Raw genomic sequence first — 54,200 nt, 5'->3', positions numbered from 1 at the left:
GTGGGGAGGGCCGAGGGTCGCGGGACGAGAAGGACTGCGGGGGCGGAACGGGGAGCTCCGGAACAGGCTTGGGGAAGGGCCCGGACCGGCAGCCGGTCCGGGCCCTTCCACACGCGTGTCGCTCAGCGCGCCGCCAGCTCCAGCAACTGCGGCTGTTCCGCCGGCGCCTCCACCGGCGTCCGCGAGGTGCGCCACAGCCACAGCACGTCCCGGCCGAAGGACCACACCAGCGAGCCCAGTGCCAGGAGCATGATGGCCAGGTTGGCCGGGCGGGGCAGCAGGTCCGCGCCCGCGACGAGCAGGCAGACACCCTGGATCGCGGCGACGGTCTTGCGGGCGAAGGACGGCGGCAGCGGGACGGTCAGCCAGGGCGCGATCCGGGCCGCGGCGACGAACGCGTAGCGCATGCCCCCGATCAGCAGGACCCACGGCCCGAGCTGCGCCGACACGTACACGCTGAGCACCAGGATCAGGAACGCGTCGACCTCCATGTCGAAACGCGCGCCGAGCGCGGACGAGGTGCCGGTGCGGCGGGCCACCTTGCCGTCCACGCCGTCCAGCAGCAGCGCCACCGCGGTCAGGGCGACCAGCAGCGTCACCGGCGGCGCGCTCTCGAAGGAGTCCGCGACCAGCGCGGTCACCCCGCCCACCAGGGTGGCCCGGCCGAGCGTGACCCGGTTGGCGGGACCGAAGGAGCGCAGCCGGGAGCGGTGCACGGCCCGGGAGAGGACCGCCCAGGTGGCGAACGCGAAGGCGAGCCCCGTCAGCCAGCCGGCCGGCCCCATGCCGATCGCCGAACCGAGCAGGGCCAGCAGCAGGAGCTGCACGCCCGCTCCCACAGCGGTCTCCTGCTGGAGCCTCGCGTCATACGTGTTGTTCAGGGCCACCGCACACCCTCCGGCCGAGTGACAGAGTCGATCAACGCCGCGTACTGTGCGCGGCCTGTGCACAACTCGGTACGTGAACAACTTCCCGATCGTTCAGGAGGATGCCGATGAACCGTTCGGCCCGCGCGTTCTGGCTCCGCTCGCCCGGCCACGGCGAGCTGCGCGACATCACCCTCGCGGAGCCCGCCGCGGACGAGGTCCTGGTGCGTGCCCTGTACTCCGGGGTGAGCCGGGGCACGGAGACGCTCGTCTTCCGCGGCGGGGTACCGGAGAGCCAACACGCCGCGATGCGGGCGCCGTTCCAGGAGGGCGACTTCCCCGGCCCGGTGAAGTACGGCTACCTCAGCGTCGGCGTGGTCGAGCAGGGCCCGGCTGCGCTGATCGGGCGTACCGTCTTCTGCCTGTATCCGCACCAGAGCCGTTACGTCGTTCCGGTGAGCGCCGTCACCGTGGTGCCCGAGCGGGTGCCCGCCGAACGGGCCGTGCTCGCCGGGACCGTCGAGACCGCCGTGAACGCCCTGTGGGACGCGACACCGCTGGTCGGCGACCGGATCGCGGTGGTCGGCGGCGGCATGGTCGGCTGCGCGGTCACCGCGCTGCTCGCCCGCTTCCCCGGTGTCCGCCTCCAACTGGTCGACGCCGACCCGGAGCGCGCCAAGACCGCCGAGGCGCTCGGCGTCGACTTCGCCGCCCCGGCCGACGCCCTCGGCGACTGCGACCTCGTCGTGCACGCCAGCGCCAGCGAGGCCGGCCTCACCCGGGCCCTGCAACTCCTCGCCCCGGAGGGCACCGTCGTGGAGCTGAGCTGGTACGGCGACCGGAGCGTGACCCTGCCGCTCGGCGAGGCTTTCCACTCCCGCCGGCTCACCGTGCGCAGCAGCCAGGTCGGCACCGTCTCCCCGTCCGCCCGGCCCGGCCGCACCTACGCCGACCGGATGGCGCTCGCCCTGGACCTGCTCGCCGACCCGGCGCTGGACGCGCTCATCACGGGGGAGAGCGCTTTCGAGGAACTCCCGGACGTCATGCCCAAGCTGGCGTCGGGTGAGATCCCCGCCCTGTGCCACCGGGTCCGCTACCCGGGACCGGCCTGACCTGAGAAAAGAGTGAGGAACGGCTGAACACGGGGAAGCGAAGAGCCGTACTACACGGCATCCCCCGGCGGGCATGGGCCGGGGGGCCAGACGCGCCGCACCTGGAGGGTCGTCCGTTGTTCAGCATCACCGTCCGCGATCACATCATGATCGCCCACAGCTTCCACGGCGAGGTCTTCGGGCCCGCGCAGCGCCTGCACGGCGCCACGTTCCTCGTGGACGCGACGTTCCGCCGCGAGCAGCTGGACGAGGACAACATCGTGGTCGACATCGGCCTGGCCACGCAGGAACTGCGCACCATCACGGCCGAGCTGAACTACCGCAACCTCGACGACGAACCCGACTTCAAGGGCGTCAACACCTCCACCGAGTTCCTGGCCAAGGTCATCGCCGACCGGCTCGCCGAGCGGATCGCGAAGGGCGGGCTGGGCGAGGGCGCCAAGGGCCTCGCCGGGATCACCGTCACGCTCCACGAGTCGCACATCGCCTGGGCGAGTTACGAGCGTGACCTGTGACCGACCTGACCGTGGAGCGGGCCCGCCTCACCTACGTGCCCGCGCAGCCCGCCGCCGAGATCGCCGGAATCATCCCCATGTCCCTGCGCAGTGTGCACTTCGTGATGCCGGGCGGCGTGGACGACCCGGCCGCGCCCAGCGGCGGCAACGCCTACGACCGCCGGGTCTGCCTGGACCTGCCCGGCTTCGGCTGGCAGGTCACCCGGCACGCCGTGCCCGGCGGCTGGCCGCGCCCGGACGCCGCCGCCCGCGAGGCGCTCGCCCGCACGCTGCGGGACCTTCCGGACGACACGGTGGTCCTCCTCGACGGGCTCGTCGCCTGCGGGGTGCCGGAGACCGTCGTCCCCGAGGCGCAGCGCCTGCGCCTCGCCGTCCTGGTCCATCTGCCCCTCGGTGACGAGACCGGCCTCGACCCGGCCGTCGCCGCCGACCTGGACGGCCGCGAGCGGGCGGTGCTGCGGGCGGCGGGTGCGGTCATCGCCACCAGCGACTGGGCGGTCCGCCGGCTCGTCTCCCACCACGGCCTCGCTCCCGACCGGGTGCACGTCGCCGCGCCCGGCGCCGACATCGCACCCCTCGCACCCGGCACCGACGGTGTCTCCCGGCTGCTGTGCGTGGCCGCCGTGACCCCGCGCAAGGGCCAGCACCGGCTGGTGGAGGCGCTCGCGACGGTCCGGGACCTGCCGTGGACCTGCGAGTGCGTCGGCGGCCTCGGCCACGATCCCGCGTACGTCGCCCACCTGCGGGAGCTGATCGCCCGGTACGGCCTCGCCGACCGCCTGCACCTGACCGGCCCGCGCTCCGGCGCCGACCTCGACGCCTCCTACGCGGCGGCCGACCTGATGGTCCTCACCTCCTACGCCGAGACCTACGGCATGGCGGTCACCGAGGCCCTCGCCCGCGGCATCCCGGTCCTCGCCACCGACGTCGGCGGTCTGCCGGAGGCGGTCGGCCGCGCCCCGGACGGCGGGGTGCCCGGCATCCTCGTCCCGCCGGAGGACCCCGCCGCGCTCGCCGCCGAACTGCGCGGCTGGTTCGGCGAACCCGACGTACGACGCCGCCTCAAGGCGGCGGCCCGCGGCCGGCGCGCCGCGCTCGACGGCTGGGCGGCCACCGCCCGCAGCCTGGCGGGAGTCCTCGGGCGGCTTCCGGAACCACCGAGGAGGGCGGCATGAGCGGGGTGCGGGAAGAAGAGGCGGTGCCGGTCCGGTCCGGTTCGCAGGGGTTGATTCCGGCTCAGCCGGGGCCCGGCGCGGGGGAGTCCCGCCGAGAGGAGGAGCCGGCTGTGGTCACAGAGGGTGCGCAGGTCCTCGGCGGGGAGTCCGGTGCCGGGACCGACGGCTCTGCCGCCGACGGCACCGCCGACTCCGTCATCGCCGGTGCCGGGCCCGTGACCCGCCCCGGCGAGCGGGCCACCGTACGGCTGCGGGACGGTGACCCGGAGGAACCGCCGCGGTACGCGCCCGAGTGGCTCCAGCTGCGGGAAGGCGCCGACGCGGCGGCCCGCGCGGCGGAACTGCTCGACCCGCTGCGGATCCGGCTGGCCAACCTGCCGGGCCGGGCGGGCGGACACGTCGTGCACGACCTGGGCTGCGGCACCGGCTCGATGGGCCGCTGGCTGGCGCCCCGCCTGGACGGCGCCCAGCACTGGGTCCTGCACGACCGCGACCCCTACCTGCTGCACTTCGCGGCCGTGGCCTCCCCGCGCTCCGCCGCCGACGGCAGCCGCGTCACGGTCGAGACCCGGCGCGGCGACGTCGCCCGGCTCACCCCGGACGCGCTGGCCGGGGCCTCGCTGGTGACCGCGTCCGCACTGCTCGACGTCCTCACCCGGGAGGAGATCGAGGCCCTGGCGGACGCCTGTACGGGCGCCGGCTGCCCGGCCCTGCTCACCCTCTCCGTCGCGGGACGCGTCGAACTCGCCCCGGGCGATCCGCTGGACGCCGAGATCGCCGAGGCGTTCAACGCCCACCAGCGGCGCTCCGGGCTGCTCGGCCCCGACGCGGTCACCGTGGCCTGCGAGGTGTTCGCCGAGCGCGGGGCGACGGTCCGGGTGCACCCGAGCCCGTGGCGGCTCGGCTCCGGGGAGGCCGCGCTGACCGAGCAGTGGCTGCGCGGCTGGGTGGGCGCGGCCGTCGAACAACGCCCGGAGCTGCGCGACCGCGCCGAGCGGTACCTGCACGACCGGCTCGCCGCCTGCGCGGCCGGCACCCTGCGGGTCACCGTCCACCACAGCGACCTGCTGGCCCTGCCCCGACCGACGGACGGAGCGGCATGAGCACGAGGGCGGCCCTGCGCACCGACACCGTGACGGCCGCGTGCCCGGCACCCGCGCCGGCACCCCGCACGGTGGAACCCGCGGGCGCCCTGCCCCCCACGCCCCGGCGGCTGAACTCCCGCGCCCTGCGCACCCACTTCGGCACCGCCGTCGGCGTCGTCATCCTCGGTGCCCTGCTGTGGCGGCTCGGCACCGGGCCGCTGCTGGACGGGCTGCGGCGGATCGACGCCGTCGCGGTGCTGGCCGCGGTGGGGATCGGCGCGGTCACCACCGTGTTCAGCGCGTGGCGCTGGCAGTTGGTGGCACGGGGGCTGCGGCTGCGGCTGCCGCTCGGACCCGCCGTCGCCGACTACTACCGGGCGCTGTTCCTGAACGCGGCCCTGCCCGGCGGGATCCTGGGCGATGTGCACCGGGCGGTCCGGCACGGGCAGAGCGCCGGTGATGTGCGGCGCGGGGTGAAGGCGGTGGTCCTGGAGCGGGTCGCGGGGCAGATCGCGCTGGCCGTGGCCGGCGCGGTGGTGCTGCTGACCCTGCCGTCGCCGGTGCGCGCCGACGTCCGCGGCTTCGCCCCGCTTCTCGCCCTGGCCGCCGTCGGGGCGATTGCCGTCGTCCTCGCCGTCCGGATGAACCGCCCGCGGGACCGCGGGCGCGGCGGCGCCCTGCGCCGGACGCTCGGCGAGGCCCGTGCGGGTCTCGCGTCCCGGACGAGCGGACCGGGTGTCGCGCTGTCCTCCGCGCTCGTGCTGGCCGGTCACCTGGCCACGTTCGTCGTGGCGGCCCGGGTCGCCGGCTCGGCCGCCCCGGTCCCGGTGCTGCTGCCGCTCGCGGTGCTCGCCCTGCTGGCCATGGGCCTGCCGCTGAACGTCGGCGGCTTCGGCCCCCGCGAGGGCGTCACCGCCTGGGCGTTCGGCGCGGCGGGGCTCGGCGCGGACACCGGCGTCGCGGTCGCCGTCGTCTACGGCGTCCTGAGCTTCGTGGCGAGCCTGCCCGGCGCCGCCGTCCTGCTGCGGCGCTGGTACGCGACCGTACGCACCGGGAACACCGCCTCGGCCTGCGGGCTGCCGCCCGGCGACCGCCCGTCGGCCGGGGCCGCCCCCACGGGTCCCGGCCGGCAGGCGGTCGTACCGGACTACTCCGGCTCGGCGGCCGGGGTGAGCAGCGCGAAATACGGCTCGAAGGATTCCGCCAGGCTCGCCAGCAGTTCCTTTCCCTTTTCCGCCGAGCCCAGGGAAGGACGGCCGATGACGCCCGATTCGGTATAGGCGGACATTCCCAGGGTGAGCAGATGACGACGGTCGTCGGCGGTGAAATCGGCGGACTCGTGGCCAGAGCGGACGAATTCGGGGTGAGCGTGCAGCAGAATCGAGGTCTCGATTTCTCCCGCGTGCATGTCGGTGAGCAGCGAGGTGACCACCCCGGCCCGTTCCCGCGCCGTCTCCCAGTCCTCGGCGGCCGGGAACAGCGCCATCCGCTCACCGCGCGCGGAGGCCTCCTGGACGACGTTGCCCAGCACGTAGTTGCCGCCGTGCCCGTTGACCACGACCAGCGCGTCCACGCCCGAGCGGCGCAGCGACGCCGCGATGTCCGAGACCACCGCGTGCAGGGTCACGGCGGAGATGCTGACGGTCCCCGGCCAGGCCGCGTGCTCGTGCGAGCAGGAGACAGTCAGCGGAGGAAGGAGGTGCACCGGGTACGCGGCGGCGATCTCCCGCGCCACGGCGCAGGCCACCAGCGTGTCGGTGACCAGCGGAAGGTACGGACCGTGCTGCTCGAAGCTCCCGACGGGAAGGACGGCGACCTGTGCTGACACGCCCGCCCCCCGGGTCCGTACGTCCTCGGTGGTGTCCGTCGGCAGTACGCCGCCCACCACCCCGTACGCCGCCCGCGCGCCCGAACCACTCATCTTTTCACGGCCTTTCGTCTCTGCTTTAGGAATCAGATCATGACAGAAAACACCGGCTCGAACCTCGGCGTTCTCGGCAAGAAGTCCCCGCGGCGTTCGGGTGCGGAACGCGTAGTGAATGCACCGCTGCCCACCGTGTACGGCAAATTCCAGGCGATCGGCTACCTGGACCACGACCGCGGTGACGAGCAAGTGGCCCTGGTGTACGGCGAGATCGGCTCCGAGAACGTGCTGACCCGGCTGCACTCGGAGTGCCTGACCGGGGACGCGTTCGGCTCCCGGCACTGCGAGTGCGGGGACCAGCTGGAGGCCGCGATGCGCGCGGTGGTCGCCGAAGGCAGCGGCATCGTCGTCTACTTGAGGGGGCACGAGGGCCGCGGCATCGGCCTGCTCGCCAAGCTGCGCGCGATGGCGCTGCAGGCGGAGGGCCTGGACACGGTGGAGGCGAACCTCGCGCTGGGCCTGCCGGTCGACGCCCGCGACTACGGCGTCGCCGCCGAGATCCTGCGCGACCTCGGGGTGCGCTCGGTGCGGCTGATGTCCAACAACCCGCGCAAGCGGGAGGCACTGGTCCGGCACGGCGTCCAGGTCGCCGAGCAGGTGCCGCTGCTGATCGAGCCGTGCGAGAGCAACATCACGTACCTGCGGACCAAGCGGGAACGGATGGACCACCACCTGCCGCACCTGGACGCCGTCGCCCACGGCTCCTGAAGGCCCGGTCGCCGGTTCGGCGGGCGGAGTTCCGGAAAGGATCAGGCGACAGGCGTGCGGCGCGGTGAAGGAGGCGGCGGGTGAACCTTCGGGCCGAGGTGGTCATCGTCGGCGGCGGGGTGATGGGCACGAGCATCGCCTGGCACCTGGCGCGCGCCGGAGTACGGGACGTCGTCCTCGCCGAACGGGACGAACTCGCCGCCGGCTCCACCTCCAGGGCGGCCGGCGGCGTGCGGGCCCAGTTCTCTGACGAGCTGAACATCCGGCTCGGCGCCCGCAGCCTGGAGGCGTTCGGCCGCTTCGAGGAGGAGGTCGGGCAGGACATCGGGCTGCACCGGACCGGCTATCTGTTCCTGCTCTCCACTCCGGAGCAGGTGGCCTCCTTCGAGGCGGGCGTGCGGCTGCAGAACTCCCTCGGCGTGCCCAGCCGCCTCATCACCCCCGAGGAGGCCCGCCGGCTCTCCCCGCTGATCCGTACCGACGGCCTGCTGGCCGCCGCCTACTCCCCGGACGACGGCCACTGCACCCCCGAGGCCGTCGTGCACGGCTACGCGCGTGCCGCCCGCGCCCACGGCGCCCGCATCCTGCGCCACACCGAGGTCACCGGCATCGAGCTGTACGGCGACACCATCACCGCGGTCAGCACGACCCTCGGCCGGATCGAGACGGGCACGGTGATCTGCGCGGCCGGCGCCTGGTCCCGGGCGGTCGGCGCCATGGTGGGCGTCGATCTTCCGGTACGACCGCTGCGCCGGCAGATCGCCGTCACCGAACCGGTGCCGGGCCTGCCGCCCACCCTGCCCATGACCATCGACTTCACCACCAGCCTCTACTTCCACCGCGAGGGACCCGGCCTGCTGCTCGGCATGTCCGACCCCGACGAGCGGCCGGGCTTCGCCACAGACACCCACGACCGCTGGATCCCGCGGCTCGCCGAGGCGATGGAGCGGCGCGCGCCCGCCCTGCTGGAGCTGCGGCGCACCGGAGGCTGGGCGGGCCTGTACGAGAACACCCCCGATCACAACGCGCTGATCGGCGAGGCGACTTCCGTCTCCCGTTTCCTGTACGCGACCGGCTTCTCCGGGCACGGCTTCCTCCAGGGACCCGCCGTCGGCGAGGTGATCCGCGACCTGTACCTCGGCCGCGTACCCTTCCTGGACATCAGCCCGCTGAGCGCCGGCCGGTTCGCGGCCGACGCCCCGCGCCCGGAGGCCAACCTGGTATGACCGAGCTGCACCTGTGGCTGCGCCACGAGCCCCGTACGACCGAACGGCGCACGCCCGTCGTGCCCGCCGACGCCCGCCGGCTGGTCGACAGCGGGGTCATACTGACCGTCGAGGAGTCACCGCAGCGGATCTTCCCGGTAGAGGAGTACGAGGCGTCCGGCTGCCGCCGCGCCCCGGCCGGCTCCTGGGTGACGGCACCCCGGGACGCCGTGATCCTCGGCCTGAAGGAACTCCCGGACGAACCGGCCGAGTTGCCGCACCGGCACATCTTCTTCGGGCACGCCTACAAGCAGCAGCCGGGCGCCGCCGAGCTGCTGCGCCGGTTCGCGGCCGGCGGCGGGGCGCTGCTGGACCTGGAGTACCTGGTGGACGACGAGGGCCGCCGGCTGGCCGCCTTCGGTTTCTGGGCGGGCTATCTGGGCGCCGCCCTCGCCGTGCTCCAGCACCGGGGCCGGCTGAGGGCACCGCTCACACCCACGACGAAGGACGACCTGGACGCCGCACTGCGGCCCCGGGCCCGGGACGCGGAGTTCACGGCGCTGGTGATCGGCGCCCTGGGCCGCAGCGGGCGGGGCGCCTCGGCCGCCTTCCGCACCGCGGGCGTCGAGGCGACCCGCTGGGACCTCGCGGAGACCCGCGCTCTGGACCGGGAGGCCCTGCTCGGGCACGACGTGCTGGTGAACGCGGTCCTCGCCACCAGCCTGGTCCCGCCGTTCCTGCGCGAGGAGGACCTGGACTCCCCGGCCCGCCGGCTGCGCACCCTGTGCGACGTCACCTGTGACGTCGGCTCCCCGTTCAACGTGCTGCCGGTCTACGACCGTACGACGGACTGGACCGAACCCGTGCGCCGGCTGCGCAAGGAGCCGACGCTCGACCTGATCGCCATCGACAACCTGCCGTCCCTGCTGCCCCTGGAGTCCAGCGCCGACTTCTCGGCCGCCCTGCTGCCGCAGCTGCTCGCCTTCGGTCCGGGCGGCGCCTGGGGCCGCTGTCTCGACCGGTTCCACCAGGCCTGCCGTGAACTCGGCATCGAGCAAAGGGAGTTGCCGTCATGACTGACCGTGTCCCGGCGAGCGGCACCGTCCACTGGATCGGCGCCGGACTCTCCACCGGCAGCGGCCTGGCCGGGCTGTGCCGTACGGCCGGCCGGGTGCTGCTGTGGCACCGCACCGAGGACCGTGCGGCCGAGGCGCTGGCCGGCCTGGGCCTGACGGGGCACGCCGAGCCCCGCGCCCTCACCCCGGACGCCCTCGCCGCCGCGCTGGAGCCCGGGGACGTCGTCGTGTCGATGCTGCCGGCGCCGGAGCACGCCGGACTGCTCGCCGCGTGCGTGCGCGCCGGGGCACACTTCGCCTGCTCCAGCTATGTGTCCCCGGAGGTGCTGGCGCAGGTGCCGGCGGCCCGGGAGACGGGCGTGGTCGTACTCGCCGAGGCCGGCCTGGACCCGGGCATCGACCACCTCTTCGCCCACAGCCTCATCGGCCGGGCCCGGGCACGGATCGGCGAGCACACCCCGGCCGCCTACCGGCTCACCTCCTACTGCGGGGGCGTCCCGGCCGAGCCGAACGACTTCCGCTACCGCTTCAGCTGGGCCCCGCTCGGCGTGCTGGGCGCCCTGCGCTCGCCCGCGCGTTACCTGGAGGACGGCACCGAGACCACCGCCGACCGCCCCTGGGAGGCGACCCGGCCGCTCGTCCTGGACGGCGAGACCTTCGAGGCGTACCCCAACCGCGACAGCATCCCCTTCATCGACCAGTACGGGCTGCCCGACGCCTGGACCCCGCGCACCTTCGTGCGGGGCACCCTGCGGCTGGACGGCTGGCTGAAGGCCTGGCAGCCGGTCTTCGAGGAGCTGACGGCGGGCGACGACGAGCGGATCGCCGCGCTGGCCCGGGAACTGGCGGCGGCCCACCCGACCACCGAGGCCGACCGCGACCGGGTGGTGCTCTCCGTCGCCCTGGAGGTCGACACCGGTGAGGGCCGGCCCTGGACCGGCGCCTACCTGCTGGACCTGACCGGTGACGCCGAGGAGTCCGCGATGGCCCGCTGCGTCTCCCGCCCGCTCGCCCTCGGTGTCCGCCACATCCTGGACGGCAGCCTGCCGGCCGGCCTGCACCGGGCGGCGGAGAGCGCCCAGCGCGCGGACCGCTGGCTGGCCGAACTCGCCGAGGAGGGAATGGAGTTCACACTGAGCCTGGGTCAGTAGCCGGCCGGGCGGGCCGGTCCGTCACCGCCGCGTGCACCAGCCGCCGCAGCTCGGGGAAGACCTTCAGCTTCTTCGGGCGCACCTGGGTCATGAACTGCACGGTCAGGTCGTGGGCCGGGTCGACCCAGAACGCGGTGGTGGCCACCCCGGTCCAGCCGTAGGTGCCGGGGTGGGACGGTGCCAGGGTGCGCGCGGGGTCGATGACGACGGAGACGTTGAAGCCGAAGCCGAGGCCGTCCATGCTCGGTTCCTGGTGGGCCGGGGCGCCGAAGGAGCGGATGGTGGCCCCGCCCGGCAGCTGGTTGCGGGTCATCAGCGCGAGGGTCTTCGGGGCCAGCAGCCGTACGCCGTCCAGCTCGCCGCCCCGGCGCAGCAGCTCCATGAACCGGTGGAAGTCGTGGGCGGAGGAGACCAGGCCGCCACTGCCGGACAGGAACCGCGGCCGGCCGCGCACCGGCAGACCCGGCACCGGCTCGATCCCGCCCTCGTCCGTCTCGCCGTACAACTCGGCCAGCCGGTCCGCCTGTTCGGGGCTGATGTGGAAACCGGTGTCGGTCATGCCGAGCGGGCCGAGGATCCGCTCGGCGAAGAACGCGTCCAGCGGCTGCCCGGAGACCACCTCGATCACCCGGCCCAGCACGTTCGAGGCGACCGAGTAGTTCCACTGGGTGCCCGGGTCGAACTGCAACGGCATGCGCGCGTACAGGTCGACGGTCTCCGCGAGGTCCTTGCCCGGCGGCACCGAGTACTCCAGGCCCGCCTCGCGGTAGAGCGCGTCCACGGGGTGGCGGTAGTAGAAGCCGAAGGTCAGGCCCGCGGTGTGGGTGAGCAGATGCCGGATCAGGATCGGGCCGGCGGCCGGGCGGGTGCGTACGGCGGCCCCCTCACCGCCGTCGTACACACGGGGGTCGGCGAAGGCGGGCAGGTGGCGGTCGAGCGGGTCGTCCAGGGACAGCCGGCCCTCCTCCACCAGCAGCAGGACCGCGACCGCGGTGACCGGTTTGGTCATCGAGTAGATCCGCCACAGCGTGTCCGCCTCGACCGGCAGCCCGGCCGCCACGTCCCGCAGACCGTACGTGGTCAGATGCGCGACCCGGCCGCCGCGGGCCACCGACACCAGGTAGCCCGGCAGGTGCCCCGCGTCGACGTGCTGGGCGAAGTGCCGGTCCAGGCGCTCCAGCGCCCCGGCGTCCAGCCCCGCCTCCGAGGGTTCCACGTCCTGTCGCAGCTCTGCCATCGCTCTCCTCCGGTCCCGTCGCCCGCGGTACGCCCCGGCTGCCGCGCCGGTCCGCTCCCGGCTCTCATCGTCGCGCAGGACCACCTGCCCGGGCGGGCTCATCCGGGGCGTGTGTGATCGACATGACCCCGGCTGGAGCCGGGGGGCGGAGTGGTCGGTCGGGGTCTCTGCCGTGCGTCGCGGGGGCGTGCCTTGCTGTGTGCGGCAGGGGCTCACCGTCGGGCGGGGCCAGGCGTGCGGGCGGGCTCATGCGGGGCGGGGGTGGGGGACGTGACGCCGGTCGGGCCCGGTAGTGCGCGGGTCGCCGGTACGGCGAGGGCCGCCGTGGCCGCCAGGGTGAGCAGTGCGGGTCCGGTGCCCGCGGCCAGGAGCGCGGTCGCCCCGGCCACGCCCACGGCCGGGCCGATGTTCAGCGCGGTCTGCTGCAGGCCGCCCGCGACCCCGGCCGTCGTCACCTCCGCCCGCCGTACGATCACCTGGGTGGCCGCCACCATCACCGTGCCGAAGCCGGCGCCCAGCAGCGCGAACCCGCAGCCCAGGGCAGGCGCCGAGGTGGTCCCGGAGAGGACGAGCACGCCGAGCGCGAGCGCCGCCGTGGCCCCCGCCGTCGTCACCCGCGCACCGCACCGGCGCAGCAGCGCGGGGCACAGCGCAGCCGACAGCACCATGAGCACCGCGAGCGGCAGGCTGCGCAGGGCGCTGTCGAAGGGGTCGAGGCCGAGGTGGCGCTGGAGGACGTACGTGGCGACGAACAGCGTGCCGAACAGGGACGCGGAGACCACGACCAGGATGCCGAGCGCCGCCCCGACCGCACGCGAGCCGATCACCTCGGGCGGGAGCAGCGGGCTCGCCGCGCGCCGCTCGTGCCGGACGAGCAGCGCCGCCGTCACCGCGGACAGGGCGAGACCCGCGGCGGACACGGGCCGGGCCGTGACCGCGTACACCAGGCAGGCCAGCGCCACCGCGAGCAGGACGGCGCCGGGCAGGTCCAGGGGAGTGGTCCGGGCGGACGCCGGGCGGGAGCCGGGACGCAGCAGGGCGGGCAGGCCGAAGGCGAGGGCGGGCAGTACGTTGACGAAGAACACCGCCCGCCAGCCGAACCCGGTCACCAGCGCCCCGCCCACCAGCGGACCCGCGGCCGCCGCCAGCCCGATCGCGGCGGTCCGCACGGCCAGGGGCGAGGCGAGCCGGTCCGGCGGATACGCGGCCCGCAGCATGCCCAGCGTGGCCGGTTGCAACAGGGCCCCGAACACTCCCTGCACCGCCCGCAGTCCGATCACCCACTCCACCGCGGGCGCGAGCCCGATCCCGAGCGAGGCGGCGCCGAAGCCCAGTATCCCGAGCCCGAACACCCTCCGATGCCCGTACCGGTCACCGAGCCGCCCCGCGAACACCAGCAGGCTCGCCACCGCGACGAGATAGGCGGTACTGGTCCACTGCACCTCGGCGAACGACGCGTGCAACTCCCTGTGCAGACTGGGCTGGGCTACCGTGAGGACCGTACCGTCCAGCGCGACGACCACCGCGCCTGCCACGCTGCTCGCCAGCGTCCAGGGCCGGTTCACCGGCCACCCCCGGGACCGCCCAGGTGCGCGGCCAGGACGGTGTCGAGCAGCGGACCGAAGTCCTCCTCGTCCAGCGCGAGTTGCAGACTGCGCCAGCGCCACAGCTGGGCCGTACCGTGCAGGTTCGCCCACAGGGCGCCCGCCACCCGTCGGGCGTCGGCATCGGGATCCGCCTTGCCGATCAGCTCCGTGAGCAGGGAGAACAGCGGAAGGCTCGTGTCCCGCAGCCCCAGGCGCCCGCTCTCCAGCAGATCGTGACGGAACATCAGCTCGTACATGCCGGGCTGCTCCAGGGCGAACTCCACGTACGTCCGCGCCAGTGCCGCCACTTGGGCGCGGGGGCCGCCAGCCTCCCGCTCCAGCACCGTGTGCACCCGCTCGGCCAGCTCGGCGAAGCCCCGCCGGGCGATGGCGGACAGCAGTTCCAGGTGGGTGGGGAAGTAGCGGCGCGGCGCCCCGTGCGAGACACCCGCGCGCCGGGCGATCTCCCGCAGGGTCAGCGCCTGTGCGCCCTCCGCGGCCAGCAGCTCCACGCCCACGTCGACCAGACGGGCCCGCAGGCCCGCGTCGGAATCAGTCATAGACACTGTCTACCAGCTCGACGTAGACAGTGTCTACTGTACGTGACCGGCAGGGAATGCGCGGGGCGACACGGCGAGTTGACCCGGATATGACTCAGGACCCCACACAGGACGCGCTGCTCGGCCTGCTCTCCGAAGGCCACGCCGGCGTACTGGTCACCCTCCGGCGCGACGGCCGCCCCCAGCTGTCCAACGTCAGCCACGCCTACTACCCCGACGAGCGGGTCATCCGGATCTCGGTCACCGACGACCGCGCCAAGACCCGCAACCTGCGCCGGGACCCGCGTGCCTCGTACCACGTCACCAGCGACGACCGCTGGGCGTACACCGTCGCCGAGGGCACCGCCGAGCTGACCCCGGTCGCCGCCGACCCGCACGACGACACCGTGGAGGAGCTGATCCGGCTCTACCGGGACGTCCTCGGCGAACACCCGGACTGGGACGACTACCGGGCCGCGATGGTCCGCGACCGCCGCCTGGTGGTACGGCTGCACGTCGAGCGGGCGTACGGCATCCCGCCGAAGAGCTGACCCGGAACGGCCGAAACCGAGGAGCCGGGCCGCGAGGGCGTCCCGCTCACGGCGCCTCGGCGGTCCGCGCCTCGATCGCCCGCAGCACGGCCACCATGTCCTCGCCGCCGTGGCCCCGCGCCACCGTCTCCTCGAACAGGGTGTGGCACACATCGAGGAGCGGCGAGGCCAGGTGGGCCTTGCGGGCCGCCTCGGCGATCAGCCGGTTGTTCTTCAGCACGTCCAGCGCCGCCGCCTGCACCGCGAAGTCCCGCTCGCGCAGCTTGGGCGCCTTCATCCGGGACACCGCGCTGGCCATCGGGCCGGCGTCCAGGACGTCCAGGAACAGCCGGCGGTCCAGGCCCTGCCGCTCGGCGAAGTGGAACGCCTCGGTCAGCCCGGTCACCTGGGTGATCAGGAAGATGTTCACCGCCAGCTTCATCAGCAGCGCGCCGGGCACCGCACCGCACACGAACGCCTCACGGCACATCGGCGCGAGCAGCGGCCGTACGGCGGCCACGGCCGTCTCCTCCCCGGCGAGCATGGCCACCAGCTGCCCCTGTTCCGCCGGTACCCGGGACCCGGAGACGGGCGCCTCGACGTACCGGCCGCCGGCGGCGCGGATGTCGGACTCCAGGGCGTGGGAGTACTCCGGGGAGGTCGTGCCCATGTGGACGACGGTCCGGCCCGCGACCCGGGCGGCCGGTCCGGGCGTGCCCCGGCCGAGCACCGCGTCCACCGCCGCCTCGTCGGCGAGCATCATCAGCACCACCTCCGCCCGCGCGAACACCTCGCCGGGATCCGCGGCGACCTCGGCGCCGGCCGCGCGCAACGGCTCGGCGCGCTCCGGGGTCCGGTTCCAGACCACCAGGGGGGTGCCGGCGGACGCCAGCCGCAGGGCCATGGGGCGGCCCATCACTCCGAGACCGATGAATCCGACGTGCATGGCAGGCCGCCCTCCGCGCCACGGATCGACTATGACACCGGTCATAGTAGCCGCTGCTATGACGGCGGTCATAGAGTGGCGACGAGAGAACGGAGGGCGGCAGATGACCGAGGCGCGGCACGGACCGCGGGAGCGGATGGTGTTCAGCGCGGCCCAGCTCATCCGGCGCAACGGGGTCACCGCGACCGGCATGCGTGAGGTCGCCGCGCACGCGGACGCACCGCGCGGCTCCCTCCAGCACTACTTCCCGGGCGGCAAGGAGCAGCTGGTCAACGAGGCGGTCGAGTGGGCGGGCCGGTACGCCGGCAAGCGCGTCGCCCGCTTCCTCGCGGAACTCCGGCAGCCCACGCCGAGCGGCCTGTTCGCGGCGATGGCCGCCCAGTGGACCGACGAGTACGCGGCGGACGGTTTCACGGCCGGGTGCCCGGTCGCCGCCGCCACGGTCGACTGCGCCACCGGCGACTCCACCCGGGAGGCGGCGGCCGCCGCGTTCGCGACCTGGCGGGCACCGGTCGCCGAGGCCCTGACGGGCATGGGAGTCCCCGCGGCCCGCGCCGACTCCCTGGCCACCCTCATGATCAGCACCCTGGAGGGCGCGATCCTGATGGCCCGCGCGGAGCGGGACGTACGGCCGCTCACCACGGCCGTGCGGGAACTTGGCCCCCTGCTGGACGCCGCCGTACGCCCCTGAGCACGCTGTTTCCCGGTCGGTGGCGTCCGGGGGTCAGGCCGACACCTGTTCGGGGTGGACCGCCGGCCGGCCGGACCGTTGCCCGAGCAGCTCCGTCGGCACCGTGTGCGTCTCACGCGCGGTGAGGGCGGCGAGGGCCGGCGGCCACCGCGAAGCCGGTCTGCGTGCCGATGGCCAGGCCGGACAGCCGGACCCGGGTCGCGAACATCTCGCCGTAGAAGGCGGGCCACCGGCCTTCGCCCGGCAGGCGGCAGCCGGGGCCGCGGAGGCCGGAGCGGGAGCAGGGGCGGGGACGGGCAGGGCGGTGCTCCTTCAAGATCGCTACGGCAGCTAATTAACCCGCTGGATAGTTAGTTACGCGTCAGTCGGCCGTCCGCTCGGCCGTCAGGTAGGCGATCACCATGTCCCCGAGCATGGTCCGGTAGTGCTCGCGCCGCGCCGGGTCCACCAGGTCCCGGCCGAACAGGGCGCGGAAGGTGTGCCGGTTGGCGACCCGGAAGAAGCAGAACGAGCTGATCATCGCGTGCAGGTCGACCGCGTCCACGTCGGCCGTGAACAGCCCGGACTCCTGCCCGGCGGCGAGGATGCGGCGGATCACGTCCAGCGCCGGGGAGCCGATCCGGCCCAGCTTCTCGGAGGCCGCGATGTGCTCGGCGCCGTGGATGTTCTCGATGCTGACCAGCCGGATGAAGTCCGGGTGCCGCTCGTGGTGGTCGAAGGTCAGCTCGGCCAGCCGCCGGATCGCGGCCACCGGGTCCAGGTGCTCGACGTCGAGTTGCTGCTCGGCGTCCCGGATCACGCCGTACGCCCGCTCCAGCACGGCCGTGAACAGCTGTTCCTTGCCGCCGAAGTAGTAGTAGATCATCCGCTTCGTGGTGCGGGTGCGGGCGGCGATCTCGTCGACCCGGGCGCCGTCGTAGCCGGCCCGTGCGAACTCCTGCGTCGCCACGTCGAGGATCTCGGCCTTGGTGCGGGCGGCGTCACGCACCCGCCCGCCGGGTCGTACCGGTTCTTCGACGCTGGTCATCGCTGTCCTTCGGGCCGTGAGGCGCCGGGGGGCGCGCTCTTTCGCGTGCCGGTGATTGTAGAAGCAGGGCGCCCGCGCGCGGCGGGGTCTTCCGCAGGACCCGTACCGCCCTCGCTCAGCCCCGCCCTGCACCAGCGGGAGGCGGACCGGCAGGGCCTGCGCCACCTGTACCGGCTGCTCGACACCGACGTCCTCGGCGTGCCGCCGGAGGCGGTCGGCGACCTGCTCCGAGCCGCCCGCGACCTCGGCTTCGACGGGCTCAACATCACCCACCCCTGCAAGCAGCTGGTCGTGCCGCACCTGGACGCGCCCTCGCCGACCCGTACGGGCTGATGCGCAGCCGGGCCGTCACCAACGCCGACGGCAGCGTCCGCATCGCCCTCGCCGTGGACGACGTGGTGGCCGCCGCCCGCGCCGTCCGGGCGGCCGGCGGACGGCTGCTGCCGGTGCCGGCCAACTACCACGACGACCTCGCCGCCCGGTACGAGTTCGCCGACGGGGAGCTGGAGACGTACCGCGAACTCGGCATCCTCTACGACCGGGAGCCGGGCGGCGCCTTCCGGCACTGCTACACCGAGACCGTCGGCCGGGTCTTCTTCGAGCTGGTCCGGCGCGACCCCGGCTACCAGGGGTACGGCGCCGCGAACGCGCCGGTGCGGCTGGCGGCCCAGCACGCGGTGCGCGGCTTCACTGGCGGCTGACCGTACGGGTGACGCCCGCGATCACCGTGCTGGCCAGGATCCAGCCGGTGAGGACGAGGACGTACGCGAGGGCCTGGTAGCCGCCGGTCGGTGCGAACGCGCCCTCCTGGCCGAAGGAGATCACCGGCAGCAGCAGGTCGAGCGTGTAGAACACCGGGTGGAACGGCGGCGCCTCGCCCGCCTTCAGCGGCCGCGGATGGTGCAGCGCGAACGCGACCGACCCGATCGCCAGCAGCGACAGCAGCCATCCGGCGGCCCGCATCGGCCGGAAGCCGTAGCCGACGGTGACGTCCTGGACCAGGCCCCACAGCCGGCCGTACCACGGGAGCGTGTGCCGGTGCCGGCGCTGCTTGGCGAGCTGCACCAGCCGGGCCGCGTGGTCGTCGCCGACCCGGCGGTAGGCGGCCGTCAACTGCTCGTAGGTGTGCGGGACATAGCCGTCGCGCTGCCGCTCCAGCATGGGCAGCCGCCGCTCGGCCGGCTCGTGCGGGACGAGCGAGGTGTACGTCAGGTCGCCGAGCAGCACCTCCTCGGGCAGCGAGTCCGGTTCCAGGAACAGCACGTCCAGCTGCGCGCGGCGCAGATTGAGCGTGCCCTCCATGGGCGGCGCCTTGCGCAGCCACAGCTCGCCGATGGCCGTACTGCTGCCCTGCAGAGCCGAACCGCCGGGATTCGACAGGAGGGCGTACGACAGGTCGAGCCGCCCGGCGATCCGGGCCCCGCGCAGGCCCACCCAGCCGCGCACCTCGGCGTGCCGGAGCAGCATGTCGCCCTCGACGGTGAACGTCTGCGCGTCGAGTGCGGCGTTCCCGGGATTGCCGAGCCGTGCCTCGCTCAGGTTGAGCGACCCGGCGACGGTCGCGCCGTTGAGCCGTATCTGCCCCTGTGTCCGCAGGCCCGGCGCCGACAGGTCGGCGCCCACAAAGGCCTGGTTGAGCTGGAGCACCGGCACCTCGGCACCGGGCGCGGTCACCTGCGCGCTCTCCAGGAAGAGGCTGCCGGCGATGCGGGCGCCGCCCAGCCGTACGACGCCGGTGAACCGGGTCCGGGTCAGGCGCAGGATGCCGTCGATGTGCGCGGCGTGGGCGACCAGCCCGGGGAGGACGGACTCGCTGAGGTTGACTTCGCGCAGCCGTGCGGCGTAGAACCGCGGGACCTCGTCGAAGTGGCAGTGCCGCAGCCGTACCGGATGGTCGGTCGTCGCGTGCTGCAGATCGAGCAGACCGGTGATCCGCGCGCCCGCCACACTGAGCGACGGTATCTCCCCCTCCTGCCGCGGCCCGTCGAGCAGCAGCGCCCGCAACACTGCCGCGCGCAGGCTCCGTTCGGATCCCCAGGTCCCTCCGTCGGCGGGATCCTCGTCGGGTGACTCCCGGAAGTCCACGGTCTCCCCGCGCGCGAACGCCCGCCACACCCGTTCCTCGGCCGCCGTCAGGTCGTTGATCTCCACCAGCGGGACTCTCACCCGAGGGGGAAGCGGCTGTCAATCCGGCAGGACACGGTCAATCAGCCGTTCTCTGCGTGCCGTTGAACGCGTGCGCCCCCCGGTCCGCCGAGAGCGGCGGGCCGGGGGGCGCACGGGTCGTGAGGCGTTACGGCCGGACGTTCCACTCCGCGATCACCGGGCGGCCGTGTTCCGTCGACAGACGGCTGACCGTGCCGGTGGCCAGCTGGAACAGCCGGCCCTCGGCGGGCGGCAGGCCCAGTCGGCGGGCGGTGAGGACGCGCAGGAAGTGGGCGTGGGCGACGAGGACCACATCGCCGGCGTCCTCGGCGAGGGCCGCGTCGACGCGGGCCAGGACCCGGTCGGCGCGGGCGCCGATCTCCTCCGGAGACTCGCCCGGGTGTCCCTCGGGGCCGGGCGGCACGCCGTCGGTCCACAGGTCCCAGTCGGGCCGGGTGCGGTGGATCCGGGCGGTGGTGACGCCCTCGTAGCCGCCGTAGTCCCATTCGTGCAGGTCGGGGTCGGACACGATCCCGGGTATGCCCGCCAGTTCGGCGGTGCGCAGCGCGCGGCTCAGCGGGCTGGCCAGCGCGCGGACGTAGGTCCGGCCGGTGAGGAGCGGGGCGAGGGACTTGGCCTGTTCCTCGCCGTGCTCCGTGAGGGGCAGGTCGGTCCAGCTGGTGTGCCGGCCCGACAGGCTCCACTCCGTCTCACCGTGGCGGACCAGCAGGAGGTCGCCCACGGTGGGTCAGTCCTTCTTCTCGACCGCGTGGCCGCCGAACTGGTTGCGCAGCGCGGCGATCATCTTCATCTGCGGGGAGTCGTCCTGGCGGGAGGCGAACCGCGCGAAGAGGGACGCGGTGATCGCCGGGAGCGGGACGGCGTTGTCGATGGCCGCCTCCACGGTCCAGCGGCCCTCGCCGGAGTCCTCCGCGTAGCCGCGCAGCTTCTCCAGGTGCTCGTCCTCGTCCAGGGCGTTCACGGCGAGGTCCAGCAGCCAGGAGCGGATGACCGTGCCCTCCTGCCAGGAGCGGAACACCTCGCGGACGTTCTCCACCGAGTGGACCTTCTCCAGCAGCTCCCAGCCCTCGGCGTAGGCCTGCATCATGGCGTACTCGATGCCGTTGTGGACCATCTTGGAGAAGTGCCCGGCGCCGACCCGGCCCGCGTGGACGTAGCCGTACGGGCCCTCCGGCTTGAGCGCCTCGAAGATCGGCCGCAGCGGCTCCACGTACTGCTTCTCGCCGCCGACCATGAGCGCGTAGCCGTTCTGCAGGCCCCAGACACCGCCGGAGACGCCGGCGTCCACGAAGCCGATGCCCTTGATGCCGAGGGCGGCGGCGTGCTTCTCGTCGTCCGTCCAGCGGGAGTTGCCGCCGTCGATGACCGTGTCGCCGGGCTCCAGCAGGTCACCGAGTTCGTCGATGACGGTCTGGGTGGCCGTGCCGGCCGGGACCATCACCCACACATGGCGGGGCGCGTCGAGCTTCTCGACCAGTTCGGCCAGGCTCTTGACGTCGGAGACCTCCGGGTTGCGGTCGTAGCCGATGACGTGGTGGCCGGCGCGGCGGATCCGCTCGCGCATGTTGCCGCCCATCTTGCCGAGACCGATGAGACCGAGCTGCATGATCAGTTCTCCGATGCGTTCTTGAGAGTGCGGTAGGCGGCGACGAGGGCCGTGGTGGAGGGGTCGAGACCGGGCACGTCCGCGCCTTCGGTGAGGGCCGGTTCGACGCGCTTGGCGAGGACCTTGCCCAGCTCCACGCCCCACTGGTCGAAGGAGTCGATGTTCCACACCGCGCCCTGCACGAACACCTTGTGCTCGTAGAGGGCGATGAGCTGGCCGAGCACCGACGGGGTCAGCTCCCGGGCGAGGATCGTGGTGGTGGGGTGGTCGCCGCGGAAGGTGCGGTGCGCGACCTGCTCCTCGGCGACGCCCTCCGCGCGGACCTCCTCGGCGGTCTTGCCGAAGGCGAGCGCCTGGGTCTGGGCGAAGAAGTTGGCCATCAACAGGTCGTGCTGGGCCTGGAGTTCCTCGCTCAGCTCGCCGATGGGGCGGGCGAAGCCGATGAAGTCGGCCGGGATCAGCTTGGTGCCCTGGTGGATCAACTGGTAGTAGGCGTGCTGACCGTTGGTGCCCGGGGTGCCCCAGACGACGGGACCGGTCTGCCACTCCACCGGGTTGCCGTCCCGCTGCACGGACTTGCCGTTGGACTCCATGTCCAGCTGCTGGAGGTAGGCGGTGAACTTCGACAGGTAGTGCGAGTACGGCAGCACCGCGTGGGTCTGGGCGTCGTGGAAGTTGTCGTACCAGATGCCCAGCAGGCCCAGCAGCAGCGGCGCGTTGGCCTCGGCCGGGGCGGTGCGGAAGTGGTCGTCGACGATCCGGAAGCCGTCGAGCATCTCGCGGAAGCGGTCCGGGCCGATGGCGATCATCAGGGACAGGCCGATCGCGGAGTCGTACGAGTACCGTCCGCCGACCCAGTCCCAGAACTCGAACATGTTGTCCGGGTCGATACCGAACTCGGTGACCTTCCCGGCGTTCGTGGACAGCGCCACGAAGTGCCTCGCGACGGCCTTCTCATCGCCCTCGAAGGCCTTCAGCAGCCAGGACCGCGCCGAGGTCGCGTTGGTGATCGTCTCGATCGTGGTGAACGTCTTGGACGCCACGATGAACAGCGTCTCGGCCGGGTCCAGGTCCCGGGTCGCCTCGTGCAGGTCGGCGCCGTCCACGTTCGACACGAACCGGAACGTCAACTCCCGCGCGGTGTACGGGCGCAGCGCCTCGTACGCCATCGCGGGGCCGAGGTCGGAGCCGCCGATGCCGATGTTGACGACGTTGCGGATCCGCCTGCCGGTGTGGCCGGTCCACTCGCCGGAGCGGACCCGGTCGGCGAAGTCGCTCATCTTGTCGAGCACGGCGTGCACCTTCGGCACGACGTTCTCGCCGTCGACCTCGATCACCGCGTCACGGGAGGCGCGCAGCGCGGTGTGCAGCACGGCCCGGTTCTCGGTGAGGTTGATCCTCTCCCCGCGGAACATGGCGTCCCGCAGCGCGAACACGCCGGTGGCGGCGGCGAGTTCCTGGAGCAGGGCCAGGGTCTCGTCGGTGATCAGCTGCTTGCTGTAGTCGATGTGCAGGTCGCCGACCCGCACGACGTACCGCTCGGCGCGGCCGGGGTCCGCCGCGAACAGCTCGCGCAGACGCGGCTGGCCCTGGGCGCGGTGGTCGGCGAGGGCCGTCCACTCGGGCCGGTGGGTGAGCTTCGGGAAGCCGTCCATCTCAGGCGTTCTCCTTGGCTGCCTCGCCCCGCAGGGCGATGGCGTACATCTCGTCGGCGTCGAGGCGGCGCAGCTCCTCGGCGATCAGTTCGGAGGTGGCGCGGACCTTCAGGGCGAGGGTGCGCGGCGGCTGGCCCGGCAGGGACAGCGTGGCCAGCGGCCCTTCGGGGCGGTCGATGACGATCTCGCCGTTCTCGGTGCCGAGGCGTACCGCCGTGACGAACGGGCCCCTGGTCACCACGCGGTCCACCGGCACGTTCAGCCGGGCCTGCAGCCAGCGGGCGAGCAGTTCGGCGCTGGGGTTGTCCTGTTCGGCCTCGACCGCCGCCGAGGTCACCCGCACCCGCGCCTGGTCGAGGGCGGCGGCCAGCATCGACCGCCACAGGGTCAGCCGGGTCCAGGCGAGGTCGGTGTCGCCGGGCGCGTAGTTGCGCACGCGGGTCTCCAGGACCTCCAGCGGCCGGTCGACGGCGTACAGATCGGTGATCCGGCGCTGGGCGAGCGCACCGAGCGGGTCCTTCGCGGGGGCGTCCGGCGCTTCCACCGGCCACCACACGACCACCGGGGCGTCCGGCAGCAGCAGCGGCAGGACGACCGAGTCGGCGTGGTCGGACACCTCGCCGTAGGTGCGCAGCACGACCGTCTCGCCGGTGCCGGCCTCGGAGCCGACCCGGACCTCCGCGTCCAGCCGGGAGGTGGTGCGGTCGCGCAGGGTGCGGGCGTGCCGCTTGATGACGACCAGGGTGCGCGAGGGGTGCTCGTGCGAGGCCTCCTCGGCCGCCTTGATCGAGTCGTAGGCGTTCTCCTCGTCCGTGACGATGACCATCGTCAGGACCATGCCCACGGCCGGTGTACCGATGGCGCGGCGGCCCTGCACCAACGCCTTGTTGATCTTGCTTGCCGTGGTGTCGGTCAGGTCGATCTTCATGGCCTGCGCCAGCTCCGTCCGTCTCGTGCGAGCATCTCGTCGGCTTCCCTCGGTCCCCAGCTGCCCGACGCGTACTGCGCCGGCCTGCCGTGCGCCGTCCAGTACTCCTCGATCGGGTCGAGGATCTTCCAGGACTCTTCCACTTCCTGGTGACGGGGGAACAGGTTGGCGTCGCCGAGCAGTACGTCCAGGATGAGCCGCTCGTACGCCTCGGGGCTCGACTCGGTGAACGACTCGCCGTAGGCGAAGTCCATCGAGACGTCCCGGATCTCCATGGAGGTGCCCGGCACCTTGGAGCCGAAGCGGACCGTCATGCCCTCGTCGGGCTGGACGCGGATGACGATCGCGTTCTGGCCCAGTTCCTCGGTGGCGGTGGAGTCGAACGGGGAGTGCGGGGCCCGCTTGAAGACCACCGCGATCTCGGTGACCCGGCGGCCGAGCCGCTTGCCGGTGCGCAGGTAGAAGGGGACGCCCGCCCAGCGGCGGTTGTCGATGCCCAGCTTGACCGCGGCGAAGGTGTCGGTCTTCGACTGGGGGTCGATGCCCTCCTCTTCGAGGTAGCCGACGACCTTCTCGCCGCCCTGCCAGCCCGCCGCGTACTGCCCGCGCACGGTGTGCTTGCCGAGGTCCTCCGGCAGCCGCACCGACTTCAGCACCTTCAGCTTCTCGGTGAGCAGCGCCTCGGCGTCGAACGCGATGGGCTCCTCCATGGCGGTCAGCGCCATCAGCTGGAGCAGATGGTTCTGGATGACGTCCCGGGCGGCGCCGATGCCGTCGTAGTAGCCGGCCCGGCCGCCGATGCCGATGTCCTCGGCCATGGTGATCTGCACGTGGTCGACGTACGACCGGTTCCAGATCGGCTCGTACATCTGGTTGGCGAAGCGCAGCGCCAGGATGTTCTGGACGGTCTCCTTGCCGAGGTAGTGGTCGATGCGGAACACCTGGTCCGGCTCGAACACCTCGTGCACGATCGCGTTCAGCTCGCGCGCGCTGTCCAGGTCGTGGCCGAACGGCTTCTCGATGACCGCGCGGCGCCAGGAGTCCCGCGGCGGGCTCGCCAGGCCGTGCTTCTTCAGCTGCTGCACGACCTTCGGGAAGAACTTCGGCGGCACCGAGAGGTAGAAGGCGAAGTTGCCGCCGGTGCCGCGGGAGGCGTCCAGCTCCTCGACGGCGTCCTTCAGCTGCTTGAACGCGGTGTCGTCGTCGAAGTCGCCGGGGATGAACCGCATGCCCTCGGCGAGCTGCTGCCACACCTCCTCACGGAACGGGGTGCGGGCGTGCTCGCGCACGGAGTCGTGCACGACCTGCGCGAAGTCCTGGTCCTCCCACTCGCGGCGGGCGAACCCGACGAGGGAGAAGCCCGGCGGCAGCAGACCGCGGTTGGCCAGGTCGTAGACGGCCGGCATCAGCTTCTTGCGGGACAGGTCACCGGTCACCCCGAAGATGACCAGGCCCGACGGGCCGGCGATGCGCGGGAGCCGGCGGTCACGGGCGTCCCGCAGCGGGTTCTCCCAGTCGGCGGCCGGGGCCACCGGGACCCGCACCGCCTCGGGTGCGGGCGCCTGCGGTGCGGGCGCCTCGGCGGAGGGTGCGTTGTCGGTCATCGGGCGTCAGCTCCCTTGCTCCTCAGGGACGTGGCGACGGCGTCCAGCAGTTCCTGCCAGGCGGCCTCGAACTTGGCGACGCCCTCGTCCTCCAGCTGCTGGACGACCTCGTCGTAGGAGATGCCGAGCCGCTCGACGGCGGCCAGGTCGGCACGGGCCTGCGGGTAGCCGCCGGTCACCGTGTCGCCGCTGATCTCGCCGTGGTCGGCGACCGCGTTCAGCGTGGCCTCCGGCATGGTGTTGACCGTGCCCGGCGCGACCAGTTCGTCCACGTACAGGGTGTCCTTGTACGCGGGGTCCTTCACCCCGGTGGACGCCCACAGCGGGCGCTGCTTGTTCGCCCGGTCCCCGGCGAGCGCCAGCCAGCGCTCGGAGCCGAAGACCTCCTCGTAGGCCTCGTAGGCCAGGCGGGCGTTGGCGAGGGCCGCGCGGCCCTTCAGGGCGAGGGCCTCCTCGGTGCCGAGGGCGGTCAGCCGCTTGTCGATCTCGCTGTCCACGCGGGAGACGAAGAAGGACGCCACCGAGTGGATCGTGGACAGGTCGACGCCCCGCTCGCGGGCCTTCTCCAGGCCGGCCAGGTAGGCGGCCATGACCTCGCGGTAGCGCTCCAGCGAGAAGATCAGGGTCACGTTCACGCTGATGCCGAGGCCGATGACCTCGGTGATCGCGGGCAGGCCCGCCCTGGTCGCCGGAATCTTGATCATCACGTTGGGCCGGTCCACCAGCCAGGCCAGCTGCTTGGCCTCGGCGACGGTCGCCTCCGTGTCGTGGGCCAGGCGCGGGTCGACCTCGATGGAGACCCGGCCGTCCCGGCCGCCCGAGGCGTCGTACACGTCACGCAGGATGTCGGCGGCGTCGCGCACATCGGCGGTCGTCATCATCCGTACGGCCTCGTCGACCGTCACACCCCGTACGGCGAGGTCGGCCAGCTGCTCCTCGTAGCCCTCGCCGGAGCCGATGGCGGCCTGGAAGATGGACGGGTTGGTGGTGACACCGACGGCGCTACCGCTCGCCACCAGCTCGGCGAGGCTGCCCGAGGTGATCCGCTTGCGGGACAGGTCGTCCAGCCAGATCGACACGCCCTCGTCGGCGAGGCGCTTGAGGGCCCCCGGGGTCGCGATTGCTTCGGTCACTGTGCTCATCTTTCTCTGTGTGTCGGTGTCAGGCGCGCGCGGCGGCGAGCGACTCGCGGGCCGCGGCGGCGACGTTCTCGGGGGTGAAGCCGAACTCGGCGAACAGGGTCCCCGCGTCGGCGGAGGCACCGAAGTGCTCCAGCGAGACGATGCGTCCCGCGTCACCGACGTAGCGGTACCAGGTCAGGGCGATACCGGCCTCGACCGCGACCCGGGCCTTCACGGCCGGCGGCAGCACCCGCTCGCGGTACTCGCGCGGCTGCTCCTCGAACCACTCCACGGACGGCATGGACACCACCCGCGTGCCGATGCCCTCGGCCTCCAGCCGCTCCCGCGCGGCCACGGCCAGCTGCACCTCGGAGCCCGTCGCGATGATGATCACCTCCGGGACCTCCGTCGAGGACTCGCGCAGTACGTAGCCGCCCTTGGCCGCGTCCTCGTTCGGCGCGTACACCGGCACGCCCTGGCGGGTGAGCGCGAGCCCGTGCGGGGCGGGGTGCGTGGCGTGCCTCTTCAGGATCTCGGCCCAGGCGATCGCGGTCTCGTTGGCGTCCGCCGGGCGGACGATGTTCAGACCCGGGATGGCGCGCAGCGAGGCCAGGTGCTCGACCGGCTGGTGGGTGGGGCCGTCCTCGCCGAGGCCGATGGAGTCGTGCGTCCACACGTACGTCACCGGCAGCTGCATCAGCGCCGACATGCGGACGGCGTTGCGCATGTAGTCGGAGAAGACGAGGAAGGTGCCGCCGTAGATCCGGGTGTTGCCGTGCAGGGCGATGCCGTTCATCTCCGCGGCCATGGAGAACTCGCGGATGCCGAAGTGCACGGTACGGCCGTACGGGTCGGCCTCGGGCAGCGGGTTGCCCTTCGGCAGGAAGGAGCTGGAGGCGTCGATGGTGGTGTTGTTCGAGCCGGCCAGGTCGGCGGAGCCGCCCCACAGCTCGGGGAGGACCGTGCCGAGCGCCTGCAGCACCTTGCCGGAGGCGGCGCGGGTGGCGACCGACTTGCCCTCCTCGAAGACCGGGATGCTCTCCTCCCAGCCCTCGGGCAGCTCGCCCTTGGCGATCCGGTCGAAGAGGGCGGCCCGCTCGGGGTTGGCGGCACGCCACTCGGCGATCCGCTTGTCCCAGGCCGCGTGCGCCTCGGCGCCCCGGTCCAGGGCCCGCCGGGTGTGCTTCAGGACCTCGTCGGCCACCTCGAAGGTCTGCTCCGGGTCGAAGCCGAGGACGCGCTTGGTGGCGGCGATCTCCTCCGCGCCGAGCGCGGAGCCGTGGGAGGCCTCGGTGTTCTGCGCGTTCGGGGCGGGCCAGGCGATGATCGTGCGCATCGCGATGATCGACGGCCGCTCGGTCTCGGCCTGGGCGGCCTTCAGCGCCGCGTACAGCGCGTGCACGTCGACATCGCCGTTCTCCTCCGGCTCGATCCGCTGCACGTGCCAGCCGTAGGCCTCGTACCGCTTCAGCACGTCCTCGGAGAAGGCGGTCGCGGTGTCGCCCTCGATGGAGATGTGGTTGTCGTCGTAGAGGAAGACCAGGTTGCCGAGCTTCTGGTGGCCGGCCAGGGACGAGGCCTCGGCGGAGACGCCCTCCTCCAGGTCGCCGTCGGAGACGATCGCCCAGACGGTGTGGTCGAAGGGGGAGGTGCCCTCGGGGGCCTCGGGGTCGAACAGGCCGCGCTCGTAGCGGGCGGCCATCGCCATGCCGACGGCGTTCGCGACGCCCTGGCCGAGCGGGCCGGTGGTGGTCTCCACACCGGCGGTGTGCCCGTACTCGGGGTGGCCCGGGGTCTTCGAGCCGTGGGTGCGGAAGGCCTTCAGGTCGTCCAGCTCCAGCTCGTACCCGGCGAGGAACAGCTGCGTGTAGAGGGTCAGCGAGGTGTGGCCGGGGGAGAGGACGAACCGGTCACGGCCGGCCCACTCGGGGTCGGCCGGGTCGTGTCGCATCACCTTCTGAAAGATCGTGTACGCAGCAGGAGCCAGACTCATCGCCGTGCCCGGGTGCCCGTTGCCCACCTTCTGCACCGCGTCGGCCGCCAGAAGTCGGGCGGTGTCCACGGCGCGCCGGTCGAGGTCGGTCCACTCGAAGCGCTCGGAAGTCTGCGTGGTCATCTTCAAGAAGTCCTCGTTCAGTACGGGATGGCTGGCCGGACGCGTTCAAACTTAAAAGTCTGACTTTTTCGAGGAAAGGTCGGGGTGTGTCAGCCTGTGGTGAATCTGGGACAGTGATCGCGCGACAGGGACGGCACGAAACGGATATGGCAGCCATAAGGGACCAAGCTGAGGGTGACGGGATCAGAACCTTCCCCTTCCCGGCCGACCTGGCCGTCGGCGGCGTCGGCATGCAGATCGGCCCCATGGGCACCGACCGCACCTGGCACGCCGACGCCCCCCTGCACCGCGTCCACCGCATCGACTTCCACGTGGTCATGCTCTTCACCGACGGCCCCGTACGGCACATGATCGACTTCGCCGAGTACCGGGCCGACGCCGGCGACCTGCTGTGGATCCGCCCCGGACAGGTCCACCGGTTCTCCCGCGAGTCCGTGTACCGCGGAACCGTCCTCACCATGCAGCCCGGCTTCCTGCCCCGCGCCACCGTCGAGGCCACCGGCCTCTACCGCTACGACCTGCCGCCGCTGCTGCACCCCGACCCCGCGCAGCTCACCGCGCTCCAGGCGGCCCTCGACCAGCTGCGCCGCGAGTACGAGGACACCGCCACGCTCCCGCTCAGCCTGCACACGGCGGTGCTGCGGCACACCCTGACCGCGGCCCTGCTGCGCCTCGCCCATCTCGCCGCCAGCTCCGCGGAGACCTCACGCGGGCACACCGACAGCACCTTCACCCGCTTCCGGGACGCGGTCGAGCAGGGCTTCGCCACCAACCACAGCGTCAGCGCCTACGCCGACGCCCTCGGTTACTCCCGCCGCACCCTGGTCCGCGCCGTCCGCGCGGCCACCGGCGAGACACCGAAGGGCTTCATCGACAAACGCGTCATCCTGGAGGCCAAACGCCTCCTCGCCCACACCGACCTGCCCATCGGCCGCGTCGGGGCGGCCGTGGGCTTCCCCGACGCGGCGAACTTCTCCAAGTTCTTCCACCTGCACACCGGGCAGACACCGGTGGCGTTCCGGGCGGACCTGCGGTAGCGCTTCGCTGGGCCGCGCCGGGAGGGGGCGGGACGGTCGTCGTTCGTCCGCGGCCCCGTCTGCGGTCAGTGGCCGAAGTCGAACCAGTTCACGTTCACGAAGTCGGCCGGCTGGCCGCTGGTGAAGGTCAGGTAGACGTCGTGCGTGCCGGTCACCGCGCCGATGTTGGCCGGGACCGTCCGCCAGGACTGCCAGCCACCGGTGTTGCCCACGGCGAAGCTGCCGACGGGCGCGTTGCCCCGGCTGTCCAGGCGCACCTCGACCAGCCCGCTGACCCCGCCCGCCGCGCCGCTCGCGACCCGCGCGTAGAACTGCTTCGCCGCCGTGGAACCGAAGTCGACGCCCTTGTACAGCGCCCAGTCGCCGTTCGCGAGGGACCCGATGTCCTGGCCGCCGCCGGTGTCCGTGGTGGACTCCGCAATCACGCCGGACTGGCTGTCGTAGGACTCGGCCTGGATGGGGCTGTAGGCGTCCCGGTTGCCGGTGGGCGGGGGAGTGGTGCCGCTGCCGGAGGACTGCAGGACCTGTACGTAGTCGACGACCATCGGGTGGCCGGGCTCGGTCCCGCTGTCCGGGCCGCCGCCGAACGCGGCAGGGAAGCCGCCGCCCATCGCGACGTTGAGGATGATGAAGTAGCCGTGGTTGGTGGCGTTCGCCCAGGTCGTCGCGTCGACCTGGTTCGCCCTCACCGTGTGGAAGGTGACGCCGTCGAGAAGGAAGCGGATCTCCTCGGGGCTGGTCGAGCGGTCCCACTCCATCGCGTAGGTGTGGAAGCCGGCCTGACAGGTGGCGCCGGTGCAGGAGGTGGAGTTGCCGATGCCGGAGGTCTCGTTGCACGGTCCGCCCGGGTTGGTGCCGCAGTGCATGGTGGCCCAGTCGGTGTTCAGGCCCTGCACGTTCTCCATGATGTCCAGCTCGCCGATGCCCGGCCAGTTCCAGTAGTTGCCGCGGAACGGCGCGCCGAGCATCCAGAACGCCGGCCAGTAGCCCTTCGCCGCCGCGCCGGTGACGTGGGGCATCTGGATCCGGGCCTGCACGCGCAGCTTGCCGCCGGCCGGGGGCTGGAAGTCGGTGCGGTGGGTCTCGATCCGGCCGGAGGTCCAGTTGCCGGCGGAGTCGCGGCGCGGGGTGATGAGCAGGTTGCCGTTGCCGTCCAGGGAGACGTTGCTGGTGCTCGACGTCATCGTCTCGACCTCGCCGGTGCCCCAGTTGGCGGCGCCGCCGGGGTACGACGTCCCGGTGTCGTACTGCCAGTTCGCGGTGTTCACGCCGGAGCCGGCCGTGCCGTTGAAGTCGTCCACGAAGACCTGCGTCCAGCCCGAGGGCGGGGTGGGCGCGGAGGCGTCGGCGGGCGCGGTGGCGGCCGTGGCGAGGGCCGCGGCCAGGCCGAGGGCGGCGGCGACGGCGGCGAACGCGCGCCGCAGCGGGCGGGGTCTGGGTATGCCGGAGGATGCGCTCATGGGGAGCCTCTCGGGTACGGGGTGTGTGCGGGAGGTGTGCGAGAGCGCTCCCCTGTTGCTTGAGAGCGCTCTCACGGTGCGGCCAATGTGCTCTCCGCCCCCGTGGTCGTCAAGGCTTGAAACAAAGAAAGTCCTTGTGGCGCGGGGGAGTTCACGGACTGAAGCCGCCTGGGATTCCTGTGCGGACACCCGGACAGAAGGGCTGAAACCATGATTGCTCGACGCCCTTCGATTGTGAACAGAGTATGAACAGCCGACCGGTGCCCCTGAGCTGCCGGTGCGCAGCCCACTGGCCCCTCACCGGAGGTATCCGTGACCGAAGCCCGCAAGCGGTACACCGTGGCCATCGTCGGAGCCGGCGCGGCAGGCGCCCTGACCGCCGTCCAGCTCTGCGAGACGGCGACCCGCCGCCGGACCCCCCTCGACGTCGTGCTGATCGACCCGGCCCCGGAAGCGGGCCGCGGCATCGCCTACGCCACCCGCGACCCACGCCACCGCCTGAACGTGCCCGCGGGCAACATGAGCGCCTACCCGGATGATTCCAGCCATTTCACTCGCTGGCTGTGCCGGCACGGCGAACCCGAGGTCACCGGCGCCGACTACGCCACCCGGTACCGCTACGGCGCGTACCTCGCCGACACCCTCGGCCAGGCGATCGTCCGCGCCCACGGCACGGTCGCCGTACGCCGGCTGCGCACCCGGGCGGAGGACTGCACCGGCACCCCCGACGGCAGGGTGGAACTCCGCCTCGCCGACGGGGGACACCTGACCGCCGACGCCGCCGTCCTCGCCACCGGCCCCGCCGCCCCCACCGCCGCATGGGCCCCGCCGGACCTGCGCGCCTCGTCCCGCTTCGTCGGCGCGCCGTGGGCGCCGGGCGCCCTGGACGGTGCCCGGGACGGCACCGACGACGTGCTGCTCGTCGGCACGGGCCTGACCGCCGTCGACCTCGCCCTGACCCTCGACCACCCCGGCCGCACGGTGCACGCCCTGTCCCGCAACGGCCTGCTGCCCCAGCCGCACACACTCGGCCCGGCCGGTGTGATGCCCGCCCCGGAGGACCTGTACGACACGTCCCTGAGCAGGCTGCGCCGTACCGTCTACCGCCACCTCAGCCGCTCCGTCCGCACCCACGGCGACTGGCGCCCCGGCCTCGACAGCCTCCGCCCGCACACCACACGCCTGTGGCGCAGCCTCACCCCCGAGGAGCGGGAGGAGTTCCTCGCCCGCGAGGGCGCTCTGTGGAACACCCACCGCCACCGCATGGCCCCCGCCACCGCCGAGCACGTCTCCCGGGCCCGCACCGCCCGCCGCCTCCAGGTCCACACGGGCACGGTCGTGCGGGCCACCGCGTCCGACGGCGGGCCGCTCGCCGTCGAGCTCTCCGGCGGCCTGACGCTGCACGTGGGCTGGGTGGTCGACTGCACCGGCCCGGGACGGCGCCTCGACGACCCGCTGTGGCGTGCGCTGTTCGCGTCCGGGACGGCGGTCCCCGGGCCGCTGGGCATGGGCCCCGCGACCCGGGACGGCCGCCTCCTCGACGCCCGTGGCGGTGCCGGGCTCCCTCTGTTCACACTGGGCGCCCCGCGCCGGGGCGAGCTGTGGGAGACCACCGCCATCCCCGAGATCCGCGTCCAGGCGGCCGAGTTGGCCCAGCAGCTGCTGGCCCCGCTCACCCCGAGGCCCCGTACGACCCGCCGCCCCGTCGACGGCCACGGCCTCGCGCTGACCACCCACGCCGAGGCGGCCGCCGCCTACCGCGGCGGGCTCGACCGGGTCCTCAAGGTCCGCTCCGGAGCCCAGCAGGCCTTCGCCCGCGCGGTCGCCCTCGACCCCGGCTTCGCCCTCGGTCACGCGGCCCTCGCCCTGCTGGGCCACGAGGGCGGCGCCACCGTCGACGTGCCCCGCGCCCTCGCCGACGCACAGCGCTCGGCCCGCGAGCGAGCCGACGAACGCGAGCGGTCCTTCGTGGACGTGGTCACGCGCCGGATCACCGGCGACGACGGCGACGAGGCGCTCGTACGACACCTGAGGGCGCACCCCGCCGACGCGCTCGCGCTCGCCGCCGCCGTGCCCACCATCGCCTTCTCCGGCGTCAGTGACCTGCAGGACGACGACGCCCTCGGTCTGCTCGACCTGACGTCACCGGCGTACGACGGGCACTGGTTCCACACCTCGCTGCTCGCCTTCATCCGTCAGGGGCAGGGCCGTCTGCACGAGGCGGGCGAGCTCGCGCACCGGGCGCTGGGCGCCGAGCCCGCCTCCGGACACGCCGTGCACGCCCTGGCGCACGTGCACTACGAGTCGGGCGCGCACGAGGCCGGCCGTGACTGGCTGGACCGCTGGGTGTCCGGCCGGGGCCGCGGCGCGGTCCACCGGGCGCACTTCTCCTGGCACATCGCCCTGCACGAACTCGCCCTGGACGACCCGGCGGCGGTCCGCAAGCGCTGGTTGGCGCAGCTCGCTCCCGGCCGGGTGACCGGGGTACGGGCCCTGGTCGACTCGGGTTCGCTGCTGTGGCGGGCGCGGCTGAGCGACAGCTGGCCGGGCGAACTGCCCGCGGCCGACGTGCTGGACTCGGTCGAGCGGGAGCTGCTGGAGCGGCCGGCGACCGCGTTCACCGCACTGCACGTCGCGGTGGCCCTCACCGCCGCCGGGGACCTGCCCGGCCTGCGCCGGCTGCGCGACCACGCCCTGGGCGCGGATCTCGTACAGCGCGAGGTCGTCGCGCCGCTGTGCGAGGCGTTCGCCGCGCTGGTCGAGGAACGCTTCGGGGAGGCGGCCCGTGGCCTCGACGCGCTGCTGCCGGTGCTGCGCAGGGTCGGTGGCAGCGCGGCCCAGCGGGAGGTCGTCGAGGAGTCGCTGCTGTACGCCTTGGTCGCGGGGGGCCGCTGCGACGCGGCCCGCCGCCTGCTGGACGCCCGCCTCGACCGCAAACCGGCGCCCCGCGACCGGCGGTTGCTGGCCGCACTGCCCGGCTGACCGGACCTCCGCCTCCCGCGGCTCGGCACCCGTCACCCGGAGCCGAAGGGTACGGCGTCGGCCGGGACGGCTGCCCGGTGGTCCGCGAGCGCCGTGCTGGTCTGCTAGAAGGGTGCAGGCGCGAAGAAAGGTGCGGGCGTGAGGCTGACGATTCTGGGTGGCGGCGGATTCCGGGTTCCCCTGGTGTACGGCGCGCTGTTGACCGACCACGCCGAGGGGCGGGTCACCGAGGTCGTGCTGCACGATCTGGACGAGCGCCGGCTGCGTGCGGTGACCCGGGTCCTGGCCGAGCAGGCCGCCGGGATCGCCGACGCGCCCACCGTGACCGCCACCACCGACCTGGACGAGGCCCTGCGCGGCGCCGACTTCGTCTTCTCCGCGATCCGCGTCGGCGGCCTGGAGGGAAGGGCGGACGACGAACGGGTCGCGCTCGCGGAAGGCGTGCTGGGCCAGGAGACCGTCGGGGCGGGCGGGATCGCCTACGGGCTGCGCACGGTCCCCGTCGCCGTCCACATCGCCCGGCGCGTGGCCCGCCTCGCCCCGGACGCCTGGGTCATCAACTTCACCAACCCGGCCGGACTGGTCACCGAGGCCATGTCCCGCCACCTCGGCGACCGCGTCATCGGCATCTGCGACTCGCCGGTGGGCCTCGGCCGCCGTATCGCCCGCGTCCTCGGCGCCGACCCGAACGAGGCCTTCATCGACTACGTCGGCCTCAATCACCTCGGCTGGGTGCGCGGTCTGCGGGTCGCCGGCCGCGACGTACTGCCGCGCCTCCTCGGCGACCCCGCGCTGCTCGGCTCCTTCGAGGAGGGGAAGCTGTTCGGCGCCGACTGGCTGCGCGCCCTCGGCGCGATCCCCAACGAGTACCTGCACTACTACTACTTCAACCGGGAGACCGTCCGCGCCTACAAGAGCGCCGCTCAGACCCGGGGTGCCTTCCTGCGCGACCAGCAGGCCCGGTTCTACGAGGAGGCGGCCGACCCCGGCGTCTCCGCCCTGCGCGCCTGGGACCGCACCCGCGCCGAGCGCGAGGCCACCTACATGGCCGAGAACCGGGAGAGCGCCGGCGCGGGGGAACGCGAGGCCGAGGACCTCTCCGGCGGGTACGAGAAGGTCGCCCTGGCCCTGATGCGGGCCATCGCCCGGGACGAACGCGCCACCCTGATCCTCAACGTCCGCAACCGCTCCACCCTGCCCGTCCTGGACGCCGAGGCGGTCGTCGAGGTCCCGTGCCTGGTGGACGCGGGCGGCGCCCACCCGCTCGCCGCCGATCCGCTGCCCGCGCACGCCACCGGCCTGGTGTGCGCGGTCAAGGCCGTCGAGCGCGAGGTGCTCGCCGCCGCCGAGTCGGGTTCCCGGACGACCGCCGTGAAGGCCTTCGCGCTGCATCCGCTGGTCGACTCGGTGACCGTGGCCCGCCGGCTGGTCGAGCGCTACACCGAGGTCCACCCGGGCCTGGCGTACCTGGCATGAGTGCGGAGGGCCGCCCCGCCGAGCGGCCCTCCGCACTGTCCGAGCGTCGTCAGCCGGTGAAGCCGGCCGTGATCGAGGTGAACTGCCAGGTGCTCTGGCTGATCCCGGAGCAGTTCTCGGCGACCCCGCCGCCCGGGCAGGGCCGGTCGCGGTTGACCGACCAGAAGGCGAGCCGCGCGATGTGGTGCGCGTTCGCCCAGTCCCGGATCTGCGTCCAGATGGCGGGCGTCGTCGTCTCCTGCTGGTCGGACAGGCCGTTCATGCCGGAGATCCCGATGTGCGCGTAGGCGGTCGCGTCGTCCCAGCCGAAGGTGGACTTCAGCTTGTTCTTCAGCCCCTCCGTCGCGTTCACGGTGTTGCCGTACATGTCCGAGCCGCCACCGAAGTCGAACGGCATGATGGTGAACACGTCGATGTCCGCGCCCAGCGACTTGGCCTGCTCGATGAGCCGGTTGCCGTAGTACGTCGGCCCGGTGGTGGAGGTGCCGAAGGTGACGATGGTCTTCAGGCCCGGGTTGGCGGCCTTGACCGTCTTCAGCGCGGTGAGGATCTTGGCCTGGACGGCCTCGTTCTCGAACTCGTCGGTGTTCTCGATGTCGAAGTCGATCGCCTTCAGGCCGTAGGCGTCGACGACCTTCTGGATCGCCCCGGCGAGCGCGCTCGCGGAGGAGCAGTTGGCGCCGAGCTTGCTGCCCTGCCAGCCGCCGAACGACGGGACGATGTCACCGCCGGCCGACCGGATCTGGTTGATGGCCGTCTGGTCCACCCCGCCGGTCAGTGCCCGCCGGCCGTCCCAGGCAGGGGTGCAGCCGCCGGAGTCCAGCACGAACGCCATGGTGAACCACGTGGCCCCGGTCGCGCTCATCACCGTGGTCGGGTTCGGCGGATCGCCCCAGCCCTCGTACAGGTACGGCGCCGCCTGCTTGAACCCGGTGCCGCCGCCGGTGCCGGCGTCGGTCGTCACCGTCACCGAGTCGGAGGCGGGCGAGGTGTTCCCGGCCGCGTCCCGCGCCTTCACCGTGAAGGTGTAGCTGGTGCTCGGCGACAGCCCGCTGACCGTGGCGGACGTCCCGGGGACGCTGAGGAGCCGGCCCGCTCCGCTGTAGATGTCGTACGCCGTCACGCCCACGTCGTCCGTGGCGGCGTTCCACTTCAGGGACACGCTCGACGACGTCCTGCCGGTGGAGGCGAGCCCGCTGGGCGCGGTCGGCGCCTGCGTGTCCCCGCCGCCTCCGCCGCCCGGGCCGTCCAGGCTGATGTCGTCGGCGTAGTAGGTGCCCTGGGCGTACCAGCCGTGCACGTACACGGTCGCGCTGGTCTGCGCGGCTCCGGTGGTGAAGGACACGCTGAGCCGGCTGTACGCCGACGGGGACGAGGTCCAGGTGGAGGCGCCGCCGTCGACACCGAGGTACACGTAGCTGCCGCGCACCCAGCCGCTGAGGCTGTACGTCGTGTTCGGCTGGACGGCGATGGTCTGGCTGCACCGCGCGGTGTCACTGGATGTCACCGCACCCTGCAACGCCTTGGCGCCGCCGTGCACGGGGGAGGAGACGACCGAGCCCAGGTTGCCGGTGCAGGTCCAGGGCGCGAGTCCGCCCGACTCGAAACCGGGGTTGGTGAGGATGTCGGCCGCGTGGGCCGTACCGGGAAGGGCGACGGCCCCACCGACGGCGAGAGCGGCGGAACCGAGCAGAGCGAGAAGCCGGCGTCTGGAACGCCCGAGTGAGAAGCGCACGCGATCTCCCTTGTGGGGACGGGGACTTCGGGAGTGCAGGGGAGTGCGGAAGCGTTGCGCCAACGAATTTGGTATGGACCAATTCGCCTGTCAAGGGATCCGGCGGGATTGGTCCATACCGCCAGGGTGCGCCGGCCCGGGGGCGCGGGAAACCGCGCGCCAAGCCCCCAACGGACCGGCAGCCCGCGCAAGCCCTAGAGCGGCAGCACCTGAGCCGCCTGCACGGGCGCCGGCACGGCGGGCAGCAGCACCTCGGCCGACTCCACCCGCTGCCGCGGAAGCACCGCAGGCGACAGCGGGCGCGGCCCCGACACCACCGTGTAGTCCTGCCCCAGGAACGGCGGCTCGATCACCCCGGGATCCTCGCCCAGCGCCAACCGCACCGCCGCCCACGGCGCGTTCACCCCACAGAGCGACAGCTGATGGAGTCCGCCCGCGGGCCTGGTGTTGACGTCCAGCAGCACCGGGCGGTCGCCGAGCATCCGGAACTGGATGTTGGACAGGTGGTGCAGCCCGAAGCCCTCCGCGATCAGCCGGGCCGGCGCCAGCCAGCGCTCGTCCAGGGTGAAGCCCCGGCGGCGGCCGTTCTTGGTGCGGCCCACGGCGAGCCGTACCCGGTTGTCCGGCCCGGTCAGGCAGTCGACGGACACCTCGGGCTGCTCCAGGCGGGGCATCACCAGCCAGTCCACGGGCTCCTCCGCCCGCCGCAGCGCGTCGACGACCAGGTCCAGCTGGACGTACGGGCCCGGGAAGCCGTTCAGGTGCGCGAGCGAGAAGGGGGACCGGGTGATCACCCGGAAGCCCACCCCGCCCGCGCCGGCGGCGGGCTTGAAGCACGCCCGGTGTCCGGCCGCCTCCAACTCCTCGACAGCGGCGACGAGTTCGTCGGCCGTCCGGACCCGGTGCCACGGCGGCACCGGTACGCCCACCGAGCGCACCGCCTCGTACGCGGTCGCCTTGTCCTCGAAGACGGCGACCGCCTCGGGCGTCGGCGCCAGCAGCGCCGTACCGGCCGCCGCGAACTCGGCCCGGTGCGCCACGATCGCGGCCTGGTGCAGCCGGGGCACGAACACGTCGATGCCGCGCCGGACGCACTGGTCGAGGGCGTACTCGACGTACGCGGCCGGGGACAGGCCCTCCGGCTCCAGGTCGGCGGTGTCGGCGGCGGCCAGCACGGGGGAGTCGGGGTCGCCGTGCGTGGCGTGGATCTCGACCGCGCGATCGCTGGGATTTCTCCGCAGCTGATCCATGAAGAACACGTTCTCCGCGTACGTGCGGTTGAGCCAGACGCGTACGCGAGAGAGCATGCAGGCCGCCTTTCGGGGGTGTGCGGGCAGGGCGGAGCGGCCCGTGCCCGGGCAGGTGGGAGGAAGGGTCACCAAACGGCCCCGTTCGAAGGGGAGTTGAGGGCGCTGGTGTCGGGGCGATCATACGGCTTTCAAGAGGTGCCTCGTGCAACGCGGGGGTTACGGATTCCCGACCCCTCCGATCACGGACACGGGGCCGGCCGGCTGCCCGCGCCGGCCGCCGGAAGCTGACACGCGGACAGGATCCTCTTGTCCCGGGACCGGTCGATGTGGTCTCGTTGTGTCATCGGATGATCGGGAAGGGGCGCGCGGGTGGAGTCGACGGCCGGGGCCGGACAGCTGCTGGCCATCAGCGACCTGCACATCAGCTATCCGGAGAACCGCGCCCTGATCGAGGGCATGCGTCCGGAGAGCGACGAGGACTGGCTGATCGTGGCCGGTGACGTCGCGGAGACCGTGGCCGACGTCCGCTGGGCCCTTGAGACGCTCGCGAGCCGCTTCCGCAAGGTGCTGTGGGCGCCCGGCAACCACGAGCTGTGGACCCATCCGAGCGACCCGGTCACCCTGCGCGGCGTCGCCCGCTACGAGCACCTGGTCGAGGTCTGCCGCGAGCTGGGCGTCGTCACCCCCGAGGACCCCTACCCGGTGTGGCACGGCCCCGGCGGCCCGGTCGCCGTCGCCCCGCTGTTCCTGCTGTACGACTACTCGTACCTGCCGGCCGGCTCCACCACCAAGGCGGAGGGCCTGGCCTACGCGGAGAGCACGGGCATCGTCTGCAACGACGAGTTCCTGCTGCACCCCGACCCCTATCCGACCCGTGAGGCCTGGTGCCGGGCACGGGTCGCCGAGACCGAGCGCAGGCTCGCCGAGCTGCCCGCGGACCTGCCGACCGTGCTGGCCGGCCACTGGCCGCTGCACCGGCACCCCACCGAGGTCCTGTGGCACCCCGAGTTCGCCATGTGGTGCGGGACCACGCTGACCGCCGACTGGCACCGGCGGTTCCGCGTCGCCACCATGGTCTACGGCCATCTGCACATCCCCCGCACCACCTGGCACGACGGAGTCCGCTTCCTGGAGGTCTCCGTCGGATACCCGCGCGAGTGGCGCAAGCGCCCGGACCCCCCGGGGAGGCTGCGCCGCGTTCTGCCGATGGAGGTCGAAGCAGGTGATCGAGGAGCTGCTCCCGGAGTCGGTCGTGGCCGTGGAGGCGCGCGCTGACGACCCGCTGTGGGAGGCCCCGCTCTATCCGGCGGAGGAACCGCTGGTCGCGCGCTCGGTGGCGAAGCGGCGGCGTGAGTTCGCGGCCGTGCGCGGGTGTGCCCGGCGCGCGATGGAGAAGCTCGGCGTGCCGCCGCAGCCGGTGCTCAGCGGGGAGCGCGGCGCTCCGCGCTGGCCGGACGGGCTGATCGGCAGCATGACCCACTGCGACGGCTACTGCGCCGCCGCGCTGGTCCGCGCCGCCGACCTCGTCTCCCTCGGCATCGACGCCGAACCCCACGGGCCGCTCCCGGAGGGCGTAGCCGAATCCGTCTTCCTGCCCGCCGAGGCCGCACGGCTCGACCGGCTGTCCGCGCGGTGGCCCGCCGTGCACTGGGACCGCCTGCTGTTCAGCGCCAAGGAGTCCGTCTACAAGGCGTGGTTCCCGCTCACCCGCAAGTGGCTGGACTTCTCCGAGGCCGACATCACGCTCCACCCGGACCCCCACGGCAACCCGTACGGCACCCTGCACGCCGAACTCCTCGTCCCCGGCCCCCTGGTCAACGGCCACCGCCTCCAGACCTTCGAGGGCCGCTGGACGGTACGGGAGGGCGTGGTGGCCACGTCGGTGGTCATACCGCACACCTGACGACCCCGGCCCGCACTCGCGTCCACCCCGCCGGACCGGCGGCGCGGCTGTCCCCCCCTGTCGGGGGCCGCTGAGCCGGAGGGCCGGGGCCCCGTGCTGTCGTTGCCGGTGTGTTGCCGGGCGGAGCTGGTTCCGGTGTGTCCCCGATCGGGGCGGTGCCGGTGTGTTGCCGGGCCGTGGCCGACGCCGGAGGGTCCCGACGTGCACCCCGGCAGGACCGGCGGCCGCCCGTCCCCTCGGCCTGGTCGCCGTCCGCTCGCCGCCGTTCGGGTGAACGGCGGCGGTGCCGGGGCGGCCGGAGGGTCACGCTGGTGGGGGGCACCACTCGCGGAGGAGCCGGAAGAACGACTCCTCGTTGCCCGCGAGGCCCGCGCGGGCCAGTGCCTGTTCCGCCTCGGCGAGGACGGCGGGCGGGACGACGACGGGCCGTGCCTCGTCCGGTGGTCCGTCGAAGGCGGCGCGCACCGTGTGCAGCAGCCGCAGGTAGGCCTGGACGGCGGTACGCTCACGGTCGGTCAGTACGGCGGTGGGCATCGGTCGGCTCTCCCCGAGTAGGCGTCACGGTGGCGCGCCCTGCGGCGCACACCTCCCAGCTTGCCGCCCACCACTGACAACGCCGTCTGGCTCCGCGCCGGTTAGCCCGCTTAGCCGAGGCCGAACCGTGTCAGAACCCCCCGCCCGCGCCCCCGTCTCACGACTCGGGCCGCTTCACGCTCTCCAGGAGCATGTCCAGCCACTCGGCGACCTTGTCCCGGTGCTGGTCGGTGGGCAACTGCGCGGCCCGCCAGGCGATTCCGCGCACGCCGTGGTCCTGCAGCAGCCGCTCCAGCGGATCCTCCGCGGTCTCGGCGGCGGCCCGCTCCCGGTCCGCCAGCTTCTGCAGCAGCTCCTGCTCGGTACGCTGCAGCGCGCCCGCCAGCGCCTCGGGGTCCTCCGCGGTGAGGAAGCCCGCGTGCACCCGGAAGAAGCGCTGCAACGCGTCACAGTGCTCCATGGTGGGCCGCCGGTCGCCGTTGATGAGGGCGCCGGCCTGCTGGCGGGACATGCCCGCGCCGTCGGCGATCTCCTGCTGGGTGTACTTGCGGCCGTTCGGCTTCAGCCGGGTACGGCGCAGCAGGTCCAGGCGCTGCAGGAAGCGGGCCTGGACGTCCGGCTCGCCCGCGGGCCGACCGCTGAGCAGGGCCCTGACCACCGGCTCCGGCACCCCGCAGGCGATGGAGAGCCGCCCGACGTCGAAGACCTCGGCGTGCGGCACACCGAGGCGGTCGGCGAGCGCGGTGACGCGGGCGACGACGGCCGGCAGCTGGGCGGTCGCCGAGGCGCCCGGATCCTCGTAGCCATCCGTCACCGACAGAACTCCTACGTCTCTAGAGGGCTTCAGATGCGTCCGTGCTTCTCACGAGCGATCGCCGTGAACTTCCCGGAGAGTAGCCGGTGTCTCGAACTCACATCCAGGTGTCGCCACAACTGTGGCGAATTTCAGCCGTCAACCGGCATGAAATGCCACGATAGTTGACACGACTCTTGCCGGGGCAGCAGGATCGCATCGCCGCGAGAAAGGCCGCAGAGGCAAGAGGGGTGACCTCCCGATGGCACATCAGGCAGGAGGGCAGCGGCCGGCACCGCGGCCCGTCCCCGAGACCTGCGAGACCCAGGCTTACCTTCAGGACTACGGAGCGCTGCTGGAGTACCTGTCCTGCCCGTCGATGGTCGTGGACCGCCACTGGAACGTGGTCATGGCCAACAGCGCGTTCGAGACACTTTTCCAGGGCGTGCGCCCCCATCCGACGGCCATGCCGGGCGAGAACTTCCTCAGGTTCGTGCTGTTCCACCCCGACGCGGGCGAGGTCCTCGGCGAGCACGAGCCCGGCTGGTGCCTGCCCATGCTGGCCCAGGTCCGGTCCGCCCTGGAGGCGCACGCCCACGACCACGAACTCCAGGCGCTGCGCCGGGACATCGCCCAGGACCCGATCATGGAGGCCGCCTACCGGCAGGGCCTGCCGCACTGGATCCGGTCCGTCGGCGAGGCCGCGACCCGCCTCGACGGCGCCGTACGCCTCCTGCACCACCCGGACCCGCGCCGCGGGCGCACCGAGTGCCGCATCGTGGAGGAGTCCTCGCAGCCGCTGCTGGAACTGGGCTACCGGCGTCTGACGATGATCCTGCGCGACCCGCGCCGGTCCGCCGCTCCGGTGCGCCGGCAGCGCCGCCCGCGGGGTGCCGCCTCGCATCTGACGGTCGTCCCGTCCCCCGGTAACTGACCCGACCACCCCGGCACGTCGCCGTCACTCCGTTACGCAAGCCGCTTGCATCGCTTGCGCTAGGCTTGCGTTCCATGACACGACGACTTGCGGAAGTGGCGAAGAAGGTCGGGGTCAGCGAGGCCACCGTCAGCCGGGTGCTCAACGGCAAGCCCGGAGTCTCCGAAGCCACCCGGCAGGCGGTGCTGACCGCCCTCGACGTCCTCGGCTACGAGCGCCCCACCCAGCTGCGCGGCGAGCGCGCCCGGCTGGTCGGCCTCGTCCTGCCCGAGCTGCAGAACCCCATCTTCCCGGCGTTCGCCGAGGTCATCGGCGGCGCCCTCGCCCAGCTGGGGCTGACCCCGGTGCTGTGCACGCAGACCAAGGGCGGGGTGTCGGAGGCGGACTACGTCGAGCTGCTGCTCCAGCAGCAGGTCTCCGGAGTCGTGTTCGCCGGCGGCCTGTACGCCCAGGCCGACGCGCCGCACGACCACTACCGGCTGCTGGCCGAGCGCAACATCCCGGTGGTGCTGGTCAACGCGGCCATCGAGGACCTCGGCTTCCCGGGTGTGTCCTGCGACGACGCCGTAGCCGTCGAACAGGCCTGGCGGCACCTGGCCTCCCTCGGGCACGAGCGCATCGGCCTGGTCCTCGGCCCCGGTGACCACGTACCGTCGGCCCGCAAACTGGCCGCCGCCCGGGCGGTCGCCGGCGGTCTGCCGGAGGAGTTCGTCGCGCGCGCCATCTTCTCCCTCGAGGGCGGTCACGCCGCCGCCTCCCGGCTCATCGACCGGGGTGTCACCGGCATCATCTGCGCCTCCGACCCGCTGGCGCTCGGCGCCGTCCGGGCCGCCCGCCGCAAGGGGTACGACGTCCCGGGCCGGATCTCCGTCGTCGGCTACGACGACTCGGCGTTCATGAACTGCACCGAGCCCCCGCTGACCACCGTCCGCCAGCCCATCGAGGCCATGGGGCGCGCGGCCGTGGAGCTGCTGAACGCGCAGATCGGCGGCACCGCCGTACCCGCCGAGGAGCTGCTGTTCGAGCCGGAGCTGGTGGTGCGCGGCTCCACCGCGCAAGCCCCGCGCGACTGACCTCCAGAAGATCCATCTATCTGTCAAACAATTGCAGATTCTGCGCGACATATTGCGGACCGCTGTCGGCGGTGCTTGAGTGTGCGGCGCCCACCGCTGCTGCCACGAGTGCCATGAGGGGTCCACCGATGAGAAGCACCGGGTTCCGCCGTACCGTCGTCGCGATCGGCGTCTCTTCCTCGCTCGCCCTCGCCGCCACCGCCTGCGGGTCCGGTGACGGCGGTTCGGCGGGCGGCAGGACGCGCATCACCGTCAACTGCGAGCCGCCGAAGAGCGCCGAGGTGGACCGCGCCTTCTTCGAGGAGGACGTCGCCGCCTTCGAGGAGGCGAATCCGGACATCGACGTCGTCGCGCACGACGCCTTCCCCTGCCAGGACCCGAAGACCTTCGACGCCAAACTGGCCGGCGGCCAGATGGAGGACGTGTTCTACACGTACTTCACGGACGCGCGGCACGTCGTCGACGTCCGCCAGGCCGCCGACCTCACCCCGTACCTCAAGGAACTGAAGCACTACGACAGCGTCCAGAAGCAGCTGCGGGACATCTACACCGTGGACGGCAAGGTCTACGGCATCCCGCGCACCGGCTACTCCATGGGGCTGATCTACCACCGCGGCCTCTTCCGGAAGGCCGGCCTCGACCCCGACAAACCCCCGGCGACCTGGGACGAGGTCCGTGCCGCCGCGAAGAGGATCGCCGCCCTCGGTGACGGCACGGTCGGCTACGCCGACTACAGCGCGCAGAACCAGGGCGGCTGGCACTTCACCGCCGAGCTGTACTCCCAGGGCGGCGACGTCGTCAGCGCGGACGGCAAGAAGGCCACCATCGACACCCCCGAGGGCCGCGCCGTCCTCCAGAACCTGCACGCCATGCGGTGGACCGACGACTCCATGGGCAGCAAGCAGCTCCTCGTCATCAACGACGTGCAGCAGATGATGGGTTCGGGCAAGCTCGGCATGTACCTCGCCGCCCCCGACAACATCCCGATCCTGGTCAAGGAGAAGGGCGGCAGCTACAAGGACCTCGCCCTCGCCCCCATGCCGGGCGGCGAGGCCACCCTCATCGGCGGCGACGGCTACATGTTCAACAAGCACGACACGCCCGCCCAGATCCGCGCCGGCCTGAAGTGGCTCGACCACATGTTCCTCACCCCGGGCAAGGGCTTCCTCGGCGACTACGCGCGCGCCAAGCAGCACGACGCCCCCGTCGGCCTGCCCGAGCCGCGCCTGTTCACCGGCGCCGCCGACGCCACCGACCAGCAGGCCAAGAAGGCCGACGCCAACGTCCCGGTGGAGAACTACCAGGCATTCCTCGACGGCGGCCACAAGCTTCGGTTGAAGATCGAGCCGCCGCACGCCCAGCAGATCTACTCCGTCCTCGACGCCGTCGTCTCCGCCGTCCTGACCAAGAAGGACGCCGACATCGACCAGCTCCTCAAGGAGGCGTCCGGCAAGATCGACAGCATTCTGGCCCGGAGCTGACCGCCATGACGAAGACGGCCGAGCGACGACCCCCGGCACAGGCCACCGTCCACCCGGTCCCGGCACCGCCAGGAGCGGGGGACCGCAGGCGGCGCCGCCTGATCGACCAGGCCAGGGCCTACGGCTTCCTCCTCGGCGGCCTCCTCTGCTTCGCCCTGTTCTCCTGGTACCCGGCGATCCGCGCGGTCGTCATCGCCTTCCAGACCTACACCCCGGGCTCCCCGCCCGAGTGGGCCGGCACCGCCAACTTCACCCGCGTCCTGCACGATCCCGAGTTCACGGCCGCCTGGCGCAACACCCTCACCTTCACCCTGCTGGCCCTCCTCATCGGCTTCGCGATCCCCTTCGTCCTCGCCCTCGTCCTGAACGAACTGCGGCACGCCAAAGCGTTCTTCCGAGTCGTGGTGTATCTGCCGGTGATGATCCCGCCGGTGGTCAGCGCCCTGCTGTGGAAGTGGTTCTACGACCCCGGAGCCGGCCTCGCCAACGAGGCGCTGCGCTTGCTGCACCTGCCCACCTCGAACTGGTCCAACGGCGCCGACACCGCCCTCGTCTCCCTGGTCATCGTCGCCACCTGGGCCAACATGGGCGGCACCGTCCTCATCTACCTGGCCGCACTCCAGTCCGTCCCCGGCGAGCTGTACGAGGCCGCCGAACTGGACGGCGCGAACCTCCTCCAGCGCGTCCGGCACGTCACGGTCCCGCAGACCCGGTTCGTGATCCTGATGCTGATGCTCCTTCAGATCATCGCCACAATGCAGGTGTTCACCGAACCGTTTGTCATCACCGGCGGCGGCCCCGAGAACGCCACCGTCACCGTCCTCTACCTGATCTACAAGTACGCCTTCCTCTACAACGACTTCGGCGGCGCCTGCGCCCTCAGCGTGATGCTCCTGCTGCTGCTCGGCGCCTTCTCCGCCGTCTACCTGCGGCTCACCCGCGGTGAGGAGGACACCGCGTGAGCACCCGCACCCTGGTCTCCCCGGCCACCCTCGCCCGCCCGCGCGGAAAGGCCGTCTACTGGACGGTGTTCACGGCCGTCCTCGTCCTCTTCGCGCTCGCCTTCCTCTTCCCCGTGTACTGGATGGTGACCGGCGCGCTGAAGTCCCCGGACGAGGTGGCCCGCACCCCGCCGACACTCGTACCCGAGCACTGGCACGCCGACGGCTACACCGACGCCTGGGACCTGATGCAGCTCCCGCAGCACCTGGGGAACACGCTCGTCCAGGCGGCCGGCGCCTGGGCCTTCCAGCTGGTGTTCTGCACGGCCGCCGCCTACTCCCTGTCCCGGCTGAAGCCGGCCTTCGGCAAGGTGGTCCTCGGCGGCATCCTCGCCACCCTCATGGTTCCCGCGCAGGCCCTGGTCGTCCCCAAGTACCTGACCGTCGCCGACCTGCCGCTGATCCACACCAGCCTGCTCAACGACCCCCTCGCCATCTGGCTCCCGGCGGTCGCCAACGCCTTCAACCTCTACCTGCTCAAACGGTTCTTCGACCAACTGCCGCGCGAGGTCCTGGAAGCCGCCGAGATCGACGGCGCCGGCAGGCTGCGAACCCTGTGGTCCGTCGTCCTGCCCATGTCCCGGCCGGTGCTCGGCGTGGTGTCGATCTTCGCGCTGGTCGCCGTCTGGCAGGACTTCCTGTGGCCGCTGATGGTCTTCTCCGACACCGCGAAGCAGCCGATCAGCGTGGCCCTGGTCCAGCTGTCGCAGAACATCCAGCTCACCGTGCTCATCGCCGCGATGGTGATCGCCAGCATTCCGATGGTGGCGCTGTTCCTCGTCTTCCAGCGGCACATCATCGCCGGGATCAGCGCGGGCAGCACCAAGGGCTGACGCCCCTCCGACCGACAGAAAGGCAGGAACTGTGGGACACCACTGGTGGCGCTCCGCCGTCATCTACCAGGTGTACGTCCGCAGCTTCGCGGACGGCGACGGCGACGGCACCGGCGACCTCGCGGGCGTCCGCGCCCGGCTGCCGTACCTCGCCGGACTCGGCGTGAAAGCCCTGTGGTTCACGCCGTGGTACGTGTCTCCGATGAAGGACGGCGGCTACGACGTCGCCGACTACCGGGCCATCGACCCGGCCTTCGGCACCCTCGCCGAGGCGGAGAAACTCATCGCCGAGGCCGCCGAGCTGGGCATCCGCACGATCGTCGACATCGTGCCCAACCACGTCTCCGACCAGCACCCCTGGTTCCGGGCCGCGCTGGCCGCCGGTCCCGGCAGCCCCGAGCGCGAGCTGTTCCACTTCCGCCGGGGACGCGGCCCGCACGGCGAACTCCCGCCGAACGACTGGCCGTCCCAGTTCGCCGGGTCCACCGAACCGGTGTGGACCCGCCTGCCCGACGGCGACTGGTACCTGCACCTGTTCACCCCCGAACAGCCCGACCTCAACTGGGCGCACCCGGCCGTCCGCCGGGAGCACGAGGACATCCTGCGCTTCTGGCTGGAGCGGGGCGTCGCCGGCGTCCGGATCGACTCGGCGGCCCTGCTCGCCAAGGACCCGGACCTCCCCGACTTCGCCGCGCACCCGGAGCCGCACCCTTTCCTCGACCGCGACGAACTCCACGACATCTACCGCTCCTGGCGGCGGGTGGCCGACGAGTACGGCGCTGTCTTCGTCGGCGAGGTCTGGCTCCCCGACCCCGAACGCTTCGCCCGCTACCTGCGCCCCGACGAACTCCACACCGCCTTCAACTTCTCCTTCCTGTCCTGCCCCTGGGACGCCGGCCGGCTGCGCGCCGCCATCGACACCACCCTCGCCGAACACGCCCCCGTCGGCGCCCCGGCCACCTGGGTGCTGTGCAACCACGACGTCACCCGCACGGTCACCCGGTACGGCCGCGAGGACACCGCCTTCGACTTCGCCACCAAGGCCTTCGGCACCCCGACGGACCTCGCGCTCGGCACCCGGCGCGCCCGGGCCGCCGCCCTGCTGTCGCTCGCGCTGCCCGGCTCGGTCTACCTCTACCAGGGCGAGGAGCTGGGCCTGCCGGAGGCCGACATCCCGGCCGACCGCGTCCAGGACCCGATGTACTTCCGCTCGCGGGGCGCCGACCCCGGCCGCGACGGCTGCCGGGTGCCGCTGCCCTGGGCCGCCGGACTGCCGCACGCGGGCTTCGGCTCGCGGGAGGAGCCGTGGCTGCCCCAGCCGGCCGGCTGGGCGTCGTACGCGGTCGACCGGCAACAGCGCGACCCCGGCTCCATGCTCTCCCTCTACCGCACGGCCATCGCGCTGCGCCCGCAGTTCGGCGACGGCCCCCTGACCTGGCTGCCCGCCCCCGACGGCGTGCTCGCCTTCTCCCGCGCGGACGGCGTGCTGTGCGTGGTCAACCTCGCGGCCACGCCCGCCGGCCTCCCCGCCCACACCCGGCTCCTGCTCAGCAGCGGCCCGCTGGACAGCACGGGCCGGCTGCCGCGGGACACGGCGGCCTGGCTGCGCGCCTGACCCGCGCCCGCACCCGTCCGGCTGTCCCCGCACGCACCGTTCGCCCTCCCACGCACCCCCGCCACGAAGGGATCAGCACATGCACAGCACCACTGCCAGACATGTCAGGCGCATGCCGGCCATCGGGGCGGTCGCCGCCCTCGCCGCCGGCATGCTCGTCACCGTTGCCCCGGCCGCCCACGCGGCGGCGGGCGCGAGCCTCCCCTTCACCTCCGTGGAGGCCGAGTCGGCGAGCGGCAACGGCACGAGGATCGGCCCCGACTACACGCAGGGCACCCTCGCCTCGGAGGCCTCCGGCCGGCAGGCCGTCCGGCTCTCGGCCGGGCAGCGGGTGGAGTTCACCGTGCCACGCGCCGCCAACGCGCTGAACCTCGCCTACAGCGTCCCGGACGGCCAGTCCGGCGCGCTGAACGTGTACGTCAACGGCACCAGGCTCGCCAGGACCCTGCCGGTGACCTCCAAGTACTCCTACATCGACACCGGCTGGATCCCCGGCGCCAAGACGCACCACTTCTTCGACAACACCCGGCTGTTGCTCGGGCAGAACGTCCAGGCCGGCGACAAGGTGGCCGTCGAGGCGGCCGGCGTCCAGGTCACCGTCGACGTCGCCGACTTCGAGCAGGTCGCCCCGGCCGCCGCCCAGCCCGCCGGTTCGGTGTCCGTCGTCTCCAAGGGCGCCGACCCCAGCGGCAACGGCGACTCCACCCAGGCCTTCCGGGACGCCATCGCCGCCGCCCAGGGCGGCACCGTGTGGATCCCGCCGGGCGACTACCGCATCACCTCCTCCCTGAGCGGCGTACAGAACGTCACCCTCCAGGGCGCCGGCAGCTGGCACTCGGTCGTGCACACCTCCCGCTTCGTCGACCAGTCCGGCTCGGCGGGCAACGTGCACATCAAGGACTTCGCGGTCATCGGCGAGGTCACCGAACGCGTCGACTCCAGCCCCGACAACTTCGTCAACGGCTCCCTGGGCCCGAACTCCTCGGTCTCCGGCATGTGGATCCAGCACCTCAAGGTCGGCCTCTGGCTGACGGGCGACAACGACAACCTGGTGGTGGAGAACAACCGCATCCTCGACACCACCGCCGACGGCCTCAACCTCAACGGCACGGCGAAGGGCGTCCGCGTCCGTGACAACTTTTTGCGCAACCAGGGCGACGACTCCCTCGCCATGTGGTCGCTGTACTCCCCGGACACCGACTCCAGCTTCGAGAACAACACCATCGCGCAGCCCAACCTCGCCAACGGCATCGCGATCTACGGCGGCACCGACATCGCCGTACGCAACAACCTGGTCTCCGACACCAACGCCCTCGGCAGCGGCATCGCGATCTCCAACCAGAAGTTCATGGACCCCTTCCACCCGCTCGCCGGCACCATCACGGTCGACGGCAACACGCTGGTGCGCACCGGTGCCATGAACCCCAACTGGGGCCACCCGATGGGCGCCCTGCGCGTCGACTCCTACGACAGCGCCATCAACGCGACGGTCAACATCACCAACACGACGATCACCGACAGCCCGTACAGCGCCTTCGAGTTCGTCTCCGGCGGCGGGCACGGCTACCCGGTGAAGAACGTCAACGTCACCGGCGCGACCGTGAAGAACACCGGTACGGTCGTGGTCCAGGCCGAGGCGCAGGGCGCGGCGACCTTCAAGAACGTCACCGCCACCCAGGTCGGCGCGGCCGGCGTCTACAACTGCCCCTTCCCTGCGAACTCCGGCTCCTTCGCCCTCACCGACGGCGGCGGCAACTCCGGCTGGGCGAGCACCTGGTCGGACTGCTCCACCTGGCCGCAGCCCGGACAGGGCAACCCCGAGCCCGACCCGAACCGCAACCTCGCCAAGGGCCGCCCGGCCACCGCGACCGGCTCCCAGGACGTCTACACCCCCGGCAAGGCCGTCGACGGCGACGCCAACTCCTACTGGGAGTCCGCCAACAACGCCTTCCCGCAGTCCTGGACGGTCGACCTCGGCTCGTCCTACGCCGTGCGCCGCCTGGTGCTGAAGCTGCCGCCGTCCGCCGCCTGGGGCGCCCGTACCCAGACCATCACGGTGCTCGGCAGCACCGACGGCTCCGGCTACGCGACCGTCGTCGGCGCCCAGGGCTACCGCTTCGACCCGGCCACCGGCAACACCGCGACCGTCTCCCTGCCCAGCGGCACCAACCTGCGCTACCTGCGCCTGAGCGTCAGCGCCAACACGGGCTGGCCGGCCGGGCAGTTCAGCGAGGTGGAGGCGTACCCGACCGCCTGACCGGGGCCGTTCGCCGCCGCGTCACCGGGGTACGGGTCCCGGTGACGCGGCACCACGCGTACCGTCGAGTTTCATATGAGCGCCACCAGACCCTTCCCTGACGTTTGCTGCTCTTGGAACACTCGCTCCGCGCAGATTCCGTCATCTGACGGCATCGGCAACGTCAGGATGAGAGGACCCTCACTCATGCCCGAAGTCAACCGTCGGCGCTTCCTCCAACTCGCCGGCGCCACGACGGCGTTCTCCACGCTGTCCGGCAGCATCCAGCGCGCGGCCGCCCTGCCCGCCCACTACCGCACCGGATCGGTGGACGATGTCGAGCACATCGTCGTCCTGATGCAGGAGAACCGTTCCTTCGACCACTACTTCGGCTCGCTCCGAGGAGTCCGCGGCTTCGGCGACCCCCGCCCGGTCACCCAGAACGGCAGGTCCGTCTGGAAGCAGTCCGACGGCACCAAGGACGTCCTGCCGTTCCACCCCGACGCCGACGACCTGGGCCTGGCCTTCATCCAGGACCTCCCGCACGGCTGGAACGACGGCCACACCGCGTTCCACGGCGGCAAGTACGACAAGTGGGTGCCGGCGAAGTCCGCGACGACGATGGCGTACCTGACGCGCGACGACATCCCCTTCCACTACGCGCTCGCGGACGCCTTCACCATCTGCGACGCCTACCACTGCTCGCTCATCGGCTCCACCGACCCCAACCGCTACTACATGTGGACGGGGTACACCGGCAACGACGGCACGGGCGGCGGCCCGGTCCTCGGCAACGACGAGAAGGGCTACGGCTGGACGACGTACCCCGAGCGCCTGGAGCGGGCCGGGGTCTCCTGGAAGATCTACCAGGACGTCGGCGACGGCCTCGACGCGAACGGCTCCTGGGGCTGGATCAACGACGCCTACCGCGGCAACTACGGCGACAACTCGCTCCTCTACTTCAACCAGTACCGGGGCGCCAAGCCCGGCGACCCGCTGTACGACAAGGCCCGCACCGGCACCGACGCCCGCAAGGGCGAGGGCTTCTTCGACCAGCTGAAGGCGGACGTCCGGGCGGACCGGCTGCCCCAGGTCTCCTGGATCGTCGCCCCCGAGGCCTTCACCGAGCACCCTAACTGGCCCGCCAACTACGGCGCCTGGTACATCTCCCAGGTCCTGGACGCGCTGACCGCCAACCCCGACGTGTGGGCGAAGACCGCGCTGTTCATCACCTACGACGAGAACGACGGCTTCTTCGACCACGTCATCCCGCCCTACCCGCCGGCCTCCGCCGCCCAGGGCAGGTCGACGGTGGACCCCGCCCTGGACCTGTTCAAGGGCGACAGCAGCCATGTCGCCGGCCCCTACGGCCTCGGCCAGCGGGTGCCGATGCTGGTCGTCTCCCCCTGGAGCAAGGGCGGCTACGTCTGCTCCGAGACCCTCGACCACACCTCGATCATCCGGTTCATCGAGCGACGTTTCGGCGTCCGGGAGCCGAACATCTCGCCCTGGCGGCGCGCCATATGCGGCGACCTGACCAGCGCCTTCGACTTCTCCCGCAAGGACACCGCGCCGGCCCTGCTGCCCTCCACGGCCGGCTACCAGCCGAAGGACCACGACCGCCACCCGGACTACGTGCCCAAGCCGCCCGCCCACCCCTCCCTGCCCACACAGGAGCCCGGCAGCCGGCCCACCCGCCCGCTGAAGTACGCCCCCGTCGTGGACGGCTCGGCGGACACCGCGGCCGGCAGGTTCACGCTCACGTTCGCCTCGGGGGCGTACGCGGGCGCGGCCTTCCTCGTCACGTCCAACAGCCGCACCGACGGCCCCTGGACCTACACCACCGAGGCCGGCAGGACGCTCTCGGACACCTGGAACTCGGTCTACTCCGGCGGCAACTACGACCTCGCCGTGCACGGCCCCAATGGCTTCCTGCGCGTCTTCAAGGGCCGCAACAAGGTCGCCGGGCCCGAGGTCACCGCCCGGCACGCGGGCGACGACATCGAACTCACCTTCACCAACAAGGGCTCCGGCACGGTGAGGCTGAAGCTGACCGACGGCTACGGCGCCGGCCCGGTCACCGTGACGGTGCGGCCCGGCGCGACCGTGAAGCAGACCGTGAGCCTCGCGGCGAGCAAGCGCTGGTACGACCTGACCGTCACCTCCGACGCCGACCCGGCCTTCCTGCGCGGCTTCGCCGGGCACGTGGAGAACGGACGGCCCGGCGTCAGTGACCCGGCGATCGTCACGGGGTGAACGAGCGATGAACACCGCTCCGTGCGGACTGGTCAGGTACCGGTCAGCTCAAGGTAGTGTGCCCCGGTGACCACGCAATCGAACACTCCTGCAGGCTGGTACCCGGATCCGCACGGGGCGGCGCAGACGCTCCGCTACTGGGACGGCACGCAGTGGACCGAGCACACCAACCCCGCCCAGCAGCCCGCCGGGCAGGTTCCGCCGCAGCAGGCACCCTTCCCGCAGCAGCAGGCCGGCGACGCCAAGGTGCAGCGCCAGGTGCAGAAGCAGGCCGGCGTCACGGCCGGCGGGCCCGGCGGCGGCACCCTCTTCACCGAGCCCGTCCTGGTCGTGAACCAGAAGGCCAAGCTGATCGAGCTGACCAACGAGTACAAGGTCATGGATCAGAGCGGCCGGGAGATCGGCTCGGTCACCCAGGTCGGGCAGGGCATCCTGCGCAAGATCCTGCGCTTCGTCTCCAGCCTGGACCAGTTCCTCACCCACAAGCTGGAGATCCGCGACGCCTACGGCCAGCCGCAGCTGCTGCTGACCCGGCCCGCGAAGATCTTCAAGTCCCGGGTGATCGTGACCCGCCCGGACGGCTCGCCGGTCGGCGAGATCGTCCAGAAGAACATGATCGGCAAGATCAACTTCGCGATGATGGCGAACGGCCAGCAGGTCGGCGCGATCAAGGCGGAGAACTGGCGGGCCTGGAACTTCGCGATCGTCGACCACGCGGACAACGAGGTCGCCCGGATCACCAAGACCTGGGAAGGCCTCGCCAAGACGCTCTTCACGACCGCGGACAACTACGTCCTGCAGATCCACTACCAGCTGCCCGAGCCGCTGCTGAGCCTCGTGGTGGCCACGGCGCTGACCGTGGACACCGCCCTCAAGCAGGACGCCCGCGGCTGGGGCTGACCGGCACGGCGGTACGGCGACGGGGGGGGGGGGCCGCGGAATGCGTTTCCGCACCGGACGCCGCCACGGGGGGGCCCCACGGCGGCAGGGGGCCGGGGTTGTCTCGCTTGTGCTGCGGCAGCAACGGCGTCT

44 protein-coding genes and 4 pseudogenes are annotated in these 54,200 nt (G+C 72.5%); 27 read left to right on the top strand and 21 right to left on the bottom strand.

Features of this window, described 5'->3' with window-relative positions; all coding sequences use genetic code 11:
* Positions 1-122: 122 nt before the first annotated feature.
* Positions 123-887, bottom strand: coding sequence for a CDP-alcohol phosphatidyltransferase family protein (locus tag ACZ4U1_RS24245; protein WP_467905887.1), 765 nt, complete (start codon positions 885-887; stop codon positions 123-125).
* 107 nt (positions 888-994) lie between these two features.
* On the opposite strand from ACZ4U1_RS24245, the gene ACZ4U1_RS24240 reads away from it, so the two are divergent.
* The 5 genes and pseudogenes from ACZ4U1_RS24240 to ACZ4U1_RS24220 form a co-directional block, all read left to right on the top strand.
* Entirely contained in the window at positions 995-1,978 is a 984-nt protein-coding gene (locus ACZ4U1_RS24240) for a zinc-dependent alcohol dehydrogenase (RefSeq protein WP_467905885.1), read from the top strand.
* A 116-nt stretch (positions 1,979-2,094) separates the two neighbouring features.
* Positions 2,095-2,493, top strand: coding sequence for a 6-pyruvoyl trahydropterin synthase family protein (locus ACZ4U1_RS24235; protein WP_467905884.1), 399 nt, complete (start codon positions 2,095-2,097; stop codon positions 2,491-2,493).
* Positions 2,490-3,668, top strand: a complete 1,179-nt coding sequence (locus ACZ4U1_RS24230; protein WP_467905882.1) for a glycosyltransferase family 4 protein — start codon at positions 2,490-2,492, stop codon at positions 3,666-3,668. Before ACZ4U1_RS24235 ends, ACZ4U1_RS24230 begins: the two co-directional genes overlap by 4 nt.
* Before the next feature lie 197 nt (positions 3,669-3,865).
* A complete protein-coding gene (locus ACZ4U1_RS24225) occupies positions 3,866-4,771 on the top strand; it encodes a class I SAM-dependent methyltransferase (RefSeq protein ID WP_467906210.1) in 906 nt (301 codons plus the stop codon).
* A pseudogene (locus ACZ4U1_RS24220) lies at positions 4,768-5,703 on the top strand (lysylphosphatidylglycerol synthase transmembrane domain-containing protein); the annotation flags it as partial. The gene ACZ4U1_RS24225 and the pseudogene ACZ4U1_RS24220, both read left to right, overlap by 4 nt.
* 197 nt (positions 5,704-5,900) lie before the next feature.
* Here the strand turns inward: ACZ4U1_RS24220 and ACZ4U1_RS24215 are convergent.
* Entirely contained in the window at positions 5,901-6,674 is a 774-nt protein-coding gene (locus ACZ4U1_RS24215) for a creatininase family protein (RefSeq protein ID WP_467905880.1), read from the bottom strand.
* A gap of 39 nt (positions 6,675-6,713) precedes the next feature.
* On the opposite strand from ACZ4U1_RS24215, the gene ribA reads away from it, so the two are divergent.
* The 4 genes from ribA (at position 6,714) to ACZ4U1_RS24195 (ending at position 10,817) form a co-directional block, all read left to right on the top strand.
* Complete coding sequence (ribA, locus tag ACZ4U1_RS24210) at positions 6,714-7,385, top strand: GTP cyclohydrolase II (protein WP_467905879.1); 672 nt, start codon at positions 6,714-6,716, stop codon at positions 7,383-7,385.
* 80 nt (positions 7,386-7,465) lie between these two features.
* Positions 7,466-8,611: an NAD(P)/FAD-dependent oxidoreductase gene (locus ACZ4U1_RS24205; RefSeq protein ID WP_467905878.1), complete on the top strand. Its 1,146-nt coding sequence runs from the start codon at positions 7,466-7,468 to the stop codon at positions 8,609-8,611.
* Entirely contained in the window at positions 8,608-9,666 is a 1,059-nt protein-coding gene (locus ACZ4U1_RS24200; protein ID WP_467905877.1) for a saccharopine dehydrogenase, read from the top strand. Before ACZ4U1_RS24205 ends, ACZ4U1_RS24200 begins: the two co-directional genes overlap by 4 nt.
* Positions 9,663-10,817, top strand: coding sequence for a saccharopine dehydrogenase family protein (locus ACZ4U1_RS24195; RefSeq protein ID WP_467905876.1), 1,155 nt, complete (start codon positions 9,663-9,665; stop codon positions 10,815-10,817). Before ACZ4U1_RS24200 ends, ACZ4U1_RS24195 begins: the two co-directional genes overlap by 4 nt.
* Here ACZ4U1_RS24195 and ACZ4U1_RS24190 read toward each other — a convergent pair.
* From ACZ4U1_RS24190 to ACZ4U1_RS24180, 3 genes are all read right to left on the bottom strand, one after another.
* Entirely contained in the window at positions 10,795-12,054 is a 1,260-nt protein-coding gene (locus ACZ4U1_RS24190) for a serine hydrolase domain-containing protein (RefSeq protein ID WP_467905875.1), read from the bottom strand. The genes ACZ4U1_RS24195 and ACZ4U1_RS24190 overlap by 23 nt on opposite strands.
* Positions 12,055-12,266: 212 nt before the next feature.
* Complete coding sequence (locus ACZ4U1_RS24185; protein WP_467905874.1) at positions 12,267-13,619, bottom strand: MFS transporter; 1,353 nt, start codon at positions 13,617-13,619, stop codon at positions 12,267-12,269.
* On the bottom strand, positions 13,616-14,200 hold the full coding sequence (locus ACZ4U1_RS24180; protein ID WP_467905872.1) for a TetR/AcrR family transcriptional regulator: 585 nt from the start codon (positions 14,198-14,200) through the stop codon (positions 13,616-13,618). The genes ACZ4U1_RS24185 and ACZ4U1_RS24180 overlap by 4 nt, the downstream gene beginning before the upstream one ends.
* An 89-nt stretch (positions 14,201-14,289) precedes the next feature.
* On the opposite strand from ACZ4U1_RS24180, the gene ACZ4U1_RS24175 reads away from it, so the two are divergent.
* Positions 14,290-14,730: a PPOX class F420-dependent oxidoreductase gene (locus tag ACZ4U1_RS24175; protein ID WP_467905871.1), complete on the top strand. Its 441-nt coding sequence runs from the start codon at positions 14,290-14,292 to the stop codon at positions 14,728-14,730.
* A 46-nt stretch (positions 14,731-14,776) separates the two neighbouring features.
* Here the strand turns inward: ACZ4U1_RS24175 and ACZ4U1_RS24170 are convergent, their stop codons facing one another.
* Positions 14,777-15,655: an NAD(P)-dependent oxidoreductase gene (locus ACZ4U1_RS24170; RefSeq protein WP_467905870.1), complete on the bottom strand. Its 879-nt coding sequence runs from the start codon at positions 15,653-15,655 to the stop codon at positions 14,777-14,779.
* Between the two features lie 103 nt (positions 15,656-15,758).
* Here ACZ4U1_RS24170 and ACZ4U1_RS24165 point away from each other — a divergent pair, with 103 nt between their 5' ends.
* Positions 15,759-16,346 (top strand): TetR/AcrR family transcriptional regulator, encoded by a 588-nt coding sequence (locus ACZ4U1_RS24165; protein WP_467905868.1) that lies wholly within the window; start codon positions 15,759-15,761, stop codon positions 16,344-16,346.
* 33 nt (positions 16,347-16,379) lie between these two features.
* Here the strand turns inward: ACZ4U1_RS24165 and ACZ4U1_RS24160 are convergent.
* Positions 16,380-16,581, bottom strand: a pseudogene (locus ACZ4U1_RS24160) (MFS transporter); the annotation flags it as partial.
* A 126-nt stretch (positions 16,582-16,707) separates the two neighbouring features.
* Positions 16,708-17,373: a TetR/AcrR family transcriptional regulator gene (locus ACZ4U1_RS24155; protein ID WP_467905866.1), complete on the bottom strand. Its 666-nt coding sequence runs from the start codon at positions 17,371-17,373 to the stop codon at positions 16,708-16,710.
* 54 nt (positions 17,374-17,427) lie between these two features.
* Between ACZ4U1_RS24155 and ACZ4U1_RS24150 the strand changes: the two are divergent.
* Positions 17,428-17,691: pseudogene (locus ACZ4U1_RS24150) on the top strand (hypothetical protein); the annotation flags it as partial.
* Positions 17,685-18,074 (top strand): annotated as a pseudogene (locus tag ACZ4U1_RS24145) (sugar phosphate isomerase/epimerase and 4-hydroxyphenylpyruvate domain-containing protein); the annotation flags it as partial. The pseudogenes ACZ4U1_RS24150 and ACZ4U1_RS24145, both read left to right, overlap by 7 nt.
* Here the strand turns inward: ACZ4U1_RS24145 and ACZ4U1_RS24140 are convergent.
* From ACZ4U1_RS24140 to tkt, 8 genes are all read right to left on the bottom strand, one after another.
* Entirely contained in the window at positions 18,061-19,524 is a 1,464-nt protein-coding gene (locus tag ACZ4U1_RS24140; protein ID WP_467905865.1) for a membrane-associated oxidoreductase, read from the bottom strand. The pseudogene ACZ4U1_RS24145 and the gene ACZ4U1_RS24140 overlap by 14 nt on opposite strands.
* A gap of 142 nt (positions 19,525-19,666) precedes the next feature.
* Positions 19,667-20,260 carry a histidine phosphatase family protein gene (locus ACZ4U1_RS24135; RefSeq protein WP_467905863.1) on the bottom strand — a complete coding sequence of 198 codons (594 nt, stop codon included), beginning with the start codon at positions 20,258-20,260 and terminating at the stop codon, positions 19,667-19,669.
* Positions 20,261-20,266: 6 nt separating this feature from the next.
* Complete coding sequence (gnd, locus tag ACZ4U1_RS24130) at positions 20,267-21,145, bottom strand: phosphogluconate dehydrogenase (NAD(+)-dependent, decarboxylating) (protein WP_467905862.1); 879 nt, start codon at positions 21,143-21,145, stop codon at positions 20,267-20,269.
* Positions 21,146-21,147: 2 nt separating this feature from the next.
* A complete protein-coding gene (gene pgi / locus ACZ4U1_RS24125) occupies positions 21,148-22,800 on the bottom strand; it encodes a glucose-6-phosphate isomerase (RefSeq protein ID WP_467905861.1) in 1,653 nt (550 codons plus the stop codon).
* A gap of 1 nt (position 22,801) precedes the next feature.
* Positions 22,802-23,728, bottom strand: a complete 927-nt coding sequence (opcA, locus tag ACZ4U1_RS24120; RefSeq protein ID WP_467905860.1) for a glucose-6-phosphate dehydrogenase assembly protein OpcA — start codon at positions 23,726-23,728, stop codon at positions 22,802-22,804.
* Positions 23,725-25,332: a glucose-6-phosphate dehydrogenase gene (gene zwf, locus ACZ4U1_RS24115; RefSeq protein ID WP_467905859.1), complete on the bottom strand. Its 1,608-nt coding sequence runs from the start codon at positions 25,330-25,332 to the stop codon at positions 23,725-23,727. Before zwf ends, opcA begins: the two co-directional genes overlap by 4 nt.
* Positions 25,329-26,474 carry a transaldolase gene (gene tal, locus ACZ4U1_RS24110; protein ID WP_467905858.1) on the bottom strand — a complete coding sequence of 382 codons (1,146 nt, stop codon included), beginning with the start codon at positions 26,472-26,474 and terminating at the stop codon, positions 25,329-25,331. Before tal ends, zwf begins: the two co-directional genes overlap by 4 nt.
* A gap of 19 nt (positions 26,475-26,493) precedes the next feature.
* Positions 26,494-28,569, bottom strand: a complete 2,076-nt coding sequence (gene tkt / locus ACZ4U1_RS24105; protein WP_467905857.1) for a transketolase — start codon at positions 28,567-28,569, stop codon at positions 26,494-26,496.
* A 146-nt stretch (positions 28,570-28,715) separates the two neighbouring features.
* Here tkt and ACZ4U1_RS24100 point away from each other — a divergent pair, with 146 nt between their 5' ends.
* Positions 28,716-29,606, top strand: a complete 891-nt coding sequence (locus tag ACZ4U1_RS24100) for a helix-turn-helix transcriptional regulator (protein WP_467905856.1) — start codon at positions 28,716-28,718, stop codon at positions 29,604-29,606.
* Between the two features lie 65 nt (positions 29,607-29,671).
* Here the strand turns inward: ACZ4U1_RS24100 and ACZ4U1_RS24095 are convergent, their stop codons facing one another.
* Positions 29,672-31,066: a glycoside hydrolase family 16 protein gene (locus ACZ4U1_RS24095; RefSeq protein WP_467905855.1), complete on the bottom strand. Its 1,395-nt coding sequence runs from the start codon at positions 31,064-31,066 to the stop codon at positions 29,672-29,674.
* A 312-nt stretch (positions 31,067-31,378) separates the two neighbouring features.
* Between ACZ4U1_RS24095 and ACZ4U1_RS24090 the strand changes: the two genes are divergently transcribed.
* Together ACZ4U1_RS24090 and ACZ4U1_RS24085 are read left to right on the top strand one after the other, a co-directional pair.
* Complete coding sequence (locus ACZ4U1_RS24090) at positions 31,379-34,048, top strand: FAD/NAD(P)-binding protein (protein WP_467905854.1); 2,670 nt, start codon at positions 31,379-31,381, stop codon at positions 34,046-34,048.
* A 138-nt stretch (positions 34,049-34,186) separates the two neighbouring features.
* Positions 34,187-35,524: a 6-phospho-beta-glucosidase gene (locus tag ACZ4U1_RS24085; protein WP_467905852.1), complete on the top strand. Its 1,338-nt coding sequence runs from the start codon at positions 34,187-34,189 to the stop codon at positions 35,522-35,524.
* A 49-nt stretch (positions 35,525-35,573) separates the two neighbouring features.
* On the opposite strand, the gene ACZ4U1_RS24080 is transcribed toward ACZ4U1_RS24085, so the two are convergent.
* Both ACZ4U1_RS24080 and ACZ4U1_RS24075 read right to left on the bottom strand, forming a co-directional pair.
* On the bottom strand, positions 35,574-37,259 hold the full coding sequence (locus ACZ4U1_RS24080; protein WP_467905851.1) for a carbohydrate binding domain-containing protein: 1,686 nt from the start codon (positions 37,257-37,259) through the stop codon (positions 35,574-35,576).
* A 194-nt stretch (positions 37,260-37,453) separates the two neighbouring features.
* The gene (locus ACZ4U1_RS24075) at positions 37,454-38,566 is read right to left on the bottom strand and encodes an ATP-grasp domain-containing protein (RefSeq protein WP_467905850.1); all 1,113 of its coding nucleotides are present in this window, start codon (positions 38,564-38,566) and stop codon (positions 37,454-37,456) included.
* Positions 38,567-38,878: 312 nt separating this feature from the next.
* Here ACZ4U1_RS24075 and ACZ4U1_RS24070 point away from each other — a divergent pair, with 312 nt between their 5' ends.
* Positions 38,879-39,784 carry a metallophosphoesterase family protein gene (locus ACZ4U1_RS24070; RefSeq protein WP_467905848.1) on the top strand — a complete coding sequence of 302 codons (906 nt, stop codon included), beginning with the start codon at positions 38,879-38,881 and terminating at the stop codon, positions 39,782-39,784.
* On the top strand, positions 39,732-40,412 hold the full coding sequence (locus tag ACZ4U1_RS24065) for a 4'-phosphopantetheinyl transferase family protein (protein WP_467905847.1): 681 nt from the start codon (positions 39,732-39,734) through the stop codon (positions 40,410-40,412). The genes ACZ4U1_RS24070 and ACZ4U1_RS24065 overlap by 53 nt, the downstream gene beginning before the upstream one ends.
* A gap of 303 nt (positions 40,413-40,715) precedes the next feature.
* Here ACZ4U1_RS24065 and ACZ4U1_RS24060 read toward each other — a convergent pair whose 3' ends face one another.
* Both ACZ4U1_RS24060 and ACZ4U1_RS24055 read right to left on the bottom strand, forming a co-directional pair.
* Positions 40,716-40,946 carry a hypothetical protein gene (locus ACZ4U1_RS24060; RefSeq protein WP_467905845.1) on the bottom strand — a complete coding sequence of 77 codons (231 nt, stop codon included), beginning with the start codon at positions 40,944-40,946 and terminating at the stop codon, positions 40,716-40,718.
* Positions 40,947-41,103: 157 nt separating this feature from the next.
* Positions 41,104-41,760: a helix-turn-helix domain-containing protein gene (locus ACZ4U1_RS24055; protein WP_467905844.1), complete on the bottom strand. Its 657-nt coding sequence runs from the start codon at positions 41,758-41,760 to the stop codon at positions 41,104-41,106.
* A 241-nt stretch (positions 41,761-42,001) separates the two neighbouring features.
* Between ACZ4U1_RS24055 and ACZ4U1_RS24050 the strand changes: the two genes are divergently transcribed.
* The 9 genes from ACZ4U1_RS24050 to ACZ4U1_RS24010 all read left to right on the top strand — a co-directional run bounded on the left by ACZ4U1_RS24050 (position 42,002) and on the right by ACZ4U1_RS24010 (position 54,068).
* Positions 42,002-42,673, top strand: coding sequence for an MmyB family transcriptional regulator (locus ACZ4U1_RS24050; protein ID WP_467905842.1), 672 nt, complete (start codon positions 42,002-42,004; stop codon positions 42,671-42,673).
* Between the two features lie 74 nt (positions 42,674-42,747).
* Positions 42,748-43,746 carry a LacI family DNA-binding transcriptional regulator gene (locus ACZ4U1_RS24045; protein ID WP_467905840.1) on the top strand — a complete coding sequence of 333 codons (999 nt, stop codon included), beginning with the start codon at positions 42,748-42,750 and terminating at the stop codon, positions 43,744-43,746.
* Between the two features lie 128 nt (positions 43,747-43,874).
* Positions 43,875-45,227, top strand: a complete 1,353-nt coding sequence (locus ACZ4U1_RS24040) for an ABC transporter substrate-binding protein (RefSeq protein ID WP_467905838.1) — start codon at positions 43,875-43,877, stop codon at positions 45,225-45,227.
* 5 nt (positions 45,228-45,232) lie between these two features.
* Complete coding sequence (locus tag ACZ4U1_RS24035; RefSeq protein ID WP_467905837.1) at positions 45,233-46,189, top strand: carbohydrate ABC transporter permease; 957 nt, start codon at positions 45,233-45,235, stop codon at positions 46,187-46,189.
* Positions 46,186-47,061, top strand: a complete 876-nt coding sequence (locus ACZ4U1_RS24030; protein WP_467905835.1) for a carbohydrate ABC transporter permease — start codon at positions 46,186-46,188, stop codon at positions 47,059-47,061. Before ACZ4U1_RS24035 ends, ACZ4U1_RS24030 begins: the two co-directional genes overlap by 4 nt.
* A 31-nt stretch (positions 47,062-47,092) precedes the next feature.
* The gene (locus ACZ4U1_RS24025; protein ID WP_467905833.1) at positions 47,093-48,676 is read left to right on the top strand and encodes a glycoside hydrolase family 13 protein; all 1,584 of its coding nucleotides are present in this window, start codon (positions 47,093-47,095) and stop codon (positions 48,674-48,676) included.
* Positions 48,677-48,755: 79 nt separating this feature from the next.
* The gene (locus ACZ4U1_RS24020) at positions 48,756-50,933 is read left to right on the top strand and encodes a galactose-binding domain-containing protein (RefSeq protein WP_467905831.1); all 2,178 of its coding nucleotides are present in this window, start codon (positions 48,756-48,758) and stop codon (positions 50,931-50,933) included.
* Positions 50,934-51,119: 186 nt separating this feature from the next.
* Complete coding sequence (locus tag ACZ4U1_RS24015; protein ID WP_467905829.1) at positions 51,120-53,168, top strand: phosphocholine-specific phospholipase C; 2,049 nt, start codon at positions 51,120-51,122, stop codon at positions 53,166-53,168.
* A gap of 66 nt (positions 53,169-53,234) precedes the next feature.
* A complete protein-coding gene (locus tag ACZ4U1_RS24010; protein WP_467905828.1) occupies positions 53,235-54,068 on the top strand; it encodes an LURP-one-related family protein in 834 nt (277 codons plus the stop codon).
* Positions 54,069-54,200: the final 132 nt, after the last annotated feature.

Source organism: Streptomyces sp. NPDC028928, assembly GCF_055564915.1.
Note: the sequence above shows the minus strand (reverse complement) of the source record. Positions and strands in the feature narration are given on the sequence as shown.

Bases quoted from the DNA above. Each gene is read 5' to 3' on its own strand.
- ACZ4U1_RS24200 (WP_467905877.1), top strand. From the start codon at position 8,608: ATGACCGAGCTGCACCTGTGGCTGCGCCACGAGCCCCGTACGACCGAA.
- ACZ4U1_RS24045 (WP_467905840.1), top strand. From the start codon at position 42,748: ATGACACGACGACTTGCGGAAGTGGCGAAGAAGGTCGGGGTCAGCGAG.
- ACZ4U1_RS24165 (WP_467905868.1), top strand. From the start codon at position 15,759: ATGACCGAGGCGCGGCACGGACCGCGGGAGCGGATGGTGTTCAGCGCG.
- ACZ4U1_RS24075 (WP_467905850.1), bottom strand. From the start codon at position 38,566: ATGCTCTCTCGCGTACGCGTCTGGCTCAACCGCACGTACGCGGAGAAC.
- opcA (WP_467905860.1), bottom strand. From the start codon at position 23,728: ATGAAGATCGACCTGACCGACACCACGGCAAGCAAGATCAACAAGGCG.
- tal (WP_467905858.1), bottom strand. From the start codon at position 26,474: ATGAGCACAGTGACCGAAGCAATCGCGACCCCGGGGGCCCTCAAGCGC.
- ACZ4U1_RS24240 (WP_467905885.1), top strand. From the start codon at position 995: ATGAACCGTTCGGCCCGCGCGTTCTGGCTCCGCTCGCCCGGCCACGGC.
- ACZ4U1_RS24100 (WP_467905856.1), top strand. From the start codon at position 28,716: ATGGCAGCCATAAGGGACCAAGCTGAGGGTGACGGGATCAGAACCTTC.
- ACZ4U1_RS24170 (WP_467905870.1), bottom strand. From the start codon at position 15,655: ATGCACGTCGGATTCATCGGTCTCGGAGTGATGGGCCGCCCCATGGCC.
- ACZ4U1_RS24215 (WP_467905880.1), bottom strand. From the start codon at position 6,674: ATGAGTGGTTCGGGCGCGCGGGCGGCGTACGGGGTGGTGGGCGGCGTA.
- ACZ4U1_RS24020 (WP_467905831.1), top strand. From the start codon at position 48,756: ATGCACAGCACCACTGCCAGACATGTCAGGCGCATGCCGGCCATCGGG.
- ACZ4U1_RS24035 (WP_467905837.1), top strand. From the start codon at position 45,233: ATGACGAAGACGGCCGAGCGACGACCCCCGGCACAGGCCACCGTCCAC.
- ACZ4U1_RS24175 (WP_467905871.1), top strand. From the start codon at position 14,290: ATGACTCAGGACCCCACACAGGACGCGCTGCTCGGCCTGCTCTCCGAA.
- pgi (WP_467905861.1), bottom strand. From the start codon at position 22,800: ATGGACGGCTTCCCGAAGCTCACCCACCGGCCCGAGTGGACGGCCCTC.
- ACZ4U1_RS24195 (WP_467905876.1), top strand. From the start codon at position 9,663: ATGACTGACCGTGTCCCGGCGAGCGGCACCGTCCACTGGATCGGCGCC.
- ACZ4U1_RS24040 (WP_467905838.1), top strand. From the start codon at position 43,875: ATGAGAAGCACCGGGTTCCGCCGTACCGTCGTCGCGATCGGCGTCTCT.
- gnd (WP_467905862.1), bottom strand. From the start codon at position 21,145: ATGCAGCTCGGTCTCATCGGTCTCGGCAAGATGGGCGGCAACATGCGC.
- ACZ4U1_RS24050 (WP_467905842.1), top strand. From the start codon at position 42,002: ATGGCACATCAGGCAGGAGGGCAGCGGCCGGCACCGCGGCCCGTCCCC.
- ACZ4U1_RS24155 (WP_467905866.1), bottom strand. From the start codon at position 17,373: ATGACCAGCGTCGAAGAACCGGTACGACCCGGCGGGCGGGTGCGTGAC.
- ribA (WP_467905879.1), top strand. From the start codon at position 6,714: ATGACAGAAAACACCGGCTCGAACCTCGGCGTTCTCGGCAAGAAGTCC.
- ACZ4U1_RS24190 (WP_467905875.1), bottom strand. From the start codon at position 12,054: ATGGCAGAGCTGCGACAGGACGTGGAACCCTCGGAGGCGGGGCTGGAC.
- ACZ4U1_RS24095 (WP_467905855.1), bottom strand. From the start codon at position 31,066: ATGAGCGCATCCTCCGGCATACCCAGACCCCGCCCGCTGCGGCGCGCG.
- ACZ4U1_RS24015 (WP_467905829.1), top strand. From the start codon at position 51,120: ATGCCCGAAGTCAACCGTCGGCGCTTCCTCCAACTCGCCGGCGCCACG.
- tkt (WP_467905857.1), bottom strand. From the start codon at position 28,569: ATGACCACGCAGACTTCCGAGCGCTTCGAGTGGACCGACCTCGACCGG.
- ACZ4U1_RS24180 (WP_467905872.1), bottom strand. From the start codon at position 14,200: ATGACTGATTCCGACGCGGGCCTGCGGGCCCGTCTGGTCGACGTGGGC.
- ACZ4U1_RS24060 (WP_467905845.1), bottom strand. From the start codon at position 40,946: ATGCCCACCGCCGTACTGACCGACCGTGAGCGTACCGCCGTCCAGGCC.
- zwf (WP_467905859.1), bottom strand. From the start codon at position 25,332: ATGACCGACAACGCACCCTCCGCCGAGGCGCCCGCACCGCAGGCGCCC.